This is a genomic window from Agrococcus baldri, from assembly GCA_900114805.1.
Lineage (GTDB): Bacteria > Actinomycetota > Actinomycetes > Actinomycetales > Microbacteriaceae > Agrococcus > Agrococcus baldri.
The window spans coordinates 777,179-833,792 of the sequence record FOZN01000002.1 but is presented as its reverse complement, the minus strand read 5'-3'; the positions used below and the strand labels follow the sequence as shown (position 1 = coordinate 833,792).

Sequence of the window (56,614 nt, the reverse complement as noted above, 5' to 3'; positions counted from 1 at the left end):
GCGGCGGCCGGCGGCGTCGAGCACGCCCTCGCGCACCATCACGGCGCCACCGTCGTGCATCTCCTCGCCGGGCTGGAACATGAGCACGACGTCGCCGGGCAGCTCGTGCCGACGTTCGGCGAGGATGCGGGCGGCGCCTGCGAGCATGGCCGTGTGCAGGTCGTGCCCGCAGGCGTGCATGGCGCCGGGCACCTCTGATGCATAGGGGACGCCGGACTGCTCGTCGACGGCGAGCGCGTCCATGTCGGCGCGCAGTAGCACGGCCGGCGCATCCGGGCCGCCGCTGCCGCGCAGCACCGCCGTGATCGACGAGCAGTCCTGGCCGAGCGTGATCTCGAGCGGCAGGTCGGCGAGTTCGTCGAGCACCTTGCGCTGCGTGCGGGGCAGGTCGAGGCCGACTTCGGGGTCGCGGTGCAGGGCGTGGCGCAGCGCGATCATGCGCTGCTCGATGCTGGCTGCGGCTTCGTCGATGCTGCTGGCGGTGGCGGTGGCGTCCATTGGCACCTCTCTTCGGGTCTGCCAGCCAGCATCCGCCGATCCGCAGCGCAGGCCGTGTCATCATGGGGAATTGGCATTCAGCGCATGGTTCATCTCAGGATCGTGCGTCAAGGGGGGGCTGTGGACTCGGATCATGCGGCACCGCTGCCCGACGAGACTGACCTGCGGCTCGCGCACCTGCTGCAGATCGCTCCGCGCGCGAGCTGGGCCGACGCCGCTCGGGTGCTGGGCGGCTCGCCGACGATGCTCGCGTCCCGCTGGCGCCGGCTGGAGGCCGACGGCTCGGCGTGGCTGAGCGTCTACCCGAACCCGCAGGCGACCGGCTGGCAGACGGCGTTCGTGGAGCTCGATGTGCGTGGCGTGCGGCTCGCGCGCGAGGAGGTGCTGCAGCGGCTGTGCGCGCAGCCCGCCGTCGTGGGCGTGAGCGAGACTGACCGGCTGGGCTCCCTGACCGCGACGGTCTTCGCGCCCGACCAGCCCGCGCTCGTGGCGCTGCTGCTCGACGAGCTGCCGCAGCTCGTGCCAGGCATCGACGCGATTGTGCGCATCGCGGTGCGCGTGCACGCCGAGGGCGCCCAGTGGCGGCTCGATGCGCTCACCGAGCGCGAGCAGCGCGCGGCCGCCGGGCTCGCTCCGGCCCGCGCCGGCCAGCCGCGCGTGGAGCGCGCCGGGGACGACGCGGTCATCGCGGCACTCATCGAGGCGCCACGAGCGCCCATCGCGACCCTCGCGCGGACCCTGGGGCAGCATCCGACCACGGTGCACCGCCGCGTGCAGCGGCTGCTGGCCGACGGGTCGGTCTCGATGCGCTGCGACCTCTCGCCCCGCAAGGCTGGCTGGCAGGTGGAGCGCACCTGGCTGCTCGAGGCGCCCATGCTGCCGCTCGACGCCGTCGCGGCGCGCCTGCGCGGCATGCGGGAGCTGCGGCTCGCAGCCTCGCTCTCGGGCGATGCGCAACTGGCGGTCACCGCCTACAGCCGCACGCTCGCCGCCTCGGTCGCGCTGGAACCGCGCATCCTCGATGCATTCCCCGAGGCGCGCGTCGTCGGGCGCGTGCACCACCTGCGCACGCGCAAGCGCATGGGCCGGGTGCTCGACGCCGAGGAGCGGCCGGTCTCGCGGCAGCCGCTCCCGGCGTAGTCGAGGCCATCGGCCGAGCCCACGGCGCACGCGCAGCAGTCGCGTCACCGTCGGTGCGCGCTACGCCTCGGTGACGCCGCACCACTCGGCGATGAAGAGGGCCATCGCCCTCGTCACGCGGCGCACCGATTCGAGCTCGACGCCCTCGTCGGCGCCGTGCAGGCGGATGCCGCGGGGCCCGTAGACGAGCGCGGGAGTGTCGGCAAACAGTCCATAGCAGCGCGAGTCGATGTAGCCCGCGACCGCAGCCGACGCGAGCTCCTCGCCCGCGGCCTCGCGGTGCGCAGCGGCGAGCACGGCCTCGGCCTCGCTGCCCTCCTCGAGCACGTAGCCGTCGGCGTAGAAGCCGAGCCGCTCTGTCTCGGCCCGCACGCCGTCGAGGTCCGCGATCGCCGTCTCTACCCGCTGCTGGATCTCGGCCCAGCACTCGTCGACGTCCTGCTCGGGCAGGAACGAGACGCGGATGCCGAGCTCGCACATGTCGGGCACGCTCGAGGGCCAGTCGCCCGCACGGATCGTGCCGATGTTGAGGTTGAGCGGATGCTCCTGGTCGGCGAAGTGGGCGGAGCCGGGCACGAGCGCGTTCCACGCCTCCTCCATGCGCCGCAGCTCGGCGATGGTCGCGTAGGCCGCGTCGATCGCGTTCGTGCCGACCGACATCTCGGAGGCGTGCGCGGCCTTGCCGTAGACGCGCACGCGGAACCAGATGACGCCGACGTGGGCGCGCACGACAGAGTCGCCCGACGGCTCCGAGATGATCACGGCATCCGCCTGGTAGCCGCGCTGCAGGCACGCGATGGTGCCGTTGCCGGTCGACTCCTCTTCCGGCACCGACTGCAGGTGCACGCGGGCCGCCGGGCGCAAACCCGCGGCGCGAAGCGCGTGCAGCGCCCACACGTTGGCCACGACACCGGCCTTCATGTCGCCCGTGCCGCGGCCGTACATCCAGCCGTCCTCGGTGTGCGGCTCGAACGGGTCGCGACTCCAGAGCTCGCGCGAGCCGGTGGGCACGACGTCGACGTGGCCGTTGATGATGAGCGACCGGCCCTCCGCGGCGGCGCCGGGTGCGGGCTCGAGCGTGCCGACGACCACCTCGGTGTCGTCGTAGTCGACCGCGATGGCGCCGGCGCCGGGGTGCTCGGCCAGGGATGCCGCTTCGAGCGTCCAGCGGTCGACGGTCAGGCCGAGGTCGCGCATCCAGGTCTCGAGCAGGTCCTGCGCCTCGCGCTCCTGCCCGCGCAGCGACGGGATCCTGACGAGCTGCTCGGTCGCTCGCAGCTGCTCGTCGAATGCCGCATCGACGGCGTCGACGACGGCCTTGCGCTGCTCGGGGGTGGGTCGCACGGGGTGCCTCCTTGCACTCGATCCTGCGGATCGGCCGCCCGACCGATCCCGCCCGCGGTCGCGCACGATGGCGCACCGACGGCTCTGCCAGTCTCTGTCGTCGCCGCCGCGCACGGCCAATGCCGCGAGCGCATGGGGCTATGCGGCCGGCGGCCGGCACGCGAGCGCCGGCAACCTCAGCCGTCGTCGCCGAGCGCCTCCCCCATGTGCTCCTGCTCGAGGCGCAGGCGCATGAACGCCGCCATCTGCTCGGCGAGCGCGGCGATCGATGCGCTCGCATAGTGGCCGCGCTCCCAGCCGGCGTGGAGCGTGACTGCGAGCGGCTCGCCGCGGTGCCTGAGCGGCACGTGCACCAGCCCGAAGGCGGCTGGCTCGATCAGGAGCGCGGCCCCGTGCCCGGCGGCCGCCCGCGCCTGCGCGATCGTCGCGTTCGAGGTCATCGCTGCGTGCTCGATCGCGAATCCCGCGACCTCGGCCGCGTGCCGCACGGTGCGCTCCACCGCCGAGCCGAAGCCCGGCACGAGCAGCGGGCCGGCGGCGAGCTCCTCGAGCTCGACCGAGGCACGGTCGGCGAGCGGGTGCGGCGGCGGCACGTGGCAACGGATGCGCGCGCGTGCGAGCTCGACGCCTCGCAGCATCGCAGGCGGCGGCGAGGTGTTGATCGCGATGTCGGCGCTCAGGCGCAGCAGGCCGTAGACGTCGGCGGGTGCGGCCGGCTGAATGTCGGCGACGGCGCCGCCCGCGGCGATGAACGGCGCGACGAAGAAGTTGCCGGTCGTCTCCGGGCACGCGACGGTGAAGACGCTCTGCCCCGCGGCGTGGTCGGCCATCGCGGCCGCGGCGCGACGGCTGCGGCGCACGAGATCACGCGCGAGTGGCTCGAGCCGCTCCCCCGCGGCCGTCGGCCGCATCCCTGCGGTTGTGCGGCGAAAGAGCCGTGCGCCCACTTCGCGCTCGAGCGCCGCGATCTGGCGCGAGACGGTCGGCTGCGTGAGGAAGGCCTCGTCGGCCGCCGCCGACACCGATCCGTGATCGAGCACCGCGAGGAAGAGCTCGAGCGCGCGCGGAGCCATCATGCGCACATCGTATATCGGTCATGCGCTTCGGCATTGGACGCGCATACGCCCGAGGGGGCATCCTGTCGAAATCCCGCGGCATCGCCCGCCCTCGAACCCAGCAAGGACGCTATGAGCACCGCCACCCCGACTCCGACGACCGAGCAGGCGGCGCGTCAGCGCCGCTCCATCGTCGGCGCATTCATCGGCACCGCGATCGAGTGGTACGACTTCTACATCTTCGGCACGGCCGCGGCCCTCGTCTTCGGTCGCGTCTTCTACCCCGAGATCGACCCCGCCGCGGCGTTGCTCGCCTCGTTCGCGACGTTCTGGGTGGGCTTCCTCATGCGCCCGGTCGGCGGTATGGTCTTCGGCCACTTCGGCGATCGCCTCGGCCGCAAGAACATCCTCGTCATCACGCTCATCATGATGGGCACCGCGACGACGCTCATCGGCGTGCTGCCGACCTACGCGCAGATCGGCATCGCCGCACCCATCCTGCTCATCCTGCTGCGCGGCATCCAGGGCTTCGCCGTCGGCGGCGAGTGGGGCGGCGCCGTGCTGCTCTCGACCGAGAACGCGCGCGCAGAGAAGAAGGGTTTCGCCGGCGCCTGGGTGCAGCAGGGCTCACCGGCCGGCTCGATCCTCGCGACCGTGCTGTTCATCATCGTCAGCGGACTGCCCGACGACCAGTTCGTGCAGTGGGGCTGGCGCATCCCGTTCCTGCTCTCGGCGGTGCTGGTCATCGTCGGCCTCGTCATCCGCATGAAGGTGGAGGAGTCGCAGGACTTCGTCGAGGCCAAGCAGCAGCAGCGCACCGTCAAGGCACCCGTGCTCGTGGCGCTCGCGACCGCGCCCGGTCTCGTCGCGCTCGGCATCGCCGCGTCGATCATCGGCATCTCGCTCGCCTACTTCACCAACACCTTCCTGCTGGCGTGGACGACCGGCGAGCTCGCGATCGACCGCCAGGTAATGCTGAACATCCTGCTCGGCATGGCCATCCTGCAGTTCATCTGGCAGCCCATCGCCGCGCTCATCGCCGAGCGCGTCGGCGCGACGCGCGTCATGGTCGGCGGACTCGTGCTCGCGACCGTCATGGTCGTGCCGTTCTTCATGGCGATCGGCGCCGCCTCGCCCACCTGGATCGCGATCACGCTCTACATCACGGCGCTCGGCGGCACCGCCTACTACGCGCTGCTGGCCAACGCGCTCGCGTCGGCGTTCCCCGCCCACATCCGCTACTCGGGCATCTCGCTGAGCTACCAGCTGTGCGCGACGCTCATCGGCGGCTCGACGCCGCTCATCGCCCAGTGGATCCTCGTCGCGACCGACGGCAGCCCGTGGGGCGTCGCGAGTTACTACGCCGCGATGCTCATCGCCACGATCGGCGGCGTCTGGGGCCTCGGGGTCGCGGCGCGCCGCCGCGCGGAGCCGACCACCGACTGACGTCTGACGACACGACCGCATTCGACACGAGACACCTACACGAGAGCAGAGGACCACCATGCGCATCGACGCGATCTTCACGGGCGGCCGCATCCGCACCTTCGACCCGGCCAGGCCCACCGCCAGCCGCATCGGCGTGCTGCACGGGCGCATCGTGGGGCTCGACGAGGAGCTCGACGGCGCGCAGGCCGACCGCGTCATCGACCTGGGCGGGCAGCCGGTGCTGCCCGGGTTCCACGACGCGCACTACCACCTCTCGCTCACCGGCGCTCGGCTGGCCGCGCTCAACATCCGCCCGACCGCCGTGCGCTCGCTCGAGGAGCTCTACCGCGCGGTCGAGCAGCACGCGGCGACGCTGGCGCCCGACGAGTGGGTGCGGGCCTCGGGCTACGACCAGAACTTCCTCGAGGACCACCCCACCGCCGAGGGCCTCGACCGCGTCGCCGGCGGCCGCCCAGTGCTGCTCGAGCACGTCTCCGGTCACATGACGGTCGCGAACACGCGCGCCTTCGAGCTGGCCGGCTATCCGGGCCGCGAGGGCGTGCCGGCCGTCGACGGCGGCGGCATGCCGCGCGATGCGGACGGCCGTCCGCTCGGCCTGCTGCAGGAGCAGGCGATGCAGCTCATCTACCGCCTCGTGCGGCCGATGCCGCTCGACGACGTGCAGCGCAACGTGGGGCTCGCGAGCGAGCAGGCGCTGCACTACGGCCTGACCTCGGTCACCGAGCCCGGCATCGGCGCCGTCGACATGGTGGGCAACACGCCCGTCGACTACCACTCCTACCAGCAGGCGATCGAGCAGGGCACACTCGGCGTGCGCACCACGCTCATGCCGTTCGTGACGACGCTGCACGACATCGACCGCATGCCGGAGTGGTTCGGGCTCGACCTCGGCATCCGCACGGGGCTCGGCGACGACATGCTGCGCGTGGGCCCGGTGAAGGTCGTCTCCGACGGCTCGTTCATCGGGCGCTCGGCGGCGATGCACCGCTGCTACCGCGGCGAGGCCGACAACGACGGCGTGCTGCTCTTCCCCGAGGCGACGCTGCGGGACTTCATCGTGCGCGCGCACGCCTCCGGCTGGACCGTCGCGACCCACGCGATCGGCGACCGCGCCGCCGACCTCGTGCTCGACGCCGTGGAGGAGGCGCAGCGTCGGGTGCCGCGCCCAGAGGTGCGCCACCGCATCGAGCACTTCGCCCTCGCGACCGACGAGCGCATCGCGCGTGCGGCCACCCTCGGCGTCATCCCGGTGCCGCAGGGCGTGTTCATATCGGACTTCGGCGACGGCATGGCCGAGGCGGTCGAGCCCGAGCTGCGCGACCTCATCTATCGGGTCAAGTCGCTCGCCGACGCCGGCATCGTGCTCAACGGCTCCACCGACTCCCCCGTCTCGGACGGCAACCCGCTCGTGTCGATCCAGGACATGGTGCTGCGCCGCACGGGCTCGGGCGAGCTGCTCGGCCCGGACGAGCGCATCTCGGCCGAGGAGGCCGTGCGCGCCTACACCTACGGCTCGGCGTACGCCGTGAGCCAGGAGCACGACAAGGGCACGCTGCGCGTCGGCCAGCTCGCCGACTTCGTGACGCTCACCGACGACCTGCTCGCGATCGAGCCCGAGCGCATCCGCGAGCAGCAGGTCACCGCGACCGTCGTCGGCGGCGAGGTGCGCTTCGGCGAGCTCTGACGACGCCTCGCTCGTGCGCGCGAGTCATCGTTGAGGCTCGCGCGCATCGAACCAGTCGTCCGAGCTCGGCAGGAACAGCACCCCCGCGAGCAGCAGCCAGACCGCCGACAGGACGAGGGCCAGGAGCACGTCGCCCGTGGCGATCGCGCCGATGATCCGGCTGATGGCCGTCACGCCCGCGATCGTCAGCAGCGCCCAGCGGCCTTCGACGCGGCCCCGGGTCGCTGCGACGAGCGCGATCGCCTGGCCGATGACCACGGCGGATGCGGCGAGCAGCGGCACGAGCACCGGCCCGGTCGCGGGGAATCGGAGTACGCCCGTCGCGAGCAGCCCGAGCGCGGTCGAGTCGATGCCGTCGGGCTCGGCGCCGACGAGCGCCAGCACCAGCAGCACCGCGCAGCCGAGCAGCAGCACGGCGTGCGCCCGGAAGCTCGCGGTGAGCCAGCCGGTCACCGGCGAGCTCGCGCGGCAGGCGGCGCGCCCTCTGCATCGCCTGCGCCGGCCGACGGATCGGCCGAGGTCGTCAGCAGCGCGACCGGCAGGGCGCTCAGCAGCACGCCGACGGGCACCTCGCCGCCGGCGATCGCGCGGCCGGTGAGCAGTTCGCGCCAGCCGCCCGACCCCTCCGGCGGCTCCGGCAGCCGGATGCTCGTCTCGCCCCAGCCCCCGCGCGCCTCCAGCGCGATCGGCAGCCGGGTCGCGATCGCGATCGCGCCCCCGCGGTCGTAGGCGAGCACATGCTCGGCCGCGTCGCCGTGCGCCAGCAGCGGCGTGTAGCCGCCGAAGCGCTCCGGGTGCTCGCGGCGCAGGCGCAGCGCCTCGCGCACGAGCCGGGTCTTGGCGACCTCCAGCTCCCACTCGCCCGACAGGGGCTCGCGCGCCTGCTCGCGGAGCGCATCCATCCGTCCCCAGTCGATCGGACGGCGGTTGTCGGGGTCGACGAGCGAGCGCTCGAGCGCCTCGGAGCCCTGGTAGACGTCGGGGAAGCCGGGGATCGTGAGGTTGAGCAGCTTCGCCGAGAGCACGTTCGAGCGGAAGCCCGCCTCGGTCTCCGCGAGGAACGCCTCTACCGCCCTGCTGGCCGGGCCGGCCACGACGTTGCGCACGAGCTCAGCCAGCTGCGACTCGAAGCTCGTGTTCGGGTCGGTCCAGTGGGTGTGGGCGTCTGCCTCACGGGCGGCCTTGCGCATGTAGGCGACCAGGCGCTCCTCGCTCGCAGGCCACGCGCCGACGACCGCCTGCAGCAGCAGGTTGACGAAGGCCCGGCCCTGCATGGGTGCGAAGATGAGCAGCTTGTCGAGCAGCGCCTCCCAGGTGCTCGGCAGCTCGGCGATGGTGGTGATGCGCGCCCGCACGTCCTCGCCGCGCTTCGTGTCGTGGGTGGAGAGCGCGTTCATCGCGTGCGGCCACTCGGCCTGCCGACTGCCCATCAGCGCGTGGAAGTCGGCCGGCTCGATCGAGAACACCTCGGGGTCGCCGCCCACCTCGTTGAGGCTCGTCAGCCGCGAGTAGCGGTAGAAGGCGGTGTCCTCGACACCCTTCGCCATCACCATGCCGCTGGTCTGCTGGAAGCGCAGCGCCACGGGCTGGCGGGGGTTGCCGAGCACCGGCAGCAGCTCGTCGATGGTGGCGGCCAGGTCGGGCCGAGCCGCCTTCGCCCGCTCGGCGGCGGTGCCGAGATGCTCGCGCCCCTCCGGCAGGTAGGAGCGGTAGACCGGGAAGGAGGCGAGCAGCTCGGCGAGCGCGTCGGCGGTGTCGGCCGGCGCACCCTGGGTCTCCGTGTACCGGTCACCCCACGCATCCGCTGCCCGCACCTCGCGCTCGAGCCGCAGCACCTCCGCACGCAGGATGGTGTCGGCGATGCGGCGCTTCGTGCCGCGCGTCATCGCCGACCAGTCGACGCTCTCGCCGCCCCGCAGCCGCGCGTCGAGCGCGTCGAGCGTCGCGGCGGCCGAGCCGTCGGTGAGCACCCGGTCGATGGCGCCGAGCGTGTCGTAGCCGGTGGTGCCGGCCGTCGCCCAGCGCGGCAGCTGCTCGCCCGGCTCGAGGATCTTCTCGACCAGCACGAAGGCGCCGCCGGTGAGCCGGTCGAGGTCGTCGAGGTAGCCGGCCGGGTCGCGCAGCCCGTCGGGGTGGTCGACGCGCAGCCCCTGCACGAGCCGCTCGTCGAACCAGCGCTCGATCTCGACGTGCGTCGCCTCGAACACCTCCGGCAGCTCCACCCGCACCGCCGCGAGCGACGAGACCGCGAAGAAGCGACGGTAGTTCAGCTGGTCGTCGCCCATCTTCCAGTGGCCGAGCCGGTAGTGCTGCCGCTCGAGCACCTCTTGCGGCGTGCCCTCGCCGGTGCCGGGAGCGACCGGCAGCCTGGTCTCCCAGTAGCTGAGGCTCTCGCGGTCGTTCGCGAGGCTCAGGTGCGCGACGGTGCCGTCGTCGGACCAGTCGTCGTCGCCGACGATCGGCAGCAGCAGCCTGCCGCCGCCTGCCTCCCAGTCGATGTCGAAGGCGTCCGCGAGCGGGCTCTCGGGCCCCTCGCGCAGCACCTCCCACCACCAGCGGTTCATCTCGGGGGTGGCGACGCCCATGTGGTTCGGCACGATGTCGACCAGCACGCCCATGCCGAGCCTGCGCGCCTCGGCGGCCACCGCATCCAGCCCCTCAGCACCGCCGCGCGCGGGGTCCACCTGCGCGTGCGAGACGACGTCGTAGCCGTGGTCGCTGCCCGGCTCGGCCTGCAGGATGGGCGAGAGGTAGACCCAGTCGACGCCGAGGTCGGCGAGCGCCTCGAGCCGCGCCGCCGCGTCGAAGAGGGTGAAGCTCTCGTTGATCTGCAGTCGGTAGGTGCTCTGCGGCGTGCGCACGGCTCTCCTCAGGATTCAGTGGCGGATGCGTCGTCGGGGTCGGGCGCGGACGACGCGCGGTTGGCGGCGATCGAGGCTGCGACCGAGAAGTCGGCCTCCACCGGCTGCGCGTGCTGGCGCAGCAGCGCGAATGAGCGGGGCGCGAGCGTGGCCGCCTCCCCCGCGCGCAGCGGGTCCTCGCGCTCCTGCGTCGCCCCGGTGTCGATCAGCACGTCCCACGCCTCGGCGTACTCTGCGGGCGGCATCGTGAGCTCGCGCTCCTCCTCGGAGGCGTTGCAGTAGATGAGGAAGTGGCTGTCGACGATGCGCTCGCCGCGCTGGCCGCGGCCGGGGATGCCGTTGCCGTTCAGGTACATCCCGAGCGTCTTCTCCGCCTCCATCGTCTGCCAGTCGTCGCCGGCCATCGGCGTGGCGTCGGGACGCAGCCAGACGATGTCGTTCAGCCGCTCGCCGTCGCCGGTGCGCACATCGCTGCCCGTGAAGAAGCGCTTGCGGCGGAAGGCGGGATGCTCGCGGCGCAGCTGGGCGACGGCGGCGGTGAACTCGATGAGCGGCTGGTCGATGCTCGACCAGTCGATCCAGCTGAGCTCGGAGTCCTGCGCGTAGGTGTTGTTGTTGCCGCGCTGGGTGCGGCCGAGCTCGTCGCCGTGCAGCAGCATCGGCACGCCCTGGCTCAGCAGCAGCGTCGCCAGGAAGTTGCGCTGCTGGCGCGCCCGCACCTGCAGGATCTCGGGGTCGTCGGTGGGCCCCTCTGCGCCGTAGTTGTAGGAGCGATTGTGGCTCTCGCCGTCGTTGCCGTCCTCGCCGTTGGCGTCGTTGTGCTTCTCGTTGTAGCTCACCAGATCGCGCAGCGTGAAGCCGTCGTGGGCGGTGACGAAATTGATGGATGCGACCGGTCGCCTGCCCGACTGCTCATACAGGTCGGCAGAGCCGGCCAGGCGGGTCGCGAACTCGCCGAGCGCGGTCGGCTCGCCGCGCCAGAAGTCGCGCACCTCGTCGCGGTACTTGCCGTTCCACTCGGCCCACACCGGCGGGAAGTTGCCCACCTGGTAGCCGCCCGGGCCGATGTCCCACGGCTCGGCGATGAGCTTCACCTGGCTCACCACCGGATCCTGCTGCACCAGCTCGAAGAAGGTGGAGAGCTTGTCGACCTCATAGAACTCGCGCGCGAGGGTGGCGGCGAGGTCGAAGCGGAAGCCGTCCACGTGCATCTCGGTCACCCAGTAGCGCAGGCTGTCCATGATCATCTGCAGCGAGTGCGGGCGGGAGACGTTCAGGCTGTTGCCGGTGCCCGTGTAGTCCATGTAGTGCTGCTCGTCGCCCTCGACCAACCGGTAGTAGGCCTGGTTGTCGATGCCGCGCCAGCTGAGCGTGGGGCCCATGTGGTTGCCCTCCGCGGTGTGGTTGTAGACCACGTCGAGGATCACCTCGATGTCGGCGTCGTGCAGCGCCTTCACCATGGCCTTGAACTCCTGCACCTGCTGGCCGCGCTCGCCGGTGCCGGCGTACTCGGCGTGCGGGGCGAAGAAGCCGAGCGTGTTGTAGCCCCAGTAGTTGCGCAGCCCCTTCTCGACCAGCACCGCGTCGTGCACGAACTGGTGCACGGGCATCAGCTCGATCGCCGTGACGCCGATCTTCTTGAGGTGGGCGATGATCGCCGGATGCGCGAGGCCCGCGTAGGTGCCGCGCAGCGACTCGGGCACATCCGGGTGGGTCTGGGTGAGGCCCTTGACGTGCGCCTCGTAGATGATCGACTCGCTCAGCGGCGTATTGGGGTGGCGGTCGCCGGTCCAGTCGAAGAAGGGGTTGATGACGACGCCCTTGATCATGTGGGGCGCGGAGTCCTCCTCGTTGAAGCTGAGGGGGTCGCCGAAGTTGTAGCTGTGCAGCGGCTGGCCCCAGTCGATCGTGCCGGTGGTGGCCTTCGCGTAGGGGTCGAGCAGCAGCTTCGCCGGGTTGTGCCGCAGGCCCCGCTCAGGCTCGTAGGGGCCGTGCACCCGGTAGCCGTAGCGCTGGCCGGGCTGCACCGTCGGCAGGTAGCCGTGCCAGACGTAGGCGTCGACCTCCTTGAGCTCGACGCGGGTCTCCGTGTCGTCGTCGTCGAACAGGCACAGCTCGACCTTCTCGGCCGACTCCGTGTAGAGCGCGAAGTTGGTGCCTGTGCCATCGAAGGTGGCGCCGAGCGGGTAGGCCTCGCCGGGCCAGAGCTGCAGGTCGGATGCGGTATCGGTCACGGTGCCGAGTGTAGGTCGCGCGCTTCGGCGGCGGCTGTGGGTGTCCGGCTACGGTGGCGACATGATCGCGCTCCACCACGTCCAGCTCGCTGCACCCTCAGGTTCCGAGCACGCGGCGCGGGCGTTCTGGATCGACGGACTGGGACTCACCGAGGTCGCGAAGCCCGCGGCGCTGCAGGCGAAGGGCGGCTGCTGGTTCCGCGCCCACGATGGCGAGCGCGTGACGGCCGAGATCCACGTCGGGGTCGAGGATCCGTTCGCGCCGGCACGCAAGGCGCATCCCGCACTGGTCGTGGACGACGGCGGCGTCCTCGACACGCTGGCCGCGCGGCTCCGGTCAGCCGGCTTCGAGGTGGACGAGCGAGAGCGGCACAGCTTCGACGGCTATCTGCGCTTTCACACGGCCGACCCCTTCGGCAACCGCGTCGAGGTGCTCGCGCCGCTGGCGTGAGCCAGCCGGCTCGATCCGGAAGACGCGGCTCGACGTCAGTCGCCGACGACGCGCTCCTCGCCGCCGGTGATGCGCAGCAGCTCGTCGTAGCTGAGCATGAAGACGGTCTCGGCGACGCCGGCGGCGGCGGAGAGCTGCGGGTAGTCGCGCAGCGCGACGTCGACGATCGTGCGGATCGGCGCCGGATGCCCGAGCGGCGCCACGCCGCCGATCACCTGGCCGGTCGCCGCACGCACCTGCTGCGGCGTCGCCCGCTCGATCGGCCCCTCGCCGAGCTGCTCGGCGAGCGCGACCGTGTCGACGCGATGGCGACCCGAGGTCATCACCAGCAGCGGCGCATCCGCCATCCAGAAGATGAGCGAGTTGGCGATCGCGCCCACCTCGATGCCGAGCGCCGCCGCAGCGGCCTTCGCCGTGTGCACGCCCTCCGGGAAGTGGATGATCTCGCGCTCGATGCCGAGCTCGCGCAGCTGCGCCTGGATGGTCGCGGCCTTCGGGGGGAGCGTCATGCGCCCATCCTGCCCGACCGCGTCGGATGCGCCCGCCGGGCGCTCGGGCCGACGAGCCCGGGCCAGGCTGCGCCTGCACCAACAGCCGAGCGGCTGATGCCGCTCGCGCGGGCGGGCGCGCCTACGCTGGAGCGGTGCCCAACTTCCGTCGTCTCTCCACCGGCGGTCTGCTCGCGGGCGTGCTGCTGGTGCTGTGCTCGATCGCGTCGGTGCAGTTCGGCGCCTCGATCGCGAAGACGCTCTTCGACCGCATCGACCCGGCGGCGCTGACCCTGCTGCGGCTCGGGATCGCGGCGGGCGTGATGCTGCTGATCGCGCGCCCGGACATCCGCTCGTGGAACCGCGCGGCCTGGCGCTCGATCGTCTTCCTCGGCCTCTCGCTCGCGGCGATGAACCTGCTGTTCTACCTCGCGCTGCCGCGCATCCCGATCGCCGTCGCAGTGACGCTCGAGCTCATCGGACCGCTCGTGCTCGCGCTCGTGCAGTCGCGGCGCGCCGTCGACTTCGCCTGGGTGGGGCTGGCTGCGATCGGCGTCGGGGTGCTCGGCGCGCAGTCGATCGGCGGGGCGCTCGATCCGCTCGGCGTGGTCTTCGCGCTCGCCGCGGGCGTCTGCTGGGCCCTGTACATCCTCGCCTCCGCCGCGGTGGGGCGGAACGTCGCAGGCGTCGGCGGCCTCGCGGGCGCGCTCGTGATCGCGATGGTCGCGGTGCTGCCCTTCGGGCTGCTCGGCGCGATCGACGCGCTCGCTGCTGACCCCGGGGTGCTGCTGCCGGCGTTCGCGGTGGCGATGCTCTCGAGCGCGATCGCCTACGGCCTCGAGCTGCTCGCGCTGCGCCGCGTGCCGACCCGCGTGTTCGGCATCCTGATGGCGCTCGAGCCGGCCGCCGCGGCGATCTTCGGGTTCCTGGTGATCGGCGAGCTGCTGGGCACCTGGGATCTGGTGGCGCTCGCGCTCGTGGTCGCCGCCTCCGCGGGGGTCGCGCTCACCGCCGCGCGGGTGCGGCCGATGCCGCCGACGACGGGCCAGATGCCGCTCGTGCCGTGATCCGGCGCCCGCTACGCACCGTCGAGCGGTGGAGCTGCCTGCGACTGGTGGCCCTGCGCAGGCACCGCTCGCGGGCAGCTCCACCGCTCAGCCAACGGCACGCTCCCTGGCGTGCCTCGACCGCGCCGCACCGGCACTGCTACGCTCGCCGCACCCCGGTTCGCCATCCACTGGCATGCCCGGGCCATCGAGAGGAGGCCGCGATGTTCACCCGCACTGCCGCCCTCGTCGACCGCACCTCCCTGTAGGCCTGCGCCCTCGAGGTCGGCTCACCGTCTAGCGACGTGCGCTGCAGGTCGCCGACTGGAGGACGACATGGAGCTCCGCTCCCCCGCCTCGACCGACGAGGCACTCCGCTGGCTGCGCGCCAGCACCTTCACCATCGACACCCCCGCCAACCGAGCCCGGCTGGCGGCCGACTCCCTCGAGCGCACCTTCGACAAGGGCCACCGACGGCCCGACCTCGTCTGGGCGGCGACCGAGGGCGAGCACGTGCGCGGGCTGGTCGCCGCGCGCGATTTCGGCGAGGTCCGCCTCGTCGACGTGCTGTGCCTGCCCGACGACCAGGAGGCATCCGCCGGCCTGCTGCGACAGGCCACCGAGTGGGCGCTGCCGAGCGACGAGGCCGAGGTCTCGTTCGGCGGCCCCGCCGAGCGGCCGCTCGAGGATCCGCGCGTGCAGGCGGTGCTCGGGCCGCTCGCTGCGCTCGCCTGGCGGGTGCTCGTGACCCGGCGGCACTACGAGCTGCCCAGCGATGCGCTCACCGCCCGCGCGACGCCCGGGCTGCGGCTCGAGCGGGCCGCGCCGGGCGACGAGGACCGGCTGGCCTCGCTGCTCGAGCGGGTGCTGCCCGGCTCCCTCGACGTGCGCGACCAGCTCGCGGTCGCGGAGCACGGGCTCGAGATCGCGGCGCAGCGCTGGGCGCGCGAGCTGCTGCAGGCCGACCCCATCGACTGCATCCGGTTCGCGGTCGAGGAGAGCCCGGACGGCCGACGGGACGCGGGCATGGTCTCGTGGATCACGCTGCCGAGCGGCACCGGGCTGGTGCTGCAGGTGGGCGTCGCCGAGCCCCACCGCGGGCGCGGGCTGGGCCGCGAGCTCGTCGCGGCTGCGACGGCGGAGCTGCTGGAGAGCGGCGCGCACACGCTGATCGCCGACACCGACGACGCGAACGTCCCGATGCAGCGGGCCTTCGCGGCCGAGGGCTGGCACGCCACCGAGTCGCGGATCGACCTGCACCTGCCCTAGCGGCAGGCCCCACCCGGCCGCGCTGGGTGTGCAGTTGTTGCGCGGATCGGCGAGGTTCAGCGCAGCAACCGCACACTCGGCCGGGAGCGGGCGAGCGCGGCCCGGGCGTTCGGCGAGGGGCGCGGGATGATGGATGCGTGGACGGGCACGACGAGGAGGCACGGCGGTGGGCGCCGCCGGGCCATCCGGCCGCGCGCGATGGCGGCGGCGAGCCGCAGCCCGAGCAGCAGCCGACCTCGGCGGCCGCACCCTGGACCCGCGGTCTGGGGCCGGCGCGGAGGCCGCGGGACGCATCCGTCACCCCGCCCTCGGAGATCGAGGCGCCCGAGCTGCCGTGGGTGGCGCCGCTGGAGTCGGCGGCGGACGGGCAGCGCGAGAAGTCGATGCTGCCGCTGGCCATCGGCGTCGCGCTGCTGGCGCTGCTGGCGTGCGTGCCGCACTGGGTGGCGCCGACCATCGCGCTGATGGTGGCGCTCGTGGGCGTGCCGATCGCGTGGGGGTTCCGGCGCATCTCGCAGGGGCGGCGGCGCGTGCAGTACATCGTGGTGGTGCTGTCGCTGCTACTGATCGCAGCGCTGTCGGTCATCGCGCCGCTGACCTGGCTGGAGCTGGGCGTGCTGCAGCCGCTGACGGTGCCGGACGTGCCCGCGCCCGAGTGAGCGGCGCCGGCCGAGCGCTCTGGCCGAGCGCGTCGGCGGGGCGCGTCGGGCGATCGCGCCGGCGGAGCGTGCCGGCGGACGGCGTCAGCAGGTGCCGGGCTCGCGCAGGGCCGGGTCGCTGAGGATGCCGCCGTCGATGTCGAAGTCCGCGACGAGCTCCTCGCCGGTCACCTCGATCGACTGCAGGGCCAGCGCGGCCGGCAGGTGCTCGGCGATGCACAGGCGGCGATCCTCCAGGAGCGGATCGAGCAGGCCGAAGAGCTGGCCGCGCAGCTGGTCGGCGGTGACCGAGGCATCGCCGATGGTGCCCTCGGCCGGCGTGAGCACGATGTCGCCCTCAGCGACGGAGGGCCCGAACGCCACCCCCACCGGGATGGTCGCGCCGAGGATCTGGACCTCGCCCGAGGCGGTGACGTTCGGCGCCGCGAGCCCCACCGTCTCGGCGGGGAAGCCGTCGATGGTCGCGAGCAGCGTGCGCAGCTGCTCGGGCGTCATCCGCACCTCGGCAGTGGCGCCTTCGGCGGGCGCGTCGCCGCGGATCGGCACGCCCTGCGCCTCCACGCGCACGTCGCCGCCGACCGGACCGACCGCGACGTCCTGCGACGCGACGCGCACCTGATCGAGCGTGCCGGTGAGCAGCTGCGGCAGGAGGATGCCGTCGACCTCCACGTCGATCGGGTGGTCGGCGGGCAGGGCGAGCTGGTCGGCGACGGCCGAGCGGATCATGCCGGGCACCACCTGCCGGGCGACCAGCTCGGCGACCACGACGAGCGCCGCGACGACGACCAGCAGGATCACCAGCACGAGCAGTCCGCGCCCGCGCTTGCGGCGGGTGGCGCCGGTGGCGGTCACGCGCGGCCCCGAGCGGTCGAGCGGCAGACGGATGCGGTCATCCAGCGATCGTAGGGCTGCCCGCTCCGCGTCCGCCGAGAGCCGCGGCAGCGGAGCCGCGCGAACGACAGAAGGTTGCCCTCCCGGCCGAAGTGGACCTCGAGCCGCTGCACGCTGCTCGAGCTGCAGCAGCTGGGGCTGCCCCAGACCGTGCCGCGGCCGGTCGCGGTCGTGCGGCAGATCCTGGGGGAGGAGAAGGGAGCGGACGGTGGCCTCTGCGTGACCGTGGCGACGCGCTGGAGCCCGAGCAGAGCGGATGACGGGAATCGAACCCGCGCTATCAGCTTGGGAAGCTGAAGTTCTACCATTGAACTACATCCGCATGGCCGCGCTCGGTGTGCACCGTGCGGCTGCGACCAGTGTACGCGACGCCGCCGGGCGTCAGCCCTCGTAGGCGTGCGCGACCAGCGACTGGTGCTCCGGGTGCTTGCCCAGCCAGGACTGCACGAACGTGCACTGGGGCACGATCTTGCGCCCCGCATCCGTCGCATCCTGCATCGCGAAGCGCGCCAGCGAGCTGCCGATGCCGTGCCCACCGAACTCGTCGCCGACCACCGTGTGCTGCAGCACGCGGCTGCCGTCGGCGTCGTCGACGTACGAGAGCACACCGGCGAGACGATCGCCCAGATGCGCCTCGTAGCGGCCGCGATCGGTGTCATCGCCGACGACGACGTGGGTCTGGCCTGCCTGCTCGCTCATGGCCCCATCCAATCGGTTCTCGGCACGGCCGACAAGGGTGGGCGGATGCGGCTCAGGCGCCGCGCGGTCCGTCCGCGTCGGCCGCTCGGCCCGTCTCGCCCGTCTCGCCCGTCGCGCTCGAGCCGAGCTCCGCAGGCTGCTGCGCATCGCCGACCTCGCCGCTCGCACCGGTGGCGTACGTGCGCAGGTGCAGGCGCACCGAGTCGTCGGCCTTGCCCAGGCGCTTGCGGCGGCGCGCCGCGGCCCACAGGTTGAGCCCCTCGACGAGCACCGCGAACACCATCGGCCCGTAGATGAAGGCCTTGTCGATGTGGAAGCCGAAGCCCTCCGCGATCAGGAAGACGCCGATCAGCAGCAGGAACGACAGCGCCAGCATCTTCACCGTCGGGTGGCGGTTGACGAAGTCGAAGATGTACTTCGCCGAGAACAGCAGGATGCCGAACGAGACGACCACCGTGGTGATGATGACGATCATGTTGCTCGTCATGCCGACGGCGGTGATGACCGAGTCGAGCGAGAAGACCAGGTCCATCGCGAGGATCTGCGCGAGCACAGCGCCGAAGGTCGCCTTCGCGGCGCCGGAGCCGTGGCTCTCCTCCTCGCCCTCGAGCTTCAGGTGGATCTCGTGGATGGCCTTGTAGAGCAGGAAGCCGCCGCCGCCGATCAGGATCAGCTCGCGGCCCGAGAACCCCATCCCGAAGACCGTGAACAGCTCCTCGTTCAGCGTGATGATCCAGCCGGCCAGCAGCACCAGGCCGACGCGCATCACCATCGCGAGCGTCAGGCCGAGGGTGCGTGCCTTCGCCTGCTGCGACTTCGGCAGCTTCGCGGCGAGGATCGAGATGAAGATGACATTGTCGACGCCGAGCACGATCTCGAGCACGAACAGCGTCAGGAAGATGGCGAGCAGGTCGGGCGTGAGAACGAGCGAGAAGTCCATGGTGCCGCGATTCTACGGACGAAGGGTGACGCGAGGCTGGGCGGCGCGCGCTACGGCACCCGGTGCAGCCATTCCTCGGTGCCGAACTTGGTGCGGATGCGTTCGGTCGCGGTCTGGAGCTCGGCATCCGTGAGTGCGCCGTCGGCGCCGCCGAACAGCCTGCGGAAGGTGCCCTTGAGCGCCTCCTGCACCGCGGCCTTCTCCATGCCGGTCTGCGACTTCAGCGGGTCGACGCGCTTCTTCGCGCTCGTGGTGCCCTTGTCGCTCAGCTTCTCCTTGCCGATGCGCAGCACCTCGGTCATCTTGTCGGCGTCGATGTCGTACGACATGGTCGCGTGGTGCAGCACCGCGCCCGAGGCGAGCCGCTTCTGCGCGGCGCCGCCGATCTTGCCCTTCGCGCTGGTGATGTCGTTGAGCGGCGCGTAGAACGCGTCGATGCCGAGCGCCTTGAGCGCCTCGATGACCCACGCATCCAGGAACGCGTAGGAGTCCTGGAAGCTCATGCCCTGCACCAGGTCGCCCGGCACGTAGAGCGAGTAGGTGATGGCGTTGTCGGGCTCCGAGAACATGGCGCCGCCGCCGGTGATGCGGCGCAGCACCGGGATGCCGTGGCGCTCGGCCGCCTCGGGCTCGACCTCGTTCTTGTAGCTCTGGAACGAACCGAGGTAGACCGCGGGGCCGGCGAGGTTCCAGAAGCGCAGCGTCGGGCCGCGGCGGCCGGCGCCGACCTCCTCGGTGAGCACCTCGTCGAGCGCGACGTGCAGCAGCGGCAGGCGCGGCTCGTCGTCGATGATCGTCCACTCGTAGTCGGCGAACGAGCTGGCGTGCTGCAGCGCGCGGCGGATGGCGACGCCCACCGACTCGGGCGTGAAGCCCAGCAGTGTCGCATCGGCCGGCAGCCCCGCCTTGATCGCCTCGCCGATCTCGGTGGCGGATGCGGTGGCCGGCAGGCCGTTCACGGCTGCGTCGATCGCCCCCAGCGCCTCGTCCGGCTCGAGGAAGAAGTCGCCCGCGAGGCGGAAGTCGGCGATGCGGCCGTCCCGCTCCTCGAGGTCGACCACCACGAGCTTGCCGCCGGGGACCTTGTACTCGCCGTGCATGGGTCCAGCCTACGGCGGCCGCGTGCTGCGGCGACGTGCGCGGACCTGTTCGAGATCCCGGGACCCGCTGGAACAGGTCCCGCAATCTCGAACAGGTCCACCTTCGTCGAGCGCCTGCTCGAACAGGTCCACCGATCCCGAACGGGTCCCCCAATCCCGAACGGGTCCACGGCTCCGGGTTCGCTCCCGCTCAGTCGCGACGGGCGCGCCCGTCGTGCTCGCGCGCGAGCAGTGCCAGCGCGAGGGCGCCGGCGAGCAGTCCGACATCGCGCAGCGCGACGTCGAAGTAGCCCGGCAGCGTCAGCAGGTTGACGATGATGCCGAGCAGCCACGCTGCCACGACGAGCCCGCCCCAGCGAGGCGCGATCGCGACGAGCAGGCCGGCGGCGATCTCGATGATGCCGATCCCCCACATGGCGAACTGCGCATCGCCGGGGATGACCCCGTCGATCCAGGGCGCGAGGTACTGCGTCCAGTCGGTGAGCAGATTGGTGAACTTGTCGATCCCGAACAGGATCGGCGCGACCGTGAACGCCGATCGCAGCAGCAGGAATGCCCACGCCGCGGGACTCCGTCTGCTCGCGATGCCGCTCGCGGTGGTGGTGCTCCCGGTTGACGACACTGTCGTGGCCATGGCACCGCTCCTCTCATGAAGGATCCGCCGCCGGTGCGATCCGTCTGCGGATCAAATTCTAACTGTCATTGATCCGCACGATAGACCCGGAGTACTCTAGCGTCAAGATCCCCGACCGATAGAGACCTGCCGGCAGAGGACCCGACCACGCAGCCGCGACCGCCACCGACCAGGAGGAGCCGAAGATGCCGCTCGACGACGACGTCACCGCAGTCGGCGCGATCGCCGACGATGCCCGCCGCGAGCTCTACCGCTACGTCGTCGCGCAGCCGCAGCCGGTCGGCCGCGAGGAGGCGGCCGCGGCCGTCGAGATGCCCGTCCACCGCGCCCGCTTCCACCTTGAGAAGCTCGAGCAGGCCGGGCTGCTCGAGACCGACTACGCCCGCCCCGCCGGCCGCGGCGGCCCCGGCGCCGGGCGCCCCGCGAAGCGCTACCGGCGGGCTGACCGCTCGGTCGCCGTCTCGCTGCCGCCGCGCGAGTACGACCTCGCGGGCTCGCTGCTGGCGACCGCGATCGACGCCGCCGCCGCCTCGGGCGAGCCGGTGACGGATGCGGTGGCCCGCGTCGCCGCCGCACGTGGCCGGGCGCTGGGTGCCGCCGGCCGCGAGCAGCACGCTGCCGCGCCGCTCGAGGCGACCGGCCGCGATGCGCGGGAAGCCCAGCGCGCACCTCGCGAGGCGACCGGCAGCGACGCGCGGGGAGCGCGCGAGACGGGCGGCAGCCATGCGCTGGGAGCCGAGCGGGCGACGAGCGAAGCGGAGGGCGACGCGCTCGACGTCGCCGCGGCGGTGCTCGCCGAGCACGGCTACGAGCCGCGCCGCACCGAGCGCGGCATCGAGCTCGCGAACTGCCCCTTCCACGAGCTCTCCCGCTCGCACACGCGACTCGTCTGCGGCATGAACCGGGCGCTGCTGGGCGGCGTCACCGAGACGGTGGCGCCCGGCGAGCTGCGAGCCACCCTCGACCCGGCACCCGGCCGGTGCTGCGTCGTGATCGAGCCGGAGGCATCCGCCCCCTGAACCGGCGCAGGCTCCGGCGCGCTCGGCGCTCCCGGCGCGAACCGGCTCAGCCGGCCGCGGGGAAGAGGCGCGCGTCGAGCCACTCGACGAGGTCGTCGAGCACCTTGGCGCGGTTGATCTCGTTGACGATCTCATGCCGGGCGCCCGGGTAGACGATCACCGTCACGTCCCGCAGGCCGCTGCGGCGGCGGTATGCCTCGCCGAGCCGCTGCAGCGACTTCGTGCCGCCGAGCGAGTCGTCGGATCCGCCGGCGATCAGCACGGGCAGATCGGTGCGGATGCCGCGCGACGGCACCCCGTACAGGCGCGCCCCCTCGATGGGCCCGAACAGCGGCAGCGGCTTGGCCGGGAAGGTGAGCGGGTCCTCGACGAAGGCGTCGACCACGTCCTGGTCGCGCGAGAGCCATTCGTAGCCCGTCTCGCCCAGGTGCTTGTGGCGGGCATTCAGGTCGCCGGCATTCATCCAGCCCGGCATGCGGTACGAGGTGCCCGTCAGGATCGCGGCGTCGACGAGCTCCGCCCGGCTGTTGAGCAGGATCTGCGTCGAGAGCGAGCCCCACGAGTGGCCCAGGATGGCGACCGGCAGGCCGGGGTGCTCACCGCGGATGCGGCGCAGCGTGGTGGCGAGGTCGCCCACCACCGCGCGCATGCCGCCTGCCCCCAGCTTGCCGAGCTGCGACAGGTCGCCACCGTGCTGCTCGACGCCGGTGGCGCCGTGGCCGCGCTGGTCGATCGCCCACACGGCGTAGCCGGCGGCGACGAAGCGCTGGGCGACGTGCTCGTAGCGCAGCGCGTGCTCGCCGAGCCCGTGCGCGATCAGCAGCACGCCCTTCGGCTTGCCCGGCTTCCACGTGTAGCAGTGGATGGTCACGCCCTGCAGGTCGACGAAGGTCGACTCTGCGCGCAGGGCGGTGAACTTGGGCATGCCCGGATTGTAGAACGGCGTCGCCGCTATTGGCGCATCGCGGAGCCGTCGCCGAGGGCGCCGCGCACCGCGACCGCGATCGCCGGACGAGGGTCGGATGCGTCGTGCCGCGCGATGCGGTGCAGGATCAGTCCCTCGCAGACCGCCATGAGCGCCTCGGCCGCGACCGCCGGCTCGGCGGCATCGAGCGCGCGGAGCGCGACGACCGTCGCGTCCACGTAGCCGGCGCGGGAGGCGCTCAGCCTGGTGCGCAGGCGCGGATCGTGCGCGGCCTCGAGGAACAGCACGTGCCGGGCCGCGGTGAGCGCTCGCGCCGGACCGGTGACGGCCTCCACGAGCCCGGCCAGCGTCTCGACGAGCTCGTCGCCCGTGGCTGGGTGGAGTGCCAGCACGCCCGGCATCTCTGCGGCCACGATGCCGTCGACCGCCCCCTCGAGCAGCGCGGCCCGGGTGCGGAAGTGGTTGGACGTCGAGCCCTGCGGCAGGGCGGCGCGCTCGTCGACGCGGCGGTGCGTCAGCGCCTTCGCCCCTTCCGTGCCCAGCAGCTCGAGCGCGGCAGTGACGATGCGATCGCGGGTGCTGGGCTGCGCAAGGGTGACCATCGTGTCCACGATACTACGTCGGTAGTAGCGCAAGTACTACGATCGTAGTATCATGCCTGCATGAGCACCATCACCCGCGGCGAGATGCCACATGTGGCGGGCGTGACCCATCACCGCATCCGGGTGGACGACCTCGACGTGCATGTCGCGGAAGCCGGCCCCGCGAGCGGCGCGACCGTGCTGCTGCTGCACGGCTCGCCCCTCCACTGGCTCGAGCAGGCCGATGTCATGACGGCATTGGCGGACGGGCGCGGCGGTGCCGCACATCGCACGCTCGCGCCCGACGCGCGCGGACTCGGCTGGTCGACGGGGTCGTCGCGGCGCATGGACGAGGCGAGGCACGTCGCCGACGTGCTGGGCCTGCTCGACGCGCTCGGCCTGGAGCGCGTGCACCTCGTCGCCCAGGACTTCAGCATGTTCGCCAGCTGGCGACTCGCGTTCAACCACCCGGACCGCATCGCATCGCTGGTCGCGGTGGAGTCGGTGCACCCGTGGACGCGGCCCAGCGCCGCCATGCTCCGGCAGGCGTGGCGGCTGTGGTTCCAGCCCGTCATCGCGGCGCCCGGCCTCGGGCCGCGCGTGCTGCGCTCGCGGCGGCAGCGCCTGATGCGCCACCTGCTCCATTACGGAGGACACCGGATGCCGGCGGCGGCGCTCGCCTCGTTCCTCGAGCGGATGCGGCAGCCGGAGGTCGCGGCCGGCCTCTCGGCGATCTATCGACAGCTGATCCTGCCGGGCATGGCTGCGCTCCCGAAGGGCGCCTACGACGGCCGGCATCTCTCCGTGCCCACCAGGATCCTTGTCGGGCTCGACGACCCCGTGCTGCGCATCGACGCCCTCGGTCCATGGCGGGGAACCGCCGACGACCTGCAGGTGCGGCCCGTGGAGGGCGCCGCGCACTACCTGGCGATCGAGCGCCCCGACGCGGTGGTCGCCGCGGTGCGCGAGCTCACGTCGGCCGCCTGAGCGCGCGCAGCCGGCGCGGCCGCTGCCGGCGCCCCGCGGAGCCGCGAGCGCCGGGGCCGCGATCGGGCGGCCGGCGGTCAGGCGGGGGCGAGCCGCTTCGCCAGGTGCCGGCCGGTGAGGGAGTCGCCGGGCTCTGCCGCGAGCGCCGCCGGCGTGCCCTCGTAGACGATCCTGCCGCCCTGCGCGCCGGCGCCGGGACCGAGGTCGATGATCCAGTCGGCGCGCGAGACCACGTCGAGGTTGTGCTCGATGACGATCACCGTGCGGCCCGCATCGACGATGCGCTCGAGCAGCCCGATCAGGTTGTCGACGTCGGCCATGTGCAGGCCCGTGCTGGGCTCGTCGAGCACGATGGTCGCCGAGTCGCTGCCGAGCTCGATCGCCAGCTTCAGCCGCTGCCGCTCGCCGCCGGAGAGGGTCGAGAGCGTCTGTCCCAGGCGCACGTAGCCGAGCCCGACGTCGAGCAGGCGCGTGAGCATCGGCTGCACCGCCTTCTCGGTGAGGAAGGCCTGCGCCTGCTCGACCGACATCTCGAGCACGTCGGCGATGGAGGCGCCCCGCAGCTCGTACTCGAGCACCTCTGCGGTGAAGCGCCGCCCGCCGCAGAGCTCGCACTCGGTCGCGACGCTCGCCATGAAGGAGAGGTCGAAGTAGATCACGCCCAGCCCCTTGCACTCCGGGCAGGCGCCCTCGGAGTTGGCGCTGAACAGCGCCGGCTTCACGCCGTTGGCCTTCGCGAAGGCCTTGCGGATGGGCTCGAGGATGCCGGTGTAGGTCGCCGGATTCGACCGCCGCGAGCCCTTGATCGCGCTCTGGTCGACGAAGGTGACGCCGTCCCGCGGCAGCGAGCCGTGGATGAGCGACGACTTGCCGGAGCCAGCCACCCCGGTGACGGCTACGAGCACGCCCGTGGGAACATCCACATCCACCCCCGTCAGGTTGTGGGAGCGCGCGTCGCGGATCTCGAGGCGCCCGGTGGCCTCGCGCACCGACTGCTTGATCTGCTGCCGGTGCTCGAGGTGCTCGCCGGTGCGGGTGCCGGAGCCGCGCAGCTCGGCGAAGGTGCCCTGGAAGACCACGGTGCCCCCGTGCGTGCCGGCGCCCGGCCCCATGTCGACGATGCGGTCGGCGATCGCCATCACCTCGGGCTTGTGCTCGACCACCAGCACCGTGTTGCCCTTGTCGCGCAGCCGTTGCAGCAGGCCGTTCATGCGCTCGACGTCATGCGCGTGCAGGCCGGCGGTGGGCTCGTCGAACACGTAGGTGATGTCGGTCAGCGCCGAGCCCATGTGGCGCACCATCTTGGTGCGCTGCGACTCGCCGCCGGAGAGCGAGCCGGCCGGCCTGTCGAGCGAGAGATAGCCGAGTCCGATGGCGTCGAAGGTCTCGAGCAGGTCGACCAGCTTGGCGCGCAGCGGGGCGGTGCCGGCGCCGCCGGCCTCGGTCGGGATCGAGGCGATGAAGGGCGCGAGCTCAGTGAGCTGCATCGCGGTCGCCTCGGCGATCGTCCTGCCCTGCACGCGCACCTCGCGAGCGCGCGCGTTCAGGCGCGTGCCGCCGCACTCCTCGCACGGGCCGAACGAGGCCGCCGCCTCGACCGCGGCCCGCAGCGTGGGCTTCATCGTGTCGCGCTCCTTCGCGAACACCGACTTGCGCAGCTTGGGGATGAGGCCCTCGTAGGTCAGGTTGAAGCCGGCGAAGGCGACCTTGCGCTCCTCACCGTGGAGGAAGGTGTGCAGCTCGTCCTCGCTGTAGTCGGCGATGCGCTTGTCGGGGTCGAGCAGGCCCGACTCGGCGTACTGCTTCCAGTACCAGGTGCCGTGCGTGTAGCCGGGGAAGCCGATCGCGCCGTCGTTCAGGCTCCTCGAGCGGTCGACGATGGCGTCCACGTCGATCGTGGACACCTGCCCGATGCCCTCGCAGGCAGGGCAGAAGCCCGCCGGGTCGTTGAACGAGAAGTAGGCCGAGGAGCCCAGCTGCGGCGTGCCCACCCGCGACCACAGCACGCGGAGCATCGTGTACGCATCCGTCGCCGTGCCGACCGTGGAGCGGTTGCTGGCCCCCATCGGGTCCTGCCCGACGAGGATGGCGGCCGTCAGCCCCTCGAGGCCGTCGGCCTCCGGCTGCGGGGCGGGCGGCATGAAGCCCTGCACGAAGGCCTCGTAGGTCTCGTCGATGAGCCGGCGCGACTCGGCGGCGATGGTGCCGAAGACCAGGCTCGACTTGCCGGAGCCGGACACCCCCGTGAAGACGCTCAGCTGCCGCTTCGGGATGTCGAGGTCGACGGACTGCAGGTTGTTCTCGCGCGCCCCGCGGACGCTGATGTGCTCGCTCACGCGTCGACGGTACCCGGCGGCGCCCACGCCGTCACGGGGCAGCAGGAACCGCGGGTGCTTGCACCCGGGACAAGAGTGGGCGATCTTTCGCACCACTGCGTCATGGCCCGCGGTTCGCGGCTGCCTACGCTCGAGAGCAGCACGGCACCACCGTCTCCCCCGCGAACGTCCGCGAACCCTGGACGCACGGAACCGCACCGCCCCGCCCGCAACGACGCGAGGCATCCGGGGCATCGCCCCTCTCCTTCCGCGCTGTCGAAACTTGGAGTCGTCTTGACACAGCTCATCTCTGCGCCCGCCCCTGACGCCGCACCCGCCACCGCTGCCCCCACCACTGCTACGGCGGGGCACGAGATCGTCCGCGTGCTTGAGGAGCACGGCATCCGCCGCACCTTCGTGGTGCCGGGCGAGAGCTACCTCGAGGTGCTCGACGGGCTGCACGACTCGTCGATCGAGACGGTCATCTGCCGGCACGAGGGCGGCGCGGCGTACATGGCGGAGGCCGAGGGCAAGCTCGGGCAGCTGCCGGGCATCGCGATGGTGACGCGCGGGCCCGGCGCCGCCAACGCGCTCGTCGGCGTGCACACCGCGTGGCAGGACTCGACGCCGATGGTGCTCTTCATCGGCCTGATCCCGCTCGCGCACCGCCACAAGGAGGCGTTCCAGGAGTTCGACGTCGATGGCTGGTTCGCGGCCGGCGCCAAGAGCGTCGTCATCCTCGACGTCGCCGAGCGCGCGCAGGAGGTGGTCGCCGACGCGCTCTTCCTCGCGCAGGCGGGCCGCCCCGGGCCGGTCGTGATCGGCCTGCCCGAGGACGTCATCCGCGAGACGATCCAGCGCCACCCCCAGCCCGCGCTGCCGGTCGCCGAGGGCGGCATGACCGCCGGCGACCTCGAGGCGCTGCGCGACGCGCTCGAGACCGCCGAGAAGCCGCTGTTCGTCACCGGCGGCAGCGACTGGGACGCCGAGGCCTCCGCGCGCCTGACCGGCTGGCTCGAGCAGCACCGCCTGCCGGCAGTCGCCGAGTGGCGCACCGAAGGCATCGTGCCCTTCGACTCGCCCAGCTACGCGGGCCCGATCGGCTACGGCCGCCCGAAACCCACGCTCGACGTGCTCGAGGAGTGCGACCTGCTGGTCTTCGTCGGCACGCTGCCCGGCGACGTCGTCACCAACGGCTTCCTGGTGCGGCAGGGCTGGGAGCGCCGCAACTTCCTGGTCTCGATCGACCCCACCCTGCGCGGCCGCTCGGGCGCCGTCAGCCACCACATCCTCGCCCGGCCCGGCGCGTTCGCCCGCGACCTCGCGCGCATCGAGCTCGCCCCCGATGCCGCGCGGGCCGACTGGACGGCGCGCCTGCGCGAGCAGCAGCGCGCCTTCAGCGCCCTGCCCGCGCGCACGCCGAAGCCGGGCCCCGCATCCATGGACACCGTGATGGCGCACCTGGTGCCACAGCTCGAGCACGACGCGCTCGTCACCTTCGGCGCCGGCGAGCACACCAACTGGGCGCACCGCTACTTCCCCACCCGCAGCTACCCCTCGATGATCAGCTGCGGCAACGGCTCGATGGGCTATTCGATCCCCTCGGCGGTCGCCGCCTCGCTGCACTTCCCCGAGCGGCAGGTCGTCTCAATCGCCGGCGACGGCGAGTTCCTCATGAACGGCCAGGAGCTCGCGACCGCGAAGCAGCTCGGCGCGACCCCGCTGGTGATCGTGGTCGACAACCAGGAGTACGGCACCATCCGCACCCACCAGGAGCGCCGCCACCCCGGCCGCGTCTCCGGCACGCAGCTCGAGAACCCCGACTTCGCGATGCTCGCGAACGCGTACGGCGGCTTCGGCTTCCGGGTCGAGACCGACGCCGAGGTGCCCGCCGCGGTCGAGCAGGCGCTGGCCCGCTGGCGCGCGGGCGAGCGCTTCGTGCTGCTGCACGTGCTCACCGAGCAGCGCTCGCAGGCGTATTAGGCGGATGCGTCGGCTCGGCCGCGCAGGTCGAGCCGGTACGGCGTGGTGGTGGAGACCTGCAGGAAGCCGCTGCGCTCGAGGATCGGCCGCGAGTCGTCCGAGGAGTCGCTGTTCATGAGCGTGAAACCGCTGCGCAGCGCGGAGCGGGCGCGCTCGGCGGTGAGCGCCCGGTAGATGCCGCGGCCGCGCCATGCCGCGAGCGTCGCACCGCCCCAGAGGCCGGCGAAGTCAGTGCCCGCGACGGGCTCGAGCCTGCCGCCGCACACCATCCGGCCGTCTGCCTCCGCCGCCCACAGCTCCATCAGCGGGTCGACCGCGAGCCGGGCGGAGAGGGCGCGCGCCATCGGCTCGACGGGGATGTCGAACACCTCGCCCTGCAGCGCGCTGAAGGCCAACACATCGGCCTCCTCCCGCACCGTGCGCAGCGTCACGCCGGCGAGCAGCGGCACATCCACGGCGAGGCTCGCGGCCGTGCCGATCATGATCGACTCGGGCTCATCGGGCTCGAAGCCGTGCGCGAGCAGCGCCTCGTGCAGGCCCGGCGCGCGGTCGTGCCCGCGGGTCTTCCAGTCCACGTGTGAGACCTGCGGGTCGGCACGGCAGTGCGCCAGCGCATCCGTCACCAACGCCTCGATGCTCGCCTCGTCGGCCGGTCGATCGCGAGCGCGCTGGGCGCATCGGGCCGCCCGCGCAGCTGCTCGTCGTAAGCGGCAAGGAGTCTCGAGCGCTCATCCATCGCCTGCGATGGAACCACAGGCGGGCCGCGCACGGCTACGCTCCGAAGGACGGCCTGCCGCTGCCGCCGCCGGACAGCACCTCGGCGCACCTCGCGCGGCGGCCTGCCGCCCCGCCCCCGCACCGCATCGAGAGGCCCCATGTTCACCTGGCGCACGCGCGACGACGCGACCCTGTCCGCGACCGACATCGTCTACCCCGAGGAGCGCCTCAGCTGGGGGCGCACGATCGGCCTCGGCATGCAGCACGTGGTCGCCATGTTCGGCGCCACCTTCCTGGTGCCCATCATCACCGGCTTCCCGCCCTCGACGACGCTGCTGTTCTCAGGGATCGGCACGATGCTGTTCCTGCTGATCACCAAGAACCAGCTGCCCAGCTATCTCGGCTCGTCCTTCGCGTTCATCGCGCCGGTCGGCGCCGCGACCGCGATGGGCGGGCACGGCTTCGCACTCGCGGGCATCGTGCTGGTCGGCCTGCTGCTGGCGATCGTCGGCGTCATCGTGCACTTCTCGGGCACCCGCTGGCTGGGCGCCGTCATGCCGCCGGTCGTCTCCGGCACGATCGTGGCGCTCATCGGCTTCAACCTGGCACCTGCGGCACGCGACAACTTCGCGAAGGACCCGCTGCTGTCGGTCATCACGCTCGGCGCCGTCATCCTCACCGCCGTCCTCTTCCGCGGACTCATCGGCCGCCTCGCCATCCTCGTCGGCGTCGTCGTCGGCTACGCGGTCGCCGCTGCGACGGGCACGATCGACTGGCAGCCGGTCGCCGACGCCGCATGGATCGGCCTGCCCGAGTTCACGATGCCCGCGCTCGACCCGGCGCTGCTGCCGGCGCTGCTGATGTTCGTGCCCGTCGTGCTGCCGCTCATCGCCGAGAACCTCGGTCACGTGAAGGGCGTCGGCACGCTGCTGCACCGCGACCTCGACCCGCTCGCCGGCCGCACGCTCTTCTCTGACGGCATCGCCACCACGGTCGCAGGCCTCTTCGGCGGCTCGGCCACCACCACCTACGGCGAGAACATCGGCGTGATGAGCGCCACGCGCGTCTTCTCGACCGCCGCCTACTGGGTGGCCGCGTTCACGGCGATCCTGCTGGGCCTGAGCCCGAAGATCGGCGCGATCATCTTCGCCGTGCCCGCCGGCGTGCTCGGCGGCGTCACCACCGCGCTCTACGGGCTCATCGGCATCATCGGCGTGCGCATCTGGATCGAGAACCAGGTCGACTTCTCGAAGCCGCGCAACCAGTTCGCCGCCGGCGTCGGCCTGATCGTGGCGATCGCGAACTTCACGCTGTCGGCCGGCACGCTGCTGTTCGAGGGCATCGTGCTCGGCACGGTCGCGACGCTCGTGATCTACCACCTGATGGCGGGGCTCGAGCGGCTGCGCGGGGGCGACCGCGAGGTGCGGGCGGATCACGCGCCCCCCGCAACCGATCCGGCGAACTGAGCCCACCGCATCCGCCAGCCGGCCCTGCACAGCGTCGGTTGAGGTTCTGCGTCCTCCGCAGCCGCAACTCGGACGCAGAACCTCAACTGAAGGGCCTGTCGCGCATCAGGTGCGCGTGCCATGGTGGCGGCATGGGAACGGTTGCCGAGAACATCGTCCAGACGCTCGTGGCCAACGGCGTGCAGCGCGTGTACGGGCTGCCCGGCGACTCGCTGAACGCCTTCACGGAGGCGATCCGCGTCGAGGACCGCATGGAGTGGGTGCACGTGCGGCACGAGGAGACCGCCGCCTTCGCCGCCGGCGCCGAGGCCGAGATGACCGGCGAGCTCGCGGTGTGCGCCGGCAGCTGCGGGCCCGGCAACCTGCACCTGATCAACGGCCTCTACGACGCCAACCGCAGCCGTGTGCCGGTGCTGGCGATCGCCGCGCACATCCCGACCGTCGAGATCGGCACGAACTACTTCCAGGAGACGCACCCGCAGGAGCTCTTCCGCGAGTGCTCCGTCTACGTCGAGTACGTCGCCGACCCGAAGCAGATGCCGCGGCTGCTCGAGATCGCGATGCGGGCCGCGATCGAGCAGCGCGGGGTCGCGGTGCTGGTGATCCCGGGCGATGTGGCGATGGCCGAGATCGCCGACGACCGGCGCCGCATCATCCGCCGCTCGCACTCGACCACGGTGCCGCTGCCGATGCACCTGCTCGAGGCCGCCGACGTGCTGAACCACGCGCGCACGGTGACGATCCTCGGCGGTGCGGGGACCGCGGGCGCGCACGCCGAGGTGCTGGCGGTCGCCGAACGGCTCGGCGCGCCCATCGTGCACGCGATGCGCGGCAAGGAGCACCTCGAGCACGACAACCCGTACGACGTCGGCATGACGGGGCTGCTGGGCTTCGCGAGCGGCTTCCGGGCGATGAGCGACGCGGATGCGGTGCTGCTGCTGGGCACGGACTTCCCCTACCCGCAGTTCTACCCCGACGCGCAGTACGTGCAGGTCGACATCCGCGGCGCGCAGATCGGCAGGCGGCATCCGGTCGACGTCGCCCTGGTCGGCGGTGTGGGCGAGACGCTGCAGGCGCTGCTGCCGCACCTGGAGCAGAAGGACGACCGGCACCTGAAGGACGCGCAGAAGCACTACGCGAAGACCCGCGAGAAGCTCGACGACCTGGCGTCGCCGGCGCGCAAGGGGCAGCCGGTGCACCCGCAGCACCTCGCCCGGCGCATCAGCGAGCTGGCCGCGGACGACGCCGTCTTCATCCCGGACGTCGGCTCGCCCGTGGTCTACGCATCCCGGTACCTCACCATGAACGGCAGACGACGGATGCTCGGCTCGTTCAACCACGGATCGATGGCGAACGCGGTGCCACAGGCGATCGGCGTGCTGGCGCAGGATCGCACCAGGCAGACCGTCACGCTCTCGGGCGACGGCGGCGTGACGATGCTGCTGGGCGACCTGCTGGCGCTGACGCAGAACCGGCTGCCGGCGAAGATCGTGGTGTTCAACAACTCCTCGCTGAACTTCGTCGACCTGGAGATGAAGGCGGCGGGGCTCGTGCCCTTCGCGACCGAGCTCGAGAACCCGAGCCTCGCCGGCGTCGCGGAGGCGATGGGCATCAAGGGCATCAGGGTGGAGGACTCCGCGGGCGTCGACGCGGCGCTCACCGAGGCCTTCGCGCACGACGGACCGGTGCTCGTCGACGTGGTGTGCGACTCGCAGGAGCTGACCATCCCGCCGTCGATCGCCTTCGAGCAGGCGAAGGGCTTCGCGCTCTACGCCATCCGCACGGTACTGTCAGGCCGCGGCGACGAGCTGCTCGATCTGGCCCGGACCAACTGGCGCCAGCTCTTCTGAGCCGGCCCGCGCGGCCGGGGCGCGCGGACCCGGCCGTGCGGCCTCTGTCGCCACGGGCATCCGCGTGCCACTGTGGGCACATGCCGACCGCCAGCCGCGTGCAGGGCACCTACTACGTGCTGGTGCTCGGCAACACGCTCGCGGCCTCCTTCATCTGGGGCATCAACACGCTGTTCCTGCTCGATGCCGGGCTGACGAACCTCGAGGCGTTCACCGCCAACGCGTTCTACACGATCGGTGTGCTGATCTTCGAGATCCCGACGGGCGTCGTCGCCGACACGATGGGGCGGCGCTGGTCATACGTGCTGGGCTCGGCGACGCTCGCGGTCACCACCGGCCTGTACTGGCTGATGTGGCTGTGGGAGGCGCCTTTCTGGGGCTGGGCGCTCGCGTCGATGCTGCTGGGGCTGGGCTTCACCTTCTTCACCGGGGCGGTGGATGCGTGGCTCGTCGACGCGCTGCAGGCGACCGGCTACGAGGGGTCGCTCGAGAAGATCTTCGGCCGCTCGGTCGCGGTCTCGGGCGGCGCAATGCTCGTCGGCTCGGTGCTCGGCGGCGTGGTGGCGCAGCTGACCGACCTGGGGGTGCCGTTCCTGATGCGGGCCGGGGTGCTCGTGCTGATGGTGGTGATCGCCGGCCTGCTGATGCGCGACCTCGGCTTCACGCCCGACCGCAGCGAGGGGCCGATCAAGGCCACCCGCACGGTGCTGCGCGCCTCGCTCAAGTACGGGCTCGGCAACCCGCCGGTGCGCTGGCTGATGCTCGCGAGCCCGTTCACGGCGGGCGTCGGCTTCTACGCCTTCTACGCGCTGCAGCCGTACCTGCTGGAGCTCTGGGGCGACCCCGAGGCGTACTCGATCGCCGGCCTCGCCGCTGCGCTGCTGTCGGGCTCGGCCATGGCGGGCGGCTTCCTGGCGCCGGTCGTGCGGCGCTGGTTCCGCAAGCGCACCTCGACGCTGCTACTCTCGGCGGTGACGAGCGTCGTGGTGCTGCTGGGCATCGGCCTGGCCCAGAACTTCTGGGTGGCGATCGCGCTGGTCGCCGTCTGGGGCGTGATGACGTCGATCGACGACCCGGTGCACCGCGCCTACCTGAACGACATGATCCCCTCGAAGCAGCGCGCGACGGTGCTCTCGTTCGACTCGCTGATGGGCTCGGGCGGCAGCGCCATCGCGCAGCCGATCCTGGGCCGCTCTGCCGACATCGGCGGCTACGGCTTCTCGCTCGTGCTCAGCGGCATCATCTCGGCAGCGGCGATCCCCTTCGTGCTGCTCAGCCGCGCGCAGCACGCCCCGGCCGACACCGCGACCGCCACGCTCGAGGGCCCCTCGATCGACCCGGCGACCAGCGTCTGAGCCAATCTCAACGTGTCAGGTGCGCACACGCCGCACTCCCTGCGTCGAACGAGCACCTGACACGTTGAGATCGGGACTGCTCAGGCGAAGCGGGCCGGGTCGAGGAAGCCGATGTCGGTGAAGGGCGCCTCGCCGACGGTCAGCTGCGCCGCGAGCTCGCCGAGCGCTGAGGCGTGCTTGAACGAGTGGCCGGAGCAGCCGCCGGCGACGACGACGCGGTCGGACGCGTCCCGGTCGCCGGATGCGTCCCGGTCGCCGGATGCGCCACGGTCGCCGGGTGCGCCACGGTCGCCGGATGCGCGCAGGCCGCTGGATGCACCCGGGCGGCCGAGCACGAACTGGCCGTCGGGCGTGTGGGCCATGATGCAGGTGGTCGCCTCTGCCGGCTCGGGGTCGAGGTCGGGCAGGGCGGCCGCGACGAGCGCCTGGATGCCGTCGGTCTCGCCGGCGTGGATGTCGCGGTCGATCGCATCCGGGTCGTCGGCCTCGAAGGGTCCGTCGAACTCGGGCCCGACCTTCGCGAGGTCGCCGGCGAGCGCGCCGTGGCCCCAGATCCAGTGCTCCTCGCCCGGCGGCAGGCCCGGCACGCTGCGGATGAACACGTGCAGCCGATCGGCCGAGGCCTCGTGGCCCTCGCGAGCCCCGAACCACGTCATCACCACCCGGTGCGGCGTGATCGGCAGGGCGGGCACGAGCTGCGGCAGCCAGGGGCCGGCTGCCAGCACCACGCGGCGCACCCGCAGCTCACGACTCGCGGTGCCGCCAGCCGCTGCCGTCTCGCTGGCCGCATTGCTCGGCTCGCCGCCCGCGAGACGGACGGTCACGCCGTCGGCGTCGGGCTCGATCGCGAGCACGCGCTCCCCGGTGCGGATGCGCGCGCCCGCCGCCCGGGCGGCATCGACCGCCGCGACGATGGCGGCCTCGGGGCGCAGCACGCCGGCCTCCGGATCCCACAGCCCCACATCGCCCGGGTCGAGGCGCGCATGGCCCGGCAGCCGGCGGGCCAGCTCGTCGGCGTCGAGCCGCTCGACCGGCAGCGCGTGCACGCGGGCGGCCGCGAGCGTGCCGTCGATGATGCGGGAGCCCGGCTGGCCGATCATGATGCCGCCGGTCTCCAGCAGCAGCTCCTGCCCGGCGGCGGCCTCGAGCTCGCGCCACAGCTCCCTCGCCCGGCGAGCGATCGGCACCAGTCCGGGATGCTCGAGGCACGCGACGCGGAAGAGTCGCGTGCGCCCGCGCGAGCCGCCCCAGACGTGGCCGGGCTCGTGCTGGTCGATGCCGATGACGTCGAGTCCGCGGGCGGCAAGGCGCCAGGCCGCGCTCGAGCCGATCGCGCCCAGCCCGACCACCGCGACGTCTGCGTCGAAGCCGCGCACCGCATCCGTCGTCATACCCGAACGCTACGCGCCCCCCCCATCTCAACGTGCCAGGTGCGCACTCGCTGCACGCCATGCGCCGAAGCATCACCTGGCACGTTGTGGACGCCGGGAATAGGGTGCCCACATCACCCGTTGCACATATTGTTCAACTTTGAAAGACTTGCCTCCGCGACGGAAGGACCACCCATGAGCAGCATGCAGTTCGGCATCTTCTCGGTGAGCGACATCACCCAGGACCCGACGACCGGCAAGACCCCCAGCGAGCACGAGCGCATCAAGGGCTGGATCGCGATGGCCAAGAAGGCCGAGGAGGTCGGCCTCGATGTCTTCGCCACCGGCGAGCACCACAACCCGCCGTTCTTCTCGTCGAGCCCGACGACCACCCTCGGCTACATCGCGGCGCAGACCGAGCGGCTCATCCTCTCGACCGCGACGACGCTCATCACCACCAACGACCCGGTGAAGATCGCCGAGGACTTCGCGATGCTGCAGCACCTGAGCGACGGCCGCGCCGACCTCACGCTCGGGCGCGGCAACACCGGCCCCGTCTACCCGTGGTTCGGCAAGGACATCCGCGACGGCATCGAGCTCGCGATCGAGAACTACGCGCTGCTGCACAAGCTGTGGCACGAGCCGGTCGTCAACTGGCAGGGCAAGCACCGCACGCCGCTGACGGGCTTCACCTCGACCCCCGCGCCGCTCGACGGCGTCGCGCCGTTCGTCTGGCACGGCTCGATCCGCTCGCCGCAGATCGCCGAGCAGGCCGCGTACTACGGCGACGGCTTCTTCCACAACAACATCTTCTGGAACAAGGAGCACACCGAGCGCATGGTGCGGCTGTACCGCTCGCGCTTCGCGCACTACGGCCACGGCGAGCCCGAGCAGGCGATCGTCGGCCTCGGCGGCCAGGTCTTCATGAAGTCGACCGAGCGCGAGGCCAAGGAGCGCTTCCGTCCATTCTTCGACGTCGCGCCCGTCTACGGCCACGGCCCGAGCCTCGAGGACTTCACCGAGATGACGCCGCTCACCGTCGGCACGCCCGAGCAGGTCATCGAGCGCACGCTGTCCTTCCGCGACTACGCCGGCGACTACCAGCGGCAGCTGTTCCTCGTCGACCACGCCGGTCTGCCGCTCGAGGAGGTGCTCGAGCAGATCGAGATCCTCGGCACCGAGGTCGTGCCGGTGCTGCGCCGCGAGTTCGACCGTGTGCGCGCCGACGGGGTTCCGGATGCGCCCACGCACGCCGCGCGCGTCGCCGCGGCCCGTGAGGCGGGCACCCAGATGGGCGAGCAGGGCAACGCCTGGCAGGAGGGCGCCCGCACCGACCTCGACGCGGCACTCGACACTGGCGCCGCCATCGCCCGGCAGGCAGGCGAGTGATGACCAACCCCCGCATCGTCGTCGTCTCCGCCGGTCTCGGCGAGCCGTCGAGCACCAAGCTGCTCGCCGACCGGCTGCGCGACGCCACGCTCACGGCGCTCACCGCGCACGGCCAGCACGCCGATGTGGTCGATGTGACCCTCCGACCGCTCGCGCAGGACATCGCGAGCCACATGCTCACCCACAACCCCACCGATGCGCTCGCGGCCGCCATCAAGGAGGTCATCGACGCGGAGGCGATCATCGCCGTCACGCCGACGTTCAACATGAGCTACTCGGGGCTGTTCAAGTCGTTCTTCGATTGTGTCGAGGAGGGGCAGCTCGCCTCGATCCCGACGGCGCTGGGCGCCACCGGCGGCACGGCCCGCCACTCGATGGTGATGGACACCGCCATGCGGCCGATGTTCGCCTACCTCAAGGCGCAGGTGGCGCCGACGGGCGTGTTCGCCGCGGCCGAGGACTGGGGCAGCGCCTCCGGCCTCGACCGCCGCATCGCCCGCGAGGGGCAGGAGCTCGCCGACCTGATGGTCGCCATGCCGCGCCGCCGCGAGGCCGACCCCTTCGACACCGAGGGCGACGCCTTCGTCTCCTTCGAGCAGATGCTGGGGCACGCGTGAGCCCCCGCGCGGTCGCCCTGCGCGCCTGGCGCGGCTACATCGAGGGCTCGCAGCTGCTCATGAACGAGCTCGAGCGCCGCATGAAGGCCTCGTCCGACCTCGACCTGGGCGACTTCAACGTGCTGCTGGTGCTGTCGGAGGCGGACGGCGACCGGATGCGCATGGGCGACCTGGCGCGCGCGCTCGCGTTCGCGCCGGGCCGGCTGACGTACCGCGTCACCGCGCTCGAGCGCGAGGGGCTGGTCGCACGTGAGCCCAGCGAGGCCGACCGTCGGGGCACGGATGCGGTGCTCACCGATGCGGGTCGCGTGCGACTGCGCAAGACGCGCCCGGTGCACGCCCGCCACGTCGACGAGCTCTTCCTGGGCGACCTCGACCCGGAGGCGATCGCCGTGCTCGACCGCGTCTTCGGCCCGCTGCGCGCACGGCTGCTGGAGCGCTGCGCGGACACCACCGGCATCGACACCACCGAGGCCGACACGCCCGCTTCCGACTGACCTGCGGGCGAGTCCCAGCCGATCCCTGGAACGATGGGGGCATGCTGGAAGCGGGGTTCCTGGAGCAGGCCATCGGGGCACCCGGCCGCCTGATCGCCGGCGAGCCCTTCGGCGAGGGCCGGATCGTGCGCTTCGCTGTCGACGAGGGTCCCGAGCAGGGCGACTGGTTCGTCGACACCTCGCGCCAGACGGTCGCCAGGGAGACCGGCTTCGTCATCCGCGACCGCGACGGCAAGCCCGTCGCGCGCATCTGGAAGCATCCGTTCGATCCGCGCCTGCCGGCGCTGCGCACCGCCCTCGACCCCGAGCGACTGCTGCGCATCGCGCTGGCTGGCGGCAGCACGCCCGGCCCCATCGACGCGCGCGTGCTCTCCTATCGCCCCGGCCGACGGGCTGTGGTGCGGCTCACGCAGCACGGGCGGCACATGTTCGTGAAGGTCGTGCGGCCCGGCGAGGCCGAGGATCTCGCGCGCATCCACCAGGCGTGCCGCGACGCCGGCGTCCCCGCGCCGAAGGTCGTGCACTGGGCGCCCTCCGGCGTGCTCGTGGTGCGCGACGCACCCGGCACGCGCGGCCCCGTCGCCGCGGCCTCCTCCAGCGCATCCGACCTGCTCGACGCCGTCGACGACCTGCGCGAGCGACTGGCCGGTGTGCGCACGCGGCGCATCGCCCGGGCGTCGGTGGGTTCCCGGATCGAGTGGCACATCGACCGGCTGGCCGCGCTGCTGCCCGAGCGCGAGCGCGAGGTGCGCGCGCTGGCCGCGGCGGTGCAGCCGAACATCCGCCGCGAGGGCGCTCCCCGCGTCATCCACGGTGACCTGCACATCGGCCAGCTCTTCTTCGCGGAGGGCGCGGTCGCATCCGTCATCGACGTCGACACCACCGGGCTCGGCGACCCCTGCGACGACACCGCCGCGTTCATCGGGCACGCGACCGCGAGCGCCGTGCGCAACGAGGTCGCCGGGCGCGCGAGCGACGCCCGGCTGCTCCACACACTCGCCGAGACCGCCGCCGACCGATGGATGCTGGAGCCGCACACGACGGCGCTCACGTCGCTGCACCTGGTCGGCCACGCCATCCGCGCCGGCGACCGCAGCGGCGATGCGGCGAACCTGCTGCTCGATGAGGCACTCGACCTGCAGGGCATCCGCCGCTCGCGCTGAGCCGCGGCCGGCTCACACCAGCCGGTAGCCCATCCCCCGCACCGTCTCGATGCGCTCGGCGCCGAGCTTGTTGCGCAGGTAGCGGATGTAGACGTCGACGACGTTCGAACCCGGGTCGAAGTCGTAGCCCCACACGCGCGAGAGCAGCTGCTCGCGCGAGAGCACCTGCCCGGCGTGCCGCACGAGCTCCTCGGCGAGCGCGAACTCGCGCCCCGAGAGGTCGACCGCGCGGCCGTCGACCGTCGCGCGGCGGGTGCGGATGTCGAGCTCGAGCCCCTGGTGCCCGAGCTCCGGCGCCGTGGTCGGGCTCGCCGCGTGCGCCGTCATGCGCAGCCGCACGCGGGCGAGCAGCTCGTCAAAGCGGAAGGGCTTCGCCATGTAGTCGTCGGCGCCGCCCTCGAGCCCCGCCACAGTGTCGGCGCCGCCGGCGCGCGCGGTGAGGATGATCACCGGCATCGCCGAGCCGGAGCCGCGCAGCTGCGAGAGCACCTCGAAGCCGTCGATGCCGGGCAGCCCGATGTCGAGCACGAGCAGGTCGAACTCGTCGGTGAGCGCCAGGTCGAGCGCCTCCGGCCCGGTGGTCGCCACCCGGGTCGAGTAGCCAGAGGACTTCAGCCCCTTCTCGACGAACGAGGCGATGCGCGCCTCGTCCTCGGCGATCAGGATCGATGCCATGACTGCTCCTCGTCGTTTCGGGCGGGGTCGTTGCCGGCGGGGTCGTCGCCCGCGGGTGCTGCTGCCTGCGGGGCCAGCAGGCCCGGCGGATGCGTCGCAGCGCCCGTGGGGCCAGTCTCGCCCACGCCGGTGTCCGGTCCCTGAGGCTCCTCGATGGCGACCGCTCCCGGCAGCGAGACGATGAACTCGGAGCCGCGGCTCGGCTGCGCCTCGCCCGCCTGCTTGACCCAGGCATCCGTCACCCACGCGCGGCCGCCGTGCGTCTCGGCGATGAGCTGCACGATCGACAGGCCCAGCCCGGAGCCGCCGTCGCCGCGGCCCTCGGCGACGCCGCGGCGGAAGCGCTCGAAGATCACGGCCTTCAGCTCGTCCGGCACGCCGGGCCCGCGGTCGCGCACGAACAGCTCGACGTCGCGGCCGCGCGCCCGCGCGCCGATGGTGATCGGGCCCTGCGCGTGCCGCAGGGCGTTGGCGACCAGCTGCAGCATGGCCTGCGTGATGCGGTCGGGGTCGAGCGCGGCGGTCACCGGCGGGCTCGAGACCTCCTCGGCGATGTCGGCGCCCGCGATGGCGCGCGCCTTGCTGGCGATGTGCTCGGTGAGCACGGCGAGGTCGGTGGGCCGGATGGAGAAGGCCCCCGGGTCGCGCAGCCGAGCCGCCGCGCGCAGGTCGTCGACCAGCCGCGCCATCCGGTCGAGCTCGTCGATGGCGAGCTCGCGCGTCTCGTCGACGTCGGCGGGGTCGGTGCTGTCGACGAGCTCGAGGTGGCCGCGCACGATCGTGATCGGGGTCTTCAGCTCGTGCCCGACGTCGCGCAGCAGCTCGCGCTGGCTGTCGAGCGCCCCGCCCAGCCGGTCGAGCATGCGGTTGACGGTGACGGCCAGCTGCGACACGTCGTCGCGCCCATCGCCGGTGGGGACCCGCTCGTCGAGGTTCGCGGCGGAGGAGCGCTCGGCGACCTCGCGCATCCGCCGGATCGGCCGCAGCAGCCGGCCGGAGACCCACAGCGCGATCAGGAAGGTCGCGACCGTGGCGACGAGCGCCGTGATGGTGAACACCTGCGCGGCCTCGTTGATCTCGGCCAGCTCCTGCTGCACGGCGTAGCCGGTGACGAACACCGCCTGCGGCGGCTGGCTCTCGTCGACCTCGCCCAGCGAGACGGGTGCCGCGACGTAGCGCACGGCACGCCCGTCCTCGCTGACGTAGGTGCCCATCACCGTCACATGCCCAGCGGTCTCGGCCACGATGCGGTCCACGAAGCCGGGCAGCTTCTCGAGCTGCACGTCGGCGGGCACGCCGGGCACGAGCGCGGCGCGGCCGTCGAGGATGCCGAGCGTGCCGGTGTTGTCATCCGGCGCCACCCGCTGCACGACAGCGGCCAGCGCCAGCTCCACCGATGCCCACGGCGCCGTCGCGCTCGAGACCGTGAAGCTGCCTGACTCGAGCGCCGACTCCAGGTTGATGTCGATCTGCTCCATCACGCGCGAGCGCTCGACGAAGTAGGCGACCGTGCCCGCGGCGAAGACCGACAGCAGGGTCAGCACCGTCAGCAGCGCCACGATCCGCGAGCGCACGGTCCAGGTGCGCAGGCGCGGGATGACGGCATCGGGCATGCCACCCATTCAACCCTGCACGCCGCCGCGACGCCCGAAAGTGAGAGAACCTTCATCTGCAGGCGGAGCGCAGGCGCATCTGATGAGATCGACTCGTGGAAGACCTGAGGATGGCCGCGGCCGGCAGCCCCGGCACCGGCGGCGGCACGGAGAGCGACGGCACCGAGAGCGGCAGCGCCGGCAGCCGCAGCGCCGGCAGTCGCAGCGCCGAGGAGCAGATGCTGCGCGACGCGCTCGGCGACGACCTGGTGGGCGAGCTGCGAGTGCTGAGCCGCGAGCCCTTCGGCTCCGGCGCGCTGACCGGCTTCGAGGAGGCGCCGCGCACGCAGCAGGACGCGCCGGTCCGCTACTGGTATGTCGACACCTCCCGCAAGCAGGTCGAGAGCGAGACCGGCTTCGTGCTCGGCGACCCTGAGCGGCCCGAGGCGCGCATCTGGCTGCACCCGGCCGACCCGCGGCTGCCGGCGCTCGCGCCCGCGAGCTTCCCCGACGCCGCCGCGACCCTGATGGGCCGGCTCGGCATCAGCATCGACCGCAGACCCGAGCTGCTCGTCTACCGTCCCGGCAAGCGGGCGATGTTCCGGATGCGTGCGGGCGAGCGGGAGACGTACCTCAAGATCGTGCGCCCCGACGCCTCCGCCTCGATCGTGCAGCTGCAGGAATCGCTGCGCGCCGGCGGTGTGCCGGTGCCGCTCATCACCGGCTGGTCGGAGCTCGGCATCGTGCTCACCGAGACCGCCGCGGGCGTCGCCCTCACCTCGCGGCTGCACGAGTTCGACCCCGAGCGGCTGCTCGACTCGATCGAGTCGCTGCGTGAGCACATGGGCGGCGTCGACACCGGCCGCGACGCCCGCGCCTCGCTCGCCGACCGCAGCGACTGGTACCTCACCCGCAGCGCCGCCGCGGTCGATCGCGCGCTGGAGCTGGAGGGAGCGGTCATTGCGGACCGCTCCCGCGACGCCGGCGGCGACGCCCGTCCCGGGCGTCGGGCACCGTCAGGAATCGCGGCCCTCACCGGCCCGCTCCGCGCCGTCACCGACATGATCGAGTCGACGGATGCATCCGCCCTCGTCGTCGACCCGGACGTGCGCCGCACCGTGCACGGCGACCTGCACGTGGGGCAGCTGTTCGTGGCGGAGGACGACGCGAGCGTGATCTCCGGCGTGATCGACATCGACACCTGCGGGCTGGGCGACCCGGCCGACGACGAAGCGGCCTTCATCGGGCACCTGGTGGCCTCGCTGGTGCTGGCGCGCGCCGACGAGGAACGCTCGGCGGGGTTCCGGCGGCTGCTCGATGCGGCAGTCGGGCGCTGGCTGGCGGCCGACCGGCCGGGCAGGGTGCGCGTGGCGCACCGCACGGCCGTGCACGTGCTCGCGCACGCGCTCGCGCCGATCGAGCGCGGCGACCTCGAGATGGCGACCGCCGAACTGGCGATCGCGGTGGAGCTGCTCGAAGGGGTGCACTGCGACTGAGCCCGCCCGCGCCGCCCGATCGGCCGCTGGGGCCGACCGCAGGCGAAGATGAGAGAGCTCTCATCCGGCCTTCCTGCGCGCCTCACCCGGCTCGGCCATGCTGGGGAGCATGAAGCGCAACCAGTGGATCCTCGTCGGCACGGCCGGCGTGCTCAGCGTCGGCGTCATCTCGCTCGGCGCGATGAGCATCGCCAGCGCGCTGGAAGTGCGCGACGCCTCCGGCGCGGAGATCGCCGGGGCGCAGATCAACGGCACGGCCGATGACGCGGGCACCGCGAACGGACCCGGCGGTGCCTTCGGGCTCGACGCGCAGAAGCCGGGCAGCGAGATCCTCGCCCCGTCGCCCACCGCCACCCCGAGCGCGACCGCGCCGCCGACGCCCTCGTCTGCCCCGGAGGCCGACGTCGCGCCCGCGCCGCAGCCGGTGCCCGTCGCGCCGGTGGGCTCCGCCTCCGCCCCGTCCCCGGTCTCGAACGGCTGACGCTCGGCGCCGCGCTCTGCGGAGGAAGCGGTCAGTAGCCACGAGCTGTCAGATCGTGAGATAGACTAACGACATGCCGTCCATCGCACTCGCCGCCTCCCTCCGCGTGGCACTCGTGCGCCTGGGCCGCAGGATGCGCCGCGAGCAGGGCGATGAGGACCTCTCGATCCACCACATGTCGGCGCTGGGCGCGATCCAGCAGCTCGAGGAGCCCACGCTCGCGCGCATCGCCGCCTGCGAGGGCGTGAAGCCGCCCAGCATGGTGAAGACGCTGCAGCACCTCGAGTCGCTCGGCTACATCGAGCGCGACGCGCACCCCACCGACGGCCGCATGATGGTGCTGCGCATCAGCGACAAGGGCGACGAGATGATCGACGGCCTGCGCAAGCGTCGCAACCGGGCGCTCTCCGAGGCCCTCGACCGGCTCTCGCCCGAGGAGCGCGAGATCATCGAGCGCGCCGTGCCCATTCTGGAAAGACTCGCAGAGCGGTGATGTTCCGCAGCCTGAAGCGCTTCAACTACCGCACCTGGTTCACCGGCGCCCTGATCTCCAACGTCGGCGCCTGGATGCAGTCGACCGCCCTGGCATGGACGGTGCTGACGGTGCTGACAGACAACGACGCCACCGCCGTCGGCGTCAACATGGCCCTGCAGTTCGCCCCGCAGCTGCTGCTCGTGCCGATCTCGGGCTTCATCGCCGACAAGTACGACCGGCGCAAGGTGCTGCTCGTCACGCAATCGGCGATGGGCGTGCTCGCGCTCGTGCTGGGCGTGACGGTCACCGTCGGCATCGTCGAGCTGTGGCACGTGCAGGTCTTCTCGCTCATGTTCGGCGTCGTGCAGGCGTTCGACATGCCCGCCCGGCAGGCATTCGTGTCCGAGCTCGTCGGTCAGGACGACATCGCCAACGCCGTCGCGCTCAACTCCGCCTCGTTCCACGGCGCCCGGTTGATCGGCCCGGCGGTCGCCGGCGTGCTGATCGCGCTCGTCTCCCCCGGGCCTGTCTTCCTCATCAACGCGGTCACCTTCATCGCCATGCTCGTCGCACTCGTGCGCATCCGCGCCGCCGAGCTGCAGCCGAGCCCGCGCGGCGCGAAGGGCCTGGGCGACATCGTGCAGGGCTTCAAGTACGTGCGGAAGCGCCACGACCTGCTGATCATCTTCCTGATGGCGTTCATCCTCGGCACCTTCGGCCTGAACTTCCCCATCTACATCTCCACCATGACGGCCACCGAGTTCAACGCCGATGCCGACGTGTTCGGGTTGCTCTCGAGCGCGATGGCGATCGGCTCGGTCACCGGCGCGCTGATGTCGGCCCGATCCTCGCGCCCGCGCTGGACCTTCCTGGTCGGCGGCATCGCCATGTTCACCATCGCCTGCACCTTCGCGGCCTGGGTGCCCAACATCTGGCTGTTCGGCGCGGGCCTCGCGCTCGCCGGCTTCACGGCGCAGCTGTTCATGACGAACGCGAACTCGATGGTGCAGCTCACCTCGGCGCCCGAGGTGCGCGGCCGCGTGATGGCGCTCTACGGCGCGGTCTTCATGGGCGGCACCCCCATCGGCGCACCGATCGTCGGGTGGGTGGCGGATGCCTTCGGTCCCCGTTGGGGCATCATGGTCGCCTCGATCGCGTGCCTCGTCGCGTTCATCGTCGGAGCGATCTACTGGGTGCGGGTGCGCCGCGACGACCGCATGAGCCGCACCGGCACGCTCACGCTGCCGCCGCAGACGGAGTCGACGAACATCGTCAAGTAGCGCGCTGACCGATCCGCCACGGCAGCCTAGCAACGCGCCGAGCGAGCGGCTTCGGAGGGGTTGTCTCAAGCAGGCCCGCCGAGCCGCGCGGTGCGCGCGAAAGCGGACTAGTATCCACCGTGAAACAGATGCCAGGGCGCCGCAACCGACTGGATTGCGGCGCCCTGCCTTGGTCAGTGGCGACGACCCGCGACTACCCCGTAAAGGGAATCTCGGGCGCCGGCTGACGCTGATTGCCGATGACGTTCATCATCAGTCGCACGATCGTGTGCGCGGTGATGCCTTGGATGTCCAGCCCGGGCTGATACTCCGTGAACACAAGCGCGGCGACCTTGTTGAGCTTTGCCAGACCCGCGACGAGTGTGCGCGCCTCGTGCATCGTGAGCCCACCGGGCTCACGCGCCCCGATGGCCGGAGCAATCGAGGTGTCGAGGCCGTCACAGTCGATCGTGATCAACCACCGACCGGGACGATCGAGCGTCTCAAGGATCGCTTGCGCTCCCATGTCGTGCACCTGCCATGCTGTGTACAGCTCATTGCCGGAGTCGCGCGCGTCCTGAACCTCCTGCGGACGAGCGCTTCCCGCGCCGCGGAGGCCTACCTGCACGATGTCGCCGATCCAGGGGAGCTCCCGAATCCGCCGGATCGGGCTCGAGTATCCCTGCGTGACGCCGTAACGCTCATGGCGGAAGTCGAGGTGCGAGTCGATGTGCAGGATGTTGATCTTCTCGCCCTTGAGAGCATTCGCGACTATCGGGGGAATCGAGTCGAAGCCGCCGACCACGAGCGGAACGGCGCCATTGTTGACGATGGCCTCGATCTTTTCGATTCCCGCATCCCAGATTGCATCTGGGTTTCGGAAGTCGTTCTCGACCTGCCCACAGTCCGAAACGGTGGGGACCCCGTCGGGGAACAGCGCGTCGTCGAAGTCGAAGTCGTAGTGCGCCCAGTTCAGGGCGTAGTGGCGCCGGTGCGACTCCAGCCGGACTTCGTCAGCGCCACCGGCGCACAGCGTCATGTCCGTGACGTGATACGGAGGGCCGTAGGGGATCCCGATGTACGCGTACGGGGTCGAGAGCTCAGCGACGTCCTGGACGAGCGGTGCGTTCAAGAACGTCTTGTCGGGTGTGGTCTGGTCAAGCAGCAGTTGCACTTGGTTCTCCTTCTCTGTTGGTCACTGAAATTCTTGGCAGTTAATCGAGCAGACGCCCACGGAGATCCTCCATGGTCTTGACGAGCAAGTTTCTCGTCGCGAGCTCCGCTCGTTCGGGGTCTCTCGCCTCGCATGCGATGACGATCTCTTCCTGCAGCAGCGCATCGTCGCGGAGAAATTCGAGATCAGTCAACGCGACTCGGAGGTAGCGTTCGGCAAACCTGCGATAGTCCAGGACGAGCGCTTGCAACTTGGGAGCGCCAGCGAATTCAATGCACGTCATTGTGATGCGATTCATGTAAGGCAGGTACTCGTCGAGAGTCGGCTCTCCGCCGTCGTCCCAGAGTGCAAGCGTCCCCTGCCAGACCTCCCGAATCTTCGCGACGTCTGCCGGTCCCATCCGCGCGAGGCCCAGACGCACGGCATAGCCTTCCAGCCCGATGCGAACGGCATAAATGTCGGCGAAGTCGGCGCCAGACAAGCTGACCACGCGCGTTCCCCGATGCGGCTCCTGCACGCAAAGCCCATCCGTCTTCAACCGTTCCAGCGCCTCTCGCACGGGTGTGGTGCTGACATTGAACCGAGACGCGAGTTCCCGGAGCCGGAGGACTGTGTCCTGTGGGATCAATCCTTGGATGATCTCGCTTCGCAGCAAGCGGTAGACCTGATCGTCAACTGGGGTCAGGTCGATCGTCGCTTGCTCGATGGTGTTGTAGGCGATGCCCTGTGGTTCAGTAGACATGACGCGACTATGCCGAAACTCGAGATAGGAACGATCGGGTTCGCTCGCGCTGAGGGTTACCGAGCACCTGCTCGGGTGTGCCGTGCTCGACGATCTCACCACCAGCCATGAACGCGACACTGTCGGCAGCGTCTCGCGCGAAGCCCATTTCGTGCGTCACAACGAGCATGGTCATCCCTTGCGAGACGAGATCGCGCATGACGGAGAGCACGTCACCGACGAGCTCGGGGTCAAGCGCCGATGTCGGCTCATCGAACAGCATCAGTCTCGGCTCCATAGCCAGAGCGCGCGCGATCGCTACCCGTTGGGACTGCCCGCCGGAGAGCTGACTCGGGTACGCGCTCTGCTTGTCGAGCAGGCCGACATGATCAAGTAGCGTCCGGGCGCGCTCGATGGCCTCATCCTTGCTTAACCCGAGCAACTTGATCGGCCCCATTGTGACGTTCTGCAATACGGTCTTGTGCGCGAACAAATTGAACTGCTGGAAAACCATGCCGATCTTGGCGCGCTGCTTACATACCTGCGACGATCGCATCTCGTGGAGGCTGTTGTTTTGCCACCGGTAGCCGACGACCTCGCCGGCCACCTTGATGGCGCCCTGATCGACACGCTCAAGGTGATTGACACATCGTAGGAGGGTGCTCTTGCCTCCTCCCGACGGCCCGATCAGGCATACGACTTGGCCCTCCTGGACCTCCAAGTCGATTCCCTTGAGCACGTCGAGGTCACCGTACGACTTGCGGACGCCCATGATCTCGACGAGCGGTGCGGTCATCGTTCATCCTTTTCGCTAGTGGCTTGCACTTGAACTGCTCCGGTCTTCAGCGCAAAGAATCGCGAAGTGTCAGTTGTCGGCCCGCTTCGCTTCGTCGCCTTACCAACGCGGTTACCTCGCTGCGCGAATCGCGCTTCGAGCAGGCTCTGCCCGTAGGACATGGCCGAGACGAGGATGAGGTACCAGATCGAGGCGACGATGAGCAGCGGAATCGTCTCGAACGTCCTCGAGTAGATGATCTGCGCAGAGTAGAGGAGATCCGCGAGGGCGATGACGCTGACGAGCGAAGTCATCTTCAGCAGGTTTACGACCTGGTTGCCGAAGGGAGGAATGAATACTCGGAGGGCCTGCGGCAATACGACCAGCCATACGATCTTGCCTTCGCTGAAGCCCATGGCTCGGCCGGCCTCGATCTGCCCTTTGTCCACGGAGAGCAAACCGCCACGGACCGTCTCAGCCGTGTAGGCGCTCTCATTCAGGCTGAAGGCCAGGATTGCCGCGACCATCGGGGTGATGATCGCATTCACCTCACCGAACGCAAACTGCGGCCCGATGCCAAATGGCAGTCCAATGTTAATCGTCGGGAACAAGGCGGAGATGTTGTAAAACAGGATCAACTGCACCAGCAGCGGGACCGAACGGAATATCCAGATGTACGCGGCTGCTGACAATCGCAGTATCGGGTTGGCTGAAGTGCGCATCAGCGCGAGCATCGTGCCCAGGATTAGCGAAGCCACGGTAGCGATCACCGTCAGCTGGATCGTCAGGAGCAGGCCGTCAATGATCGGCCTCGAGAAGAGGTACCTGGCGACTGTCGGCCATTCGAACCGCTCGTTGGCGACCAGCGTGTACGCGATCATGACGACCAGCAATGTGATGATCGCAGCCGACACCCACCGCCATGGGTGCCGAAGCGGCACTACGCTAGCGGTCTCGAGTTCCTGCCGGCTTGGCGACTCGGCTTGCACAGACATGGCGCCTATCCGAGGTTGATCGTTGCAGCGTCGATGGCGTTCTGCTCCATACCGTAGAGCGCGAGGATTTCCATATAGACACCGGTGTCCATGAGCTCTTGTACGGCAGCTTGGATGGCTGGCACCAGCGGACTGTCCTTAGCGATGGCGATGCCGTCGATGCCCGGCTCGACTACATCCCCCGCTGAGCGCAGCGCCCCGTTGGACATGGTCTCCACGTAGGTGAGTTGGCTCGCAGCACCCATCATGGCGTCGACACGCTCGCTCTGGACGGCCAGCATGCCCTCGTTGATTCCGGCGTAAACCTGGATGTCGATCGGCTCATCGCAGGCGGGGTTCTGCTCGGTGAGCAAGAACTCCTCATATGATCCGCGCATCACCCCAACGGACAGGCCACACATGGTGCCAACGGTCAAGTCATTGAAGTCACTCTCAGTCTGGACGAGGATGCTCGAACCGTCAGCAAGGTAGTCGACGAAGTCCACTTGCTCCTGGCGGACTTCCGTGTCGAGCATGACGGTGGTCACGTAGTCAAATCGGCCTGCCTCCAGACCAGGGATCAGGGTGTCCCATACCGCGTGAGAGATGCTTGCGTCCCTTCCCAGCACCCAACTCACCGCTTGGGCCATGTCAACCGCCAAGCCTTCGATGTGCTCGTTGTTCTCATCGAAGGTCGCGATCGGGATGCCAATCGTGGCGTCGGTAGCCACCTGCATCGGCTCACCGTTTGCATACCCCTCGGGCAATTGGTCCTCCAGCGCGCCACGCAGCTCCTCGGTGAGTAGCGCCTGGACGTCCGGACGGATACCAGAGGCGCCTGCCCCGGCGTTACTCCCGGGCTCTCCTGCAACGCCTGTCGAAGCGCATCCCGCAAGTAGCACTCCAGCGAGCGGCAAGCTGAGTGTAAGCGCGGCAACGCGCGCTCTACGGCGGCGACCGTTCGCGGGGCGAAAGGTGTTCGTCATTGAATCTCCTTTGCTTCGTGATCTGTGACCACAAATCACACCGTACGAGCAGCGGGACCCAGATGTCAAGCAATTCTTCAGGTTGAACTCGCGGGTTCGCTCGCGTGACGAGTTTCCGAGTAGCGGACGCCTGTAGGAGGTGTCCCCCTGCACAACGCCTTGTGCCGCTCGAACCGCTAGCCCTCGCGGCGCCAGCCGGCGATCGCGAGCGTGTCGTCGATGGCGGCGTGCACCGCTCGCCGGTCGACGGTGTCGAACGCACCGCCCGCGCCCTGCACGAGGCTCCGCCGCGTCGCACGGCTGCGCGAGGGTCCGGCGCGGAACGTCACGCCCTTGTGCAGCCGCAGCACCTCGAGCGCCGACTCGATCACGTCCGAGTGCGAGAGCGTCCCGTCGCCGGCGTCGCGCAGCTCGCAGCGCTCCTGCGCCACCTCGCCCGCCCAGCGGATCTCGACGCGCTCGCCCGCGTGGTGCACCGCGCACGGACTGTCGATCAGCCGCCGGGCGATGCCGCTGGCGACGTCGTCGAGGTCCCACCGGCCCGAACGGGCGGCCGGAGGCTCGGCGCGCACGATCGCGAGCGGCATCGCCCGCCGCTCCCGGTGCCGCAGCACACCCCGGATCGCCGTCACGACCAGCACGATGCCGATCAGCGCGAACACCGCGGGGATGAGCACCATCGGGCTCATCTCCCCCAGGCCGCCGCCGGTGAGCAGGCGCAGGAAGACCGCCAGCACGGTGCTGCCGATCACGGTGAAGATCGCGCCGATCACCAGCGCGACGATGTGCCGGGTCATGCCCTCGCTCCCCTGCGCTCACGGCTGTCGGTGCACACGGTTGCCTGCGCTGACGATCGCCAGCGCGCACGGTTGCCTGCGCTCATCATTCCCGGTGCCCCTGCTTGATCGCCTCGAACACCAGACGCACGATCAGCACCAGCAGGAAGGCGCCGAAGATGATGGATGCGGTGCGCGGGTCGAGCGCGATGGCCGCGGCCGCGCCGAGCGCGGTGGTCACGCAGGCCGAGAGGCCGACGACGAGCGAGGCGAGGATGTCGACGTTCTTGCGCCGCAGGTTGCCGATGGTGCCGGAGATCGCGGTGGGGATCATCATCGCGAGCGAGGTGCCCTTGGCGACCAGGTCGCTCTGCCCGAACAGCAGGATGAGCATCGGCACGATGATGACGCCGCCGCCGACGCCGAGGATGCCCGAGAGCACACCGGTCGCGAAGCCCAGCGCGACGAGGCCGATGATCGGCAGCACGTCGAGCTGCAGCTGGGCATCGCGCGAGGGCACCACCAGGAAGAGGCTGACGGCCACGACCACCAGGAAGGCGATGAACGCCCATCGGATCGCGAGCACCGGCAGCTTGTGCAGCAGGTGCGCGCCGACCTGCGCGCCCGTGACCGAGCCGACCACCAGGATGAGCGCGACGAGCCAGTCGACGTTGCCGACCGCTGCGTAGCTCGCGACGCCGACGAGGGCGGCCGGCACGATCGCTCCGAGCGAGGTGCCGGCGGCGAGCTTGCGCGGGAACTTCGCCAGCATCACCAGCAGCGGCACGATCACGATGCCGCCGCCGATGCCGAACATGCCAGACAGGAAGCCCGAGAGCAGCCCGATCGCGATGAGCGCGAAGATCGGCCTGCGGTGCTCGGTCTCCATCTCGCCAGTCACCCGTCCATCCTGCCGTGCCGCAGCGCATCCGCTCGACACCACAGCACGCGGCACGTGCATCGCCGCTGCGGCTACCGCGCGGTGACGGTGCCGAAGCGGCTCGCGATGGGCGAGAGCAGGGTGGGTCGGGCGGCGACGACGGCCGCCGCAGTGATGAGCATGGCGCCGACGAAGAGCAGGAAGCCGATCCAGTCGTCGTCGGACTTCGCGGCGAACATGTGGTTGAGGTTGCGGAGCGCTCCGGTGGTGAGCACCAGCAGCACGTGCACGGCGATGAAGGCGACGAAGTAGAGCATCGTCGGGAAGTGGATCGCGCGCGCCCACGCGACCGGGTAGGCGCGGTTCAGCCGCTCGTTCTCGGGCCACCAGCCGCTCATCCGCACACCCGTGATGATCGCGAGCGGCGCCGCGAGGAAGACGGTGGCGAAGTAGGCGAGCTGCTGCAGAGCGTTGTAGTTGACCCAGCCGTTCTCGAGCGGCCAGTCGAGCGTCGCGTACTGCAGCGCGGCGGAGATCGCGTGCGGGAAGACCTCGAAGCTGGTCGGCACGATGCGCATCCACTGGCCGGTCGCGAACAGCAGGATGACGAAGATCAGCCCGTTCAGCACCCAGAGGATGTCGACGCTCGTGTGCAGCCAGACGGTGATGGATGCCTTGTGGCCGGTGCGCTTCGAGGTGAAGTACGCGGGTGGCTTGCGCTCGCTCCGCACCTGGAGCCCGCTGCGGATGATCAGCGCGATGAAGAACAGGTTGAAGAAGTGCGACCAGTTGAGCCAGACCGGCAGGCCCACGGGGGCGCCCTCGGGGAGGTCGTACGTGCCGGGGTACTGCGCGATGAACGCGGCGACCGGCTCGAGGCCGGCGATCCAGCGGGCGATGGCGACGACGATCGTGGCGAGGCCGACGATCGCGAGCGCGACGAGCACGCCGGCACCGATCCACTGCCTGGGCGTGGTCGGGAGCGGGACGGGCTGCGCCGCCGCGGGCTTGGCGGCCGCTGCTGGCTTGGCTGCGGGCGCGGGCTTGGCTGGCGAGGCCTTGGCAGCCGCAGGCTCGGGGGCAGGCGCGGGCGCAGCGGCAGGCTCGGGGGCAGGCGCGGGCGCAGCGGCAGGCTCGGGGGCAGGCGCGGGCGCAGCGGCAGGCGCTGGCGTGGGCGTCGAGGCCGCCGCAGGCTCGGCGGCAGCCGCGGGCTCCGCCGTGGGGCCAGATGGCGCAGCGGGCGCGGCTGCGGCCTCGGGCCGCACGGTGTGCGCCACATCGACGGGAGCGGCCACCGGCGCCTCCGCGCGAGGCGTCGCATCGGGCGCGCTCTCGCCCGCCGGTCGCGCCGGTTGCGCCATCTCAGCGCGCGCGGCAGCGGGTGCGGTCGTCGGCCAGGGCTCGCCGCCGGCGACTCGCGGCAGTCCGCGGCGGATCCCACTTGCGGGGATTGTCGCCTCTACCCCCGCCTCACCAGAGGTATAGGGCGATTTGCTCCCATCGGCCGCCGCTGTGAGCGAATCGCCGTATACCTGCGGCGCGGCTGCCGCTGCTGCTGCGGGCGCGTCTGGTGCGGTGGTCGCGGCGGCTGCGGTGGCGCCCGCGTTGGCGGCGGGGGTCGCTGCGGCGGAGGAGGTGGAGGCGGAGGTGGGAGCGGGGGCCGTCTCGGCAGGCGGAGCGCCGGCGCTGCTCGATGCGGGGGCAGCAGCGTCGGCAGGCGGCCAGGGCTCGCCGCCGGCCGTGCGCGGGAGGCCGCGGCGGAGGGTTCCGGCAGCAGCACTCGGCACACCGGTACCGGTTGGTCGCTCCGAGGGTGCCTCAGACGGCAATTCGATACCGGTTGCAGCGGGGGTGGCGACCGGCGCGGGCGCGGGCGCAGCCTGCGGGGCCGTCGGCGCGGGGGTGGCGGCGGCCTGCTCTGCCTGCAGGACGGCCGGTGGCGGCTCGACCGGCGGCGCGGCCGCGGCCTGCTCGACCGGCGGGGCAGCTTCCGCAGGGGCGGCAGGCACTGCGGCATCGGCGGGCGGCCAGGGCTCGCCGCCGGGCGCGCGCGGCAGGCCGCGGCGCACGGATCCCGGGTGCTGACCGATCGTCATCGCTGCTACTTCCGCGCCTCGAGCGCCTGCACGAGCTGCGGCACGATCGTGAACAGGTCGCCGACGACGCCGAGGTCGGCGATCTCGAAGATGGGCGCGTTGGCGTCCTTGTCGATCGCGATGATCGTCTTCGCCGTCTGCATGCCCGCGCGGTGCTGGATCGCGCCGGAGATGCCGACCGCGATGTAGAGGTCGGGCGAGACCGAGGTGCCGGTCTGGCCGACCTGCAGCGACTGATCGACGTAGCCCGCGTCGACTGCGGCGCGCGAGGCGCCGATCGCCGCACCGAGGGTGTCGGCGAGCTGCTCGACGAGCGCGAACTGCTCCTTCGAGCCGAGCCCGCGACCACCCGAGACGATCTTCTTCGCCGAGCGCAGATCGGGCCGCTCGGATGCCTGCACCACGGACTCGAAGCCCTCCACCGCCGCGGCGGGCCGGCCGGAGGCGCCGACCTCCAGCGCGGACACCTGCGGTGCGGCGGCCTCGGCCCGGTGGTCGATGGCGCCGAGCCGCAGCGTCACGATGAGTGGACCGTAGGTCGCCGCCGAGGTCACCTCGAAGCCGCCGCCGTACACGGAGTGCTTCGCGACGATGCCCTCGTCGTCGCGCTCCACCGCGACGGCGTCGACCGCGAGCGGGGCGCGCAGGCGCGCGGCCAGGCGACCCGCCGCATCCGACCCCTCGATCGAGTGCGACACCAGCACCGCGGCCGGCGCCTCCTGCGCGACGGCGGCGGCGAGGGCGTCGGCCACGGGAGCGCCGAGCTGTGCGGGGTCGACCGCGGCGGTCAGCACGCGCGCGGCGCCGAGCGACGCGGCGGCCTCGGCCAGCTGCGGCAGCGCGTCGGCGGCGCCGACCACCACCGCGACGGGCGTGCCGAGCCGCGCTGCGGCGCCGAGCGCTTCTGCGGCTCCGTCGGCGAGCGCCGGCGCCTCGTCGGCGACGGCCGGCCCGGCGAGCAGCAGGGTCAGGATGGGCTCGTTGCTGGTCATCTCAGTGCTGGTCATCTCGGTGCTCCTCAGGCCAGTCGCCGGTCGGCGAGGAAGGCGGCGATCCGCTCCCCCGCGGTGCCGTCGTCGGTGATGATCTCGCCCGCCTCGCGCGCGGGGCGCTGCGTGGCGGCGACCATGATCGATCGCGCGGATGCGGTCTCGTCGAGCTCGACGCCGAGGGCCTCGAGCTCCGCGCCGAGGTCGTCGAGCGTGAGCACCTCGAGCGGCTTCTTCTTCGCGCCCATGATGCCCTTCAGCGCCGGGAAGCGCGGGTCGGGCATGCGCTCGGTGACGGAGACGACCGCCGGCAGTGCCGCGGTGACCGTCATCGTGCCGCCATCGGTCTCGCGGGTGCCGCGCACCGCATCCGCCGTGATCTCGAGCGTCTCGAGTCGCGTCGCCGCGGGCAGCTCGAGCAGCTCGGCGAGCATCGACGGCATGACGCCGCCGCTGCCGTCGGTCGAGCCGTTGCCGGCCACGATCAGGTCGGCGCCCGCGCGGCGCAGCGCTGCGGCGAGCACCTCGGCGGTGCGCACCAGGTCGGCGCCGGCGAGCCGCTCGTCGGCGACGTGCACGGCAGAAGCGGCGCCCATGGCGAGCGCCTTGCGCAGCGTCGACTGCGACTCGGCGGGCGCCATCGTCATCGCGATCACCTCGACGTCGCCGGCGCCGGACTTCGCCGACTCCTCGGCGTGCCGGATGACCGCCTCGAGCGCGCGCTCGGTGATCTCGTCGAGCACGGTCTCGCTCGCGGCGCGATCGGCGAGGCCGGTCTCGAGGTTGAGCACCCGGTCGCCGTAGGTGTCGGGGACGGGCTTGACGAGCACGACGATCTTCATCGGCGGGCTCCCTTCTTCGTGATCGGAGCGGTGGGCACGAGCGCGGGCGCTACGGTGATTCCGTATGAGGAGGATGCCATGAGCGCGAGGCGAGAGACGCTCGACCCGATCGCCGAGGCCCGCCGCCAGTGGCTCGAGAACGGCTGGGCGGATGCGGCGCCGGGCATGACGCTCGTGACCTCCGTCAACCGTGCACAGCAGCTGCTGGAGGCGCGGGTCGAGTCGGTGCTGCGGCCGTTCGCGCTGTCGTTCGCGCGCTTCGAGGTGCTGCGGCTGCTGGCGTTCACCCGCGAGGGGCGCATGCCGATGAAGTCGGCGGTGCGGCGCCTGCAGGTGCACCCGACGAGCGTGACGAGCACCGTCGACCGGCTCGTGCGCGCCGAGCTGGTCACGCGCGAGCCGCACCCGACCGACGGCCGGGCGACGGTGCTGGCGATCACGGATGCGGGGCGCGAGCTGGTCGAGCGGGCCACGGTCGCGCTCAACGACGAGGCGTTCACCGCCACCGGGCTCGAGGACGAGGAGCTGGCAGAGCTGGTGCGCATCATCGCGCTGCTGCGGAAGCGCTCGGGCGACTTCGAGGACCCGCGGCCGGTGGCGGAGCCGCTGTAGCTCATGGTCTCGTGACGCGTCCGGGCTGCGCCCGGGCGCTCCTCGACCAGCGGGCTACCGGTGCGTGAAGTCGGGCTCGCGCTTCTCACGGAAGGCCGCCATCCCCTCTTTCTGATCGGCGGTGTCGAACAGCGCTGTGAACTGCTCGGCCTCGAGCGCGAGACCGGCCTCCAGGCCGGTCTCCAGCGCGCCGTCGAGCGCGGCCTTCGCCGCCACCAGCGCCGGCAGCGACTTGTTCGCGATCGCGGCCGCCAGCTCCTCGGTCTGCGTCAGCAGCTCGGCCGCCGGGACGACGCGCGAGACGATGCCTTGTCGCTCCGCCTCGGCCGCATCGATGCGGCGGCCGGTGAGCACGAGCTCCGCAGCCTTCGGGTAGCCGACGATGCGCAGGATGCGCTGCGTGCCGCCGATGCCCGGGATCACGCCCAGCCCGATCTCGGGGAAGCCGAACGTCGCGCTGTCGCTCGCCAGGATGACATCGCACATGAGCGCCAGCTCGAACCCGCCGCCGAGCGCGTAGCCCGAGACCACGGCGATCACCGGCTTCTTGACGCGCGCGAACTCGAGCCAGGGCCCGAAGTGGTTCGCGTCGCGCATCTCGGCGGTCGTCTTCGACGCCATCTCCTTGATGTCGGCGCCGGCGGCGAAGGCCTTCTCGCTGCCGGTCACCACGATCGCGCCGATCGCGTCATCGGCATCCAGCGAGGTCGCCGCGTCGACGAGCTCGTGCATGAGCTGGGCGTTGAGCGCGTTGAGCGCCTCGGGGCGGTCGAGGGTGATCCAGGCGACGCGGCCCCGGCGCTCGACGCGGATGGTCTCGTACTCGGTCATGCGGACTCCTGTGGTCGCTAGATCTGGTCGGGCTGCGGCTGCACCCGGTGCGCCGCGGCGGGTCGGCCCGGCTGCGGCAGCTCGAGGTCGCCACCGGGCACCGGCGCGAAGCACGCCTCCACCATGGCAGGCGTGACGCCCGCGAGCGAGGACGGCGTCCACTTCGGGCTGCGGTCCTTGTCGATCAGCTGCGCGCGCACGCCCTCGCTGAAGTCGGCCGCGAGCGCGGTGTGCCGCGAGACGCGGTACTCCTGCACGAGCGCCTCCTCGAGCGAGCGCAGCCCGCGGGCGCGGCGCAGCGCGG

The 56,614-nt window shown here is 71.5% G+C and carries 53 protein-coding genes and 1 tRNA gene (2 of these 54 cut by a window edge); 22 read left to right on the top strand and 32 right to left on the bottom strand.

Going from position 1 to position 56,614, the window contains the following annotated elements:
- Positions 1–498: the 5' portion of a M20 metallopeptidase family protein gene (locus BM288_RS08260; RefSeq protein WP_092917664.1), read on the bottom strand. 744 nt of this gene lie to the left of the window's left edge; the window shows 498 of its 1,242 coding nt (coding positions 1–498); the start codon lies at positions 496–498; the stop codon falls past the left edge of the window.
- Positions 499–618: 120 nt separating this feature from the next.
- Here BM288_RS08260 and BM288_RS08255 point away from each other — a divergent pair, with 120 nt between their 5' ends.
- Complete coding sequence (locus BM288_RS08255) at positions 619–1,638, top strand: Lrp/AsnC family transcriptional regulator (protein ID WP_177220306.1); 1,020 nt, start codon at positions 619–621, stop codon at positions 1,636–1,638.
- A 60-nt stretch (positions 1,639–1,698) separates the two neighbouring features.
- Here BM288_RS08255 and BM288_RS08250 read toward each other — a convergent pair whose 3' ends face one another.
- A complete protein-coding gene (locus tag BM288_RS08250) occupies positions 1,699–2,982 on the bottom strand; it encodes an ArgE/DapE family deacylase (RefSeq protein ID WP_092917660.1) in 1,284 nt (427 codons plus the stop codon).
- Positions 2,983–3,158: 176 nt separating this feature from the next.
- Positions 3,159–4,058, bottom strand: a complete 900-nt coding sequence (locus BM288_RS08245; RefSeq protein WP_092917658.1) for a LysR family transcriptional regulator — start codon at positions 4,056–4,058, stop codon at positions 3,159–3,161.
- A 111-nt stretch (positions 4,059–4,169) separates the two neighbouring features.
- On the opposite strand from BM288_RS08245, the gene BM288_RS08240 reads away from it, so the two are divergent.
- Together BM288_RS08240 and BM288_RS08235 are read left to right on the top strand one after the other, a co-directional pair.
- Complete coding sequence (locus tag BM288_RS08240) at positions 4,170–5,483, top strand: MFS transporter (protein WP_092917657.1); 1,314 nt, start codon at positions 4,170–4,172, stop codon at positions 5,481–5,483.
- 58 nt (positions 5,484–5,541) lie between these two features.
- A complete protein-coding gene (locus BM288_RS08235; protein WP_092917655.1) occupies positions 5,542–7,170 on the top strand; it encodes an amidohydrolase in 1,629 nt (542 codons plus the stop codon).
- Positions 7,171–7,194: 24 nt separating this feature from the next.
- Here BM288_RS08235 and BM288_RS08230 read toward each other — a convergent pair whose 3' ends face one another.
- From BM288_RS08230 to glgX, 3 genes are read right to left on the bottom strand one after another with little or no spacing between them, the layout of a single operon-like run.
- A complete protein-coding gene (locus tag BM288_RS08230; RefSeq protein WP_092917653.1) occupies positions 7,195–7,623 on the bottom strand; it encodes a hypothetical protein in 429 nt (142 codons plus the stop codon).
- Positions 7,620–10,031, bottom strand: a complete 2,412-nt coding sequence (treY, locus tag BM288_RS08225; protein WP_092917651.1) for a malto-oligosyltrehalose synthase — start codon at positions 10,029–10,031, stop codon at positions 7,620–7,622. Before treY ends, BM288_RS08230 begins: the two co-directional genes overlap by 4 nt.
- A gap of 8 nt (positions 10,032–10,039) precedes the next feature.
- Entirely contained in the window at positions 10,040–12,244 is a 2,205-nt protein-coding gene (glgX, locus tag BM288_RS08220; RefSeq protein WP_092917869.1) for a glycogen debranching protein GlgX, read from the bottom strand.
- Positions 12,245–12,326: 82 nt separating this feature from the next.
- Here glgX and BM288_RS08215 point away from each other — a divergent pair, with 82 nt between their 5' ends.
- Positions 12,327–12,716, top strand: coding sequence for a VOC family protein (locus BM288_RS08215; RefSeq protein WP_177220305.1), 390 nt, complete (start codon positions 12,327–12,329; stop codon positions 12,714–12,716).
- A 35-nt stretch (positions 12,717–12,751) separates the two neighbouring features.
- Here BM288_RS08215 and BM288_RS08210 read toward each other — a convergent pair whose 3' ends face one another.
- Positions 12,752–13,225 (bottom strand): YbaK/EbsC family protein, encoded by a 474-nt coding sequence (locus BM288_RS08210; RefSeq protein ID WP_092917649.1) that lies wholly within the window; start codon positions 13,223–13,225, stop codon positions 12,752–12,754.
- 134 nt (positions 13,226–13,359) lie between these two features.
- Between BM288_RS08210 and BM288_RS08205 the strand changes: the two genes are divergently transcribed.
- The 3 genes from BM288_RS08205 (at position 13,360) to BM288_RS08195 (ending at position 16,178) form a co-directional block, all read left to right on the top strand.
- Positions 13,360–14,271, top strand: coding sequence for an EamA family transporter (locus BM288_RS08205; RefSeq protein WP_318255416.1), 912 nt, complete (start codon positions 13,360–13,362; stop codon positions 14,269–14,271).
- Positions 14,272–14,586: 315 nt separating this feature from the next.
- A complete protein-coding gene (locus tag BM288_RS08200) occupies positions 14,587–15,519 on the top strand; it encodes a GNAT family N-acetyltransferase (protein WP_092917645.1) in 933 nt (310 codons plus the stop codon).
- A gap of 137 nt (positions 15,520–15,656) precedes the next feature.
- A complete protein-coding gene (locus BM288_RS08195; protein WP_092917643.1) occupies positions 15,657–16,178 on the top strand; it encodes a hypothetical protein in 522 nt (173 codons plus the stop codon).
- 84 nt (positions 16,179–16,262) lie between these two features.
- On the opposite strand, the gene BM288_RS08190 is transcribed toward BM288_RS08195, so the two are convergent.
- From BM288_RS08190 to BM288_RS08165, 6 genes are all read right to left on the bottom strand, one after another.
- Entirely contained in the window at positions 16,263–17,030 is a 768-nt protein-coding gene (locus tag BM288_RS08190) for an LmeA family phospholipid-binding protein (RefSeq protein ID WP_092917641.1), read from the bottom strand.
- 290 nt (positions 17,031–17,320) lie between these two features.
- Positions 17,321–17,391 (bottom strand) — tRNA-Gly (locus BM288_RS08185).
- 59 nt (positions 17,392–17,450) lie between these two features.
- Positions 17,451–17,768, bottom strand: coding sequence for a GNAT family N-acetyltransferase (locus tag BM288_RS08180; RefSeq protein ID WP_177220304.1), 318 nt, complete (start codon positions 17,766–17,768; stop codon positions 17,451–17,453).
- A 52-nt stretch (positions 17,769–17,820) separates the two neighbouring features.
- Complete coding sequence (locus BM288_RS08175) at positions 17,821–18,708, bottom strand: TerC family protein (protein WP_092917637.1); 888 nt, start codon at positions 18,706–18,708, stop codon at positions 17,821–17,823.
- A gap of 50 nt (positions 18,709–18,758) precedes the next feature.
- Positions 18,759–19,808, bottom strand: coding sequence for a lipoate-protein ligase LplAB (locus BM288_RS08170; protein ID WP_092917635.1), 1,050 nt, complete (start codon positions 19,806–19,808; stop codon positions 18,759–18,761).
- Between the two features lie 190 nt (positions 19,809–19,998).
- Positions 19,999–20,442, bottom strand: coding sequence for a DoxX family membrane protein (locus BM288_RS08165; protein ID WP_092917633.1), 444 nt, complete (start codon positions 20,440–20,442; stop codon positions 19,999–20,001).
- A gap of 185 nt (positions 20,443–20,627) precedes the next feature.
- On the opposite strand from BM288_RS08165, the gene BM288_RS08160 reads away from it, so the two are divergent.
- Positions 20,628–21,461, top strand: coding sequence for a helix-turn-helix domain-containing protein (locus BM288_RS08160; RefSeq protein WP_092917631.1), 834 nt, complete (start codon positions 20,628–20,630; stop codon positions 21,459–21,461).
- Positions 21,462–21,507: 46 nt separating this feature from the next.
- Here BM288_RS08160 and BM288_RS08155 read toward each other — a convergent pair whose 3' ends face one another.
- Both BM288_RS08155 and BM288_RS08150 read right to left on the bottom strand, forming a co-directional pair.
- Positions 21,508–22,386 (bottom strand): alpha/beta hydrolase, encoded by an 879-nt coding sequence (locus tag BM288_RS08155; protein ID WP_092917629.1) that lies wholly within the window; start codon positions 22,384–22,386, stop codon positions 21,508–21,510.
- Positions 22,387–22,412: 26 nt separating this feature from the next.
- On the bottom strand, positions 22,413–22,988 hold the full coding sequence (locus BM288_RS08150; protein WP_092917865.1) for a TetR/AcrR family transcriptional regulator: 576 nt from the start codon (positions 22,986–22,988) through the stop codon (positions 22,413–22,415).
- A 60-nt stretch (positions 22,989–23,048) separates the two neighbouring features.
- Here BM288_RS08150 and BM288_RS08145 point away from each other — a divergent pair, with 60 nt between their 5' ends.
- On the top strand, positions 23,049–23,954 hold the full coding sequence (locus BM288_RS08145) for an alpha/beta fold hydrolase (RefSeq protein ID WP_092917627.1): 906 nt from the start codon (positions 23,049–23,051) through the stop codon (positions 23,952–23,954).
- A 77-nt stretch (positions 23,955–24,031) separates the two neighbouring features.
- Here the strand turns inward: BM288_RS08145 and BM288_RS08140 are convergent, their stop codons facing one another.
- Positions 24,032–26,290 (bottom strand): excinuclease ABC subunit UvrA, encoded by a 2,259-nt coding sequence (locus BM288_RS08140; RefSeq protein ID WP_318255415.1) that lies wholly within the window; start codon positions 26,288–26,290, stop codon positions 24,032–24,034.
- Positions 26,291–26,563: 273 nt separating this feature from the next.
- Here BM288_RS08140 and BM288_RS08135 point away from each other — a divergent pair, with 273 nt between their 5' ends.
- Complete coding sequence (locus BM288_RS08135; protein ID WP_177220243.1) at positions 26,564–28,252, top strand: thiamine pyrophosphate-dependent enzyme; 1,689 nt, start codon at positions 26,564–26,566, stop codon at positions 28,250–28,252.
- On the opposite strand, the gene BM288_RS08130 is transcribed toward BM288_RS08135, so the two are convergent.
- Positions 28,249–28,827: a GNAT family N-acetyltransferase gene (locus BM288_RS08130; protein WP_318255414.1), complete on the bottom strand. Its 579-nt coding sequence runs from the start codon at positions 28,825–28,827 to the stop codon at positions 28,249–28,251. The two genes, BM288_RS08135 and BM288_RS08130, sit on opposite strands and share 4 nt — an antisense overlap.
- A 300-nt stretch (positions 28,828–29,127) precedes the next feature.
- On the opposite strand from BM288_RS08130, the gene BM288_RS08125 reads away from it, so the two are divergent.
- From BM288_RS08125 to BM288_RS08115, 3 genes are all read left to right on the top strand, one after another.
- Positions 29,128–30,435, top strand: coding sequence for a uracil-xanthine permease family protein (locus BM288_RS08125; RefSeq protein ID WP_092917623.1), 1,308 nt, complete (start codon positions 29,128–29,130; stop codon positions 30,433–30,435).
- A gap of 131 nt (positions 30,436–30,566) precedes the next feature.
- A complete protein-coding gene (poxB, locus tag BM288_RS08120; RefSeq protein WP_092917621.1) occupies positions 30,567–32,285 on the top strand; it encodes a ubiquinone-dependent pyruvate dehydrogenase in 1,719 nt (572 codons plus the stop codon).
- A gap of 80 nt (positions 32,286–32,365) precedes the next feature.
- Positions 32,366–33,640, top strand: a complete 1,275-nt coding sequence (locus BM288_RS08115) for an MFS transporter (protein WP_092917618.1) — start codon at positions 32,366–32,368, stop codon at positions 33,638–33,640.
- Positions 33,641–33,720: 80 nt separating this feature from the next.
- Here BM288_RS08115 and BM288_RS08110 read toward each other — a convergent pair whose 3' ends face one another.
- Positions 33,721–35,031 carry an FAD-dependent oxidoreductase gene (locus BM288_RS08110; RefSeq protein WP_318255413.1) on the bottom strand — a complete coding sequence of 437 codons (1,311 nt, stop codon included), beginning with the start codon at positions 35,029–35,031 and terminating at the stop codon, positions 33,721–33,723.
- 183 nt (positions 35,032–35,214) lie between these two features.
- Between BM288_RS08110 and BM288_RS08105 the strand changes: the two genes are divergently transcribed.
- From BM288_RS08105 to BM288_RS08090, 4 genes are read left to right on the top strand one after another with little or no spacing between them, the layout of a single operon-like run.
- A complete protein-coding gene (locus BM288_RS08105; RefSeq protein WP_092917859.1) occupies positions 35,215–36,399 on the top strand; it encodes an LLM class flavin-dependent oxidoreductase in 1,185 nt (394 codons plus the stop codon).
- Positions 36,399–37,016 carry a CE1759 family FMN reductase gene (locus tag BM288_RS08100; protein WP_092917616.1) on the top strand — a complete coding sequence of 206 codons (618 nt, stop codon included), beginning with the start codon at positions 36,399–36,401 and terminating at the stop codon, positions 37,014–37,016. The genes BM288_RS08105 and BM288_RS08100 overlap by 1 nt, the downstream gene beginning before the upstream one ends.
- Positions 37,013–37,513, top strand: coding sequence for a MarR family winged helix-turn-helix transcriptional regulator (locus tag BM288_RS08095; protein WP_318255412.1), 501 nt, complete (start codon positions 37,013–37,015; stop codon positions 37,511–37,513). The genes BM288_RS08100 and BM288_RS08095 overlap by 4 nt, the downstream gene beginning before the upstream one ends.
- A 41-nt stretch (positions 37,514–37,554) precedes the next feature.
- A complete protein-coding gene (locus tag BM288_RS08090; protein ID WP_092917614.1) occupies positions 37,555–38,676 on the top strand; it encodes an aminoglycoside phosphotransferase family protein in 1,122 nt (373 codons plus the stop codon).
- Between the two features lie 12 nt (positions 38,677–38,688).
- Here BM288_RS08090 and BM288_RS08085 read toward each other — a convergent pair whose 3' ends face one another.
- Together BM288_RS08085 and BM288_RS08080 are read right to left on the bottom strand one after the other, a co-directional pair.
- Positions 38,689–39,351 carry a response regulator transcription factor gene (locus BM288_RS08085; RefSeq protein ID WP_092917612.1) on the bottom strand — a complete coding sequence of 221 codons (663 nt, stop codon included), beginning with the start codon at positions 39,349–39,351 and terminating at the stop codon, positions 38,689–38,691.
- Positions 39,336–40,964, bottom strand: coding sequence for a sensor histidine kinase (locus BM288_RS08080; RefSeq protein WP_143103065.1), 1,629 nt, complete (start codon positions 40,962–40,964; stop codon positions 39,336–39,338). Before BM288_RS08080 ends, BM288_RS08085 begins: the two co-directional genes overlap by 16 nt.
- Before the next feature lie 95 nt (positions 40,965–41,059).
- On the opposite strand from BM288_RS08080, the gene BM288_RS08075 reads away from it, so the two are divergent.
- From BM288_RS08075 to BM288_RS08060, 4 genes are all read left to right on the top strand, one after another.
- Positions 41,060–42,439, top strand: coding sequence for a phosphotransferase (locus BM288_RS08075; RefSeq protein WP_143103064.1), 1,380 nt, complete (start codon positions 41,060–41,062; stop codon positions 42,437–42,439).
- Positions 42,440–42,548: 109 nt separating this feature from the next.
- Positions 42,549–42,920, top strand: coding sequence for a hypothetical protein (locus tag BM288_RS08070; protein ID WP_092917605.1), 372 nt, complete (start codon positions 42,549–42,551; stop codon positions 42,918–42,920).
- 73 nt (positions 42,921–42,993) lie between these two features.
- Positions 42,994–43,413 carry a MarR family winged helix-turn-helix transcriptional regulator gene (locus BM288_RS08065; RefSeq protein WP_092917603.1) on the top strand — a complete coding sequence of 140 codons (420 nt, stop codon included), beginning with the start codon at positions 42,994–42,996 and terminating at the stop codon, positions 43,411–43,413.
- Complete coding sequence (locus BM288_RS08060) at positions 43,413–44,675, top strand: MFS transporter (protein WP_092917601.1); 1,263 nt, start codon at positions 43,413–43,415, stop codon at positions 44,673–44,675. Before BM288_RS08065 ends, BM288_RS08060 begins: the two co-directional genes overlap by 1 nt.
- A 193-nt stretch (positions 44,676–44,868) precedes the next feature.
- Here BM288_RS08060 and BM288_RS08055 read toward each other — a convergent pair whose 3' ends face one another.
- The 10 genes from BM288_RS08055 to BM288_RS08010 all read right to left on the bottom strand — a co-directional run bounded on the left by BM288_RS08055 (position 44,869) and on the right by BM288_RS08010 (position 54,867).
- Positions 44,869–45,828 carry an arginase family protein gene (locus BM288_RS08055; RefSeq protein ID WP_092917599.1) on the bottom strand — a complete coding sequence of 320 codons (960 nt, stop codon included), beginning with the start codon at positions 45,826–45,828 and terminating at the stop codon, positions 44,869–44,871.
- 40 nt (positions 45,829–45,868) lie between these two features.
- A complete protein-coding gene (locus BM288_RS08050) occupies positions 45,869–46,570 on the bottom strand; it encodes a GntR family transcriptional regulator (RefSeq protein ID WP_092917597.1) in 702 nt (233 codons plus the stop codon).
- Positions 46,571–46,577: 7 nt separating this feature from the next.
- A complete protein-coding gene (locus BM288_RS08045; RefSeq protein WP_092917595.1) occupies positions 46,578–47,345 on the bottom strand; it encodes an amino acid ABC transporter ATP-binding protein in 768 nt (255 codons plus the stop codon).
- Complete coding sequence (locus BM288_RS08040) at positions 47,342–48,319, bottom strand: amino acid ABC transporter permease (protein ID WP_092917593.1); 978 nt, start codon at positions 48,317–48,319, stop codon at positions 47,342–47,344. Before BM288_RS08040 ends, BM288_RS08045 begins: the two co-directional genes overlap by 4 nt.
- A 5-nt stretch (positions 48,320–48,324) precedes the next feature.
- Positions 48,325–49,284 (bottom strand): transporter substrate-binding domain-containing protein, encoded by a 960-nt coding sequence (locus BM288_RS08035; protein WP_092917591.1) that lies wholly within the window; start codon positions 49,282–49,284, stop codon positions 48,325–48,327.
- 176 nt (positions 49,285–49,460) lie between these two features.
- Entirely contained in the window at positions 49,461–50,081 is a 621-nt protein-coding gene (locus BM288_RS08030) for a hypothetical protein (protein ID WP_092917589.1), read from the bottom strand.
- Positions 50,082–50,166: 85 nt separating this feature from the next.
- On the bottom strand, positions 50,167–50,961 hold the full coding sequence (locus BM288_RS08025; RefSeq protein ID WP_404799689.1) for a sulfite exporter TauE/SafE family protein: 795 nt from the start codon (positions 50,959–50,961) through the stop codon (positions 50,167–50,169).
- Positions 50,962–51,032: 71 nt separating this feature from the next.
- Positions 51,033–52,235, bottom strand: a complete 1,203-nt coding sequence (locus BM288_RS14650; RefSeq protein ID WP_318255411.1) for a cytochrome b/b6 domain-containing protein — start codon at positions 52,233–52,235, stop codon at positions 51,033–51,035.
- Positions 52,236–53,041: 806 nt separating this feature from the next.
- On the bottom strand, positions 53,042–54,028 hold the full coding sequence (locus BM288_RS08015; RefSeq protein WP_092917853.1) for an electron transfer flavoprotein subunit alpha/FixB family protein: 987 nt from the start codon (positions 54,026–54,028) through the stop codon (positions 53,042–53,044).
- A 26-nt stretch (positions 54,029–54,054) separates the two neighbouring features.
- Positions 54,055–54,867: an electron transfer flavoprotein subunit beta/FixA family protein gene (locus BM288_RS08010; protein WP_092917585.1), complete on the bottom strand. Its 813-nt coding sequence runs from the start codon at positions 54,865–54,867 to the stop codon at positions 54,055–54,057.
- 78 nt (positions 54,868–54,945) lie between these two features.
- On the opposite strand from BM288_RS08010, the gene BM288_RS08005 reads away from it, so the two are divergent.
- Positions 54,946–55,479 (top strand): MarR family winged helix-turn-helix transcriptional regulator, encoded by a 534-nt coding sequence (locus BM288_RS08005; RefSeq protein ID WP_092917582.1) that lies wholly within the window; start codon positions 54,946–54,948, stop codon positions 55,477–55,479.
- A 54-nt stretch (positions 55,480–55,533) separates the two neighbouring features.
- On the opposite strand, the gene BM288_RS08000 is transcribed toward BM288_RS08005, so the two are convergent.
- Both BM288_RS08000 and BM288_RS07995 read right to left on the bottom strand, forming a co-directional pair.
- Positions 55,534–56,310 (bottom strand): enoyl-CoA hydratase-related protein, encoded by a 777-nt coding sequence (locus tag BM288_RS08000; RefSeq protein WP_092917580.1) that lies wholly within the window; start codon positions 56,308–56,310, stop codon positions 55,534–55,536.
- 17 nt (positions 56,311–56,327) lie between these two features.
- On the bottom strand, positions 56,328–56,614 hold the final stretch of the coding sequence (locus BM288_RS07995) for an enoyl-CoA hydratase/isomerase family protein (protein WP_092917577.1). It continues 799 nt past the right edge of the window; 287 of the gene's 1,086 nt are visible here — the last part of the coding sequence; its start codon lies beyond the right edge, outside the window; its stop codon occupies positions 56,328–56,330.

Coding starts and splice junctions, on each gene's coding strand:
- poxB (WP_092917621.1), top strand. CDS start 30,567: ATGGGAACGGTTGCCGAGAACATCGTCCAGACGCTCGTGGCCAACGGC.
- BM288_RS08215 (WP_177220305.1), top strand. CDS start 12,327: ATGATCGCGCTCCACCACGTCCAGCTCGCTGCACCCTCAGGTTCCGAG.
- BM288_RS08005 (WP_092917582.1), top strand. CDS start 54,946: ATGAGCGCGAGGCGAGAGACGCTCGACCCGATCGCCGAGGCCCGCCGC.
- BM288_RS08045 (WP_092917595.1), bottom strand. CDS start 47,345: ATGACCGCACCGCTCGTCGAGATCATGGGCGTCCGCAAGTCGTACGGT.
- BM288_RS08115 (WP_092917618.1), top strand. CDS start 32,366: ATGCCGACCGCCAGCCGCGTGCAGGGCACCTACTACGTGCTGGTGCTC.
- BM288_RS08145 (WP_092917627.1), top strand. CDS start 23,049: ATGAGCACCATCACCCGCGGCGAGATGCCACATGTGGCGGGCGTGACC.
- BM288_RS08035 (WP_092917591.1), bottom strand. CDS start 49,284: ATGACGAACACCTTTCGCCCCGCGAACGGTCGCCGCCGTAGAGCGCGC.
- BM288_RS08110 (WP_318255413.1), bottom strand. CDS start 35,031: ATGACGACGGATGCGGTGCGCGGCTTCGACGCAGACGTCGCGGTGGTC.
- BM288_RS08245 (WP_092917658.1), bottom strand. CDS start 4,058: ATGATGGCTCCGCGCGCGCTCGAGCTCTTCCTCGCGGTGCTCGATCAC.
- BM288_RS08160 (WP_092917631.1), top strand. CDS start 20,628: ATGCCGCTCGACGACGACGTCACCGCAGTCGGCGCGATCGCCGACGAT.
- BM288_RS08050 (WP_092917597.1), bottom strand. CDS start 46,570: ATGTCTACTGAACCACAGGGCATCGCCTACAACACCATCGAGCAAGCG.
- BM288_RS08040 (WP_092917593.1), bottom strand. CDS start 48,319: ATGTCTGTGCAAGCCGAGTCGCCAAGCCGGCAGGAACTCGAGACCGCT.
- BM288_RS08000 (WP_092917580.1), bottom strand. CDS start 56,310: ATGACCGAGTACGAGACCATCCGCGTCGAGCGCCGGGGCCGCGTCGCC.
- BM288_RS08105 (WP_092917859.1), top strand. CDS start 35,215: ATGCAGTTCGGCATCTTCTCGGTGAGCGACATCACCCAGGACCCGACG.
- BM288_RS08210 (WP_092917649.1), bottom strand. CDS start 13,225: ATGACGCTCCCCCCGAAGGCCGCGACCATCCAGGCGCAGCTGCGCGAG.
- BM288_RS08015 (WP_092917853.1), bottom strand. CDS start 54,028: ATGACCAGCAACGAGCCCATCCTGACCCTGCTGCTCGCCGGGCCGGCC.
- BM288_RS08175 (WP_092917637.1), bottom strand. CDS start 18,708: ATGGACTTCTCGCTCGTTCTCACGCCCGACCTGCTCGCCATCTTCCTG.
- BM288_RS08100 (WP_092917616.1), top strand. CDS start 36,399: ATGACCAACCCCCGCATCGTCGTCGTCTCCGCCGGTCTCGGCGAGCCG.
- BM288_RS08030 (WP_092917589.1), bottom strand. CDS start 50,081: ATGACCCGGCACATCGTCGCGCTGGTGATCGGCGCGATCTTCACCGTG.
- BM288_RS08060 (WP_092917601.1), top strand. CDS start 43,413: ATGTTCCGCAGCCTGAAGCGCTTCAACTACCGCACCTGGTTCACCGGC.
- BM288_RS08155 (WP_092917629.1), bottom strand. CDS start 22,386: ATGCCCAAGTTCACCGCCCTGCGCGCAGAGTCGACCTTCGTCGACCTG.
- BM288_RS08125 (WP_092917623.1), top strand. CDS start 29,128: ATGTTCACCTGGCGCACGCGCGACGACGCGACCCTGTCCGCGACCGAC.
- BM288_RS08180 (WP_177220304.1), bottom strand. CDS start 17,768: ATGAGCGAGCAGGCAGGCCAGACCCACGTCGTCGTCGGCGATGACACC.
- BM288_RS08165 (WP_092917633.1), bottom strand. CDS start 20,442: ATGGCCACGACAGTGTCGTCAACCGGGAGCACCACCACCGCGAGCGGC.
- BM288_RS08150 (WP_092917865.1), bottom strand. CDS start 22,988: ATGGTCACCCTTGCGCAGCCCAGCACCCGCGATCGCATCGTCACTGCC.
- BM288_RS08090 (WP_092917614.1), top strand. CDS start 37,555: ATGCTGGAAGCGGGGTTCCTGGAGCAGGCCATCGGGGCACCCGGCCGC.
- BM288_RS08080 (WP_143103065.1), bottom strand. CDS start 40,964: ATGCCCGATGCCGTCATCCCGCGCCTGCGCACCTGGACCGTGCGCTCG.
- BM288_RS08065 (WP_092917603.1), top strand. CDS start 42,994: ATGCCGTCCATCGCACTCGCCGCCTCCCTCCGCGTGGCACTCGTGCGC.
- BM288_RS08085 (WP_092917612.1), bottom strand. CDS start 39,351: ATGGCATCGATCCTGATCGCCGAGGACGAGGCGCGCATCGCCTCGTTC.
- BM288_RS08235 (WP_092917655.1), top strand. CDS start 5,542: ATGCGCATCGACGCGATCTTCACGGGCGGCCGCATCCGCACCTTCGAC.
- BM288_RS08070 (WP_092917605.1), top strand. CDS start 42,549: ATGAAGCGCAACCAGTGGATCCTCGTCGGCACGGCCGGCGTGCTCAGC.
- BM288_RS08240 (WP_092917657.1), top strand. CDS start 4,170: ATGAGCACCGCCACCCCGACTCCGACGACCGAGCAGGCGGCGCGTCAG.
- BM288_RS08200 (WP_092917645.1), top strand. CDS start 14,587: ATGGAGCTCCGCTCCCCCGCCTCGACCGACGAGGCACTCCGCTGGCTG.
- BM288_RS08010 (WP_092917585.1), bottom strand. CDS start 54,867: ATGAAGATCGTCGTGCTCGTCAAGCCCGTCCCCGACACCTACGGCGAC.
- BM288_RS08170 (WP_092917635.1), bottom strand. CDS start 19,808: ATGCACGGCGAGTACAAGGTCCCCGGCGGCAAGCTCGTGGTGGTCGAC.